49 protein-coding genes (2 of these 49 cut by a window edge) are annotated in these 57,671 nt (G+C 46.5%); 25 read left to right on the top strand and 24 right to left on the bottom strand.

Annotation, left to right across the window (positions count from 1 at the left end; all coding sequences use genetic code 11):
- From NLX78_RS24100 to NLX78_RS24090, 3 genes are all read right to left on the bottom strand, one after another.
- A protein-coding gene (locus NLX78_RS24100; RefSeq protein WP_250267193.1) for a response regulator transcription factor crosses the window boundary here: on the bottom strand, positions 1-1,261 show its 5' portion. The gene continues 299 nt to the left of window position 1, outside the view; only the first 1,261 of its 1,560 coding nucleotides appear in the window; it begins with the start codon at positions 1,259-1,261; its stop codon lies beyond the left edge, outside the window.
- 260 nt (positions 1,262-1,521) lie between these two features.
- Positions 1,522-2,157, bottom strand: coding sequence for a uridine kinase (gene udk, locus NLX78_RS24095; RefSeq protein ID WP_254327286.1), 636 nt, complete (start codon positions 2,155-2,157; stop codon positions 1,522-1,524).
- 75 nt (positions 2,158-2,232) lie between these two features.
- Positions 2,233-2,754: a ClbS/DfsB family four-helix bundle protein gene (locus NLX78_RS24090; RefSeq protein WP_250267194.1), complete on the bottom strand. Its 522-nt coding sequence runs from the start codon at positions 2,752-2,754 to the stop codon at positions 2,233-2,235.
- A gap of 372 nt (positions 2,755-3,126) precedes the next feature.
- Between NLX78_RS24090 and NLX78_RS24085 the strand changes: the two genes are divergently transcribed.
- Positions 3,127-5,220, top strand: coding sequence for a pectate lyase family protein (locus NLX78_RS24085; protein ID WP_367988697.1), 2,094 nt, complete (start codon positions 3,127-3,129; stop codon positions 5,218-5,220).
- Positions 5,221-5,311: 91 nt separating this feature from the next.
- Here NLX78_RS24085 and NLX78_RS24080 read toward each other — a convergent pair whose 3' ends face one another.
- The 9 genes from NLX78_RS24080 to NLX78_RS24040 form a co-directional block, all read right to left on the bottom strand.
- Entirely contained in the window at positions 5,312-5,656 is a 345-nt protein-coding gene (locus tag NLX78_RS24080) for a hypothetical protein (RefSeq protein ID WP_061830247.1), read from the bottom strand.
- Between the two features lie 147 nt (positions 5,657-5,803).
- On the bottom strand, positions 5,804-8,764 hold the full coding sequence (locus tag NLX78_RS24075; protein ID WP_254351742.1) for a DEAD/DEAH box helicase: 2,961 nt from the start codon (positions 8,762-8,764) through the stop codon (positions 5,804-5,806).
- Positions 8,761-10,416, bottom strand: a complete 1,656-nt coding sequence (locus tag NLX78_RS24070) for an SWIM zinc finger family protein (protein ID WP_254351741.1) — start codon at positions 10,414-10,416, stop codon at positions 8,761-8,763. Before NLX78_RS24070 ends, NLX78_RS24075 begins: the two co-directional genes overlap by 4 nt.
- 192 nt (positions 10,417-10,608) lie before the next feature.
- On the bottom strand, positions 10,609-11,727 hold the full coding sequence (locus NLX78_RS24065) for a GerAB/ArcD/ProY family transporter (protein ID WP_069290839.1): 1,119 nt from the start codon (positions 11,725-11,727) through the stop codon (positions 10,609-10,611).
- Complete coding sequence (locus NLX78_RS24060; protein ID WP_254351740.1) at positions 11,727-12,878, bottom strand: Ger(x)C family spore germination protein; 1,152 nt, start codon at positions 12,876-12,878, stop codon at positions 11,727-11,729. Before NLX78_RS24060 ends, NLX78_RS24065 begins: the two co-directional genes overlap by 1 nt.
- Positions 12,879-12,882: 4 nt before the next feature.
- Positions 12,883-14,361, bottom strand: a complete 1,479-nt coding sequence (locus NLX78_RS24055; protein ID WP_254351739.1) for a spore germination protein — start codon at positions 14,359-14,361, stop codon at positions 12,883-12,885.
- Between the two features lie 255 nt (positions 14,362-14,616).
- Positions 14,617-15,282, bottom strand: coding sequence for a beta-phosphoglucomutase (pgmB, locus tag NLX78_RS24050; RefSeq protein WP_025722091.1), 666 nt, complete (start codon positions 15,280-15,282; stop codon positions 14,617-14,619).
- Positions 15,283-15,307: 25 nt separating this feature from the next.
- A complete protein-coding gene (locus NLX78_RS24045; RefSeq protein ID WP_254351738.1) occupies positions 15,308-17,590 on the bottom strand; it encodes a glycoside hydrolase family 65 protein in 2,283 nt (760 codons plus the stop codon).
- A gap of 155 nt (positions 17,591-17,745) precedes the next feature.
- Positions 17,746-18,753, bottom strand: a complete 1,008-nt coding sequence (locus NLX78_RS24040; RefSeq protein ID WP_103048414.1) for a LacI family DNA-binding transcriptional regulator — start codon at positions 18,751-18,753, stop codon at positions 17,746-17,748.
- Positions 18,754-18,995: 242 nt separating this feature from the next.
- On the opposite strand from NLX78_RS24040, the gene NLX78_RS24035 reads away from it, so the two are divergent.
- The gene (locus NLX78_RS24035) at positions 18,996-20,660 is read left to right on the top strand and encodes a PTS transporter subunit IIBC (RefSeq protein WP_250259879.1); all 1,665 of its coding nucleotides are present in this window, start codon (positions 18,996-18,998) and stop codon (positions 20,658-20,660) included.
- A 5-nt stretch (positions 20,661-20,665) separates the two neighbouring features.
- Positions 20,666-21,487, top strand: a complete 822-nt coding sequence (locus NLX78_RS24030) for an endonuclease/exonuclease/phosphatase family protein (protein WP_254351737.1) — start codon at positions 20,666-20,668, stop codon at positions 21,485-21,487.
- 21 nt (positions 21,488-21,508) lie between these two features.
- On the opposite strand, the gene NLX78_RS24025 is transcribed toward NLX78_RS24030, so the two are convergent.
- Together NLX78_RS24025 and NLX78_RS24020 are read right to left on the bottom strand one after the other, a co-directional pair.
- The gene (locus NLX78_RS24025) at positions 21,509-22,708 is read right to left on the bottom strand and encodes an MFS transporter (RefSeq protein ID WP_254351736.1); all 1,200 of its coding nucleotides are present in this window, start codon (positions 22,706-22,708) and stop codon (positions 21,509-21,511) included.
- A gap of 203 nt (positions 22,709-22,911) precedes the next feature.
- Positions 22,912-23,409 (bottom strand): DinB family protein, encoded by a 498-nt coding sequence (locus tag NLX78_RS24020; RefSeq protein ID WP_250259875.1) that lies wholly within the window; start codon positions 23,407-23,409, stop codon positions 22,912-22,914.
- A gap of 317 nt (positions 23,410-23,726) precedes the next feature.
- On the opposite strand from NLX78_RS24020, the gene NLX78_RS24015 reads away from it, so the two are divergent.
- Positions 23,727-24,230, top strand: a complete 504-nt coding sequence (locus NLX78_RS24015) for a MarR family transcriptional regulator (protein WP_250267206.1) — start codon at positions 23,727-23,729, stop codon at positions 24,228-24,230.
- A gap of 202 nt (positions 24,231-24,432) precedes the next feature.
- Here NLX78_RS24015 and NLX78_RS24010 read toward each other — a convergent pair whose 3' ends face one another.
- Both NLX78_RS24010 and NLX78_RS24005 read right to left on the bottom strand, forming a co-directional pair.
- Positions 24,433-25,362 (bottom strand): response regulator, encoded by a 930-nt coding sequence (locus NLX78_RS24010; RefSeq protein ID WP_061831911.1) that lies wholly within the window; start codon positions 25,360-25,362, stop codon positions 24,433-24,435.
- Between the two features lie 5 nt (positions 25,363-25,367).
- Positions 25,368-26,672: a sensor histidine kinase gene (locus NLX78_RS24005; protein ID WP_254351735.1), complete on the bottom strand. Its 1,305-nt coding sequence runs from the start codon at positions 26,670-26,672 to the stop codon at positions 25,368-25,370.
- 211 nt (positions 26,673-26,883) lie between these two features.
- On the opposite strand from NLX78_RS24005, the gene NLX78_RS24000 reads away from it, so the two are divergent.
- The 9 genes from NLX78_RS24000 (at position 26,884) to NLX78_RS23955 (ending at position 36,801) form a co-directional block, all read left to right on the top strand.
- A complete protein-coding gene (locus NLX78_RS24000; protein WP_061831913.1) occupies positions 26,884-28,137 on the top strand; it encodes a cation:dicarboxylate symporter family transporter in 1,254 nt (417 codons plus the stop codon).
- A gap of 257 nt (positions 28,138-28,394) precedes the next feature.
- A complete protein-coding gene (locus tag NLX78_RS26630) occupies positions 28,395-29,906 on the top strand; it encodes a methyl-accepting chemotaxis protein (protein ID WP_302057494.1) in 1,512 nt (503 codons plus the stop codon).
- Between the two features lie 130 nt (positions 29,907-30,036).
- Complete coding sequence (locus tag NLX78_RS23985) at positions 30,037-30,399, top strand: DUF1304 domain-containing protein (protein ID WP_254351734.1); 363 nt, start codon at positions 30,037-30,039, stop codon at positions 30,397-30,399.
- 349 nt (positions 30,400-30,748) lie between these two features.
- On the top strand, positions 30,749-32,368 hold the full coding sequence (locus tag NLX78_RS23980) for an ABC transporter substrate-binding protein (protein WP_254351733.1): 1,620 nt from the start codon (positions 30,749-30,751) through the stop codon (positions 32,366-32,368).
- A gap of 72 nt (positions 32,369-32,440) precedes the next feature.
- A complete protein-coding gene (locus tag NLX78_RS23975; RefSeq protein ID WP_023986565.1) occupies positions 32,441-33,391 on the top strand; it encodes an ABC transporter permease in 951 nt (316 codons plus the stop codon).
- Positions 33,392-33,395: 4 nt separating this feature from the next.
- Positions 33,396-34,241: an ABC transporter permease gene (locus tag NLX78_RS23970; RefSeq protein WP_235306957.1), complete on the top strand. Its 846-nt coding sequence runs from the start codon at positions 33,396-33,398 to the stop codon at positions 34,239-34,241.
- Between the two features lie 59 nt (positions 34,242-34,300).
- On the top strand, positions 34,301-35,338 hold the full coding sequence (locus tag NLX78_RS23965) for an ABC transporter ATP-binding protein (RefSeq protein WP_254351732.1): 1,038 nt from the start codon (positions 34,301-34,303) through the stop codon (positions 35,336-35,338).
- Positions 35,331-36,293: an ABC transporter ATP-binding protein gene (locus tag NLX78_RS23960; protein WP_367988689.1), complete on the top strand. Its 963-nt coding sequence runs from the start codon at positions 35,331-35,333 to the stop codon at positions 36,291-36,293. The genes NLX78_RS23965 and NLX78_RS23960 overlap by 8 nt, the downstream gene beginning before the upstream one ends.
- A gap of 49 nt (positions 36,294-36,342) precedes the next feature.
- Positions 36,343-36,801 carry a hypothetical protein gene (locus NLX78_RS23955; protein WP_254351749.1) on the top strand — a complete coding sequence of 153 codons (459 nt, stop codon included), beginning with the start codon at positions 36,343-36,345 and terminating at the stop codon, positions 36,799-36,801.
- 70 nt (positions 36,802-36,871) lie between these two features.
- Here the strand turns inward: NLX78_RS23955 and NLX78_RS23950 are convergent, their stop codons facing one another.
- Both NLX78_RS23950 and NLX78_RS23945 read right to left on the bottom strand, forming a co-directional pair.
- Positions 36,872-37,486 carry a hypothetical protein gene (locus NLX78_RS23950; RefSeq protein ID WP_254351731.1) on the bottom strand — a complete coding sequence of 205 codons (615 nt, stop codon included), beginning with the start codon at positions 37,484-37,486 and terminating at the stop codon, positions 36,872-36,874.
- Positions 37,479-38,402 (bottom strand): hypothetical protein, encoded by a 924-nt coding sequence (locus tag NLX78_RS23945; RefSeq protein WP_250267212.1) that lies wholly within the window; start codon positions 38,400-38,402, stop codon positions 37,479-37,481. The genes NLX78_RS23950 and NLX78_RS23945 overlap by 8 nt, the downstream gene beginning before the upstream one ends.
- Positions 38,403-38,519: 117 nt before the next feature.
- Here NLX78_RS23945 and NLX78_RS23940 point away from each other — a divergent pair, with 117 nt between their 5' ends.
- The 4 genes from NLX78_RS23940 to NLX78_RS23925 all read left to right on the top strand — a co-directional run bounded on the left by NLX78_RS23940 (position 38,520) and on the right by NLX78_RS23925 (position 42,357).
- A complete protein-coding gene (locus tag NLX78_RS23940) occupies positions 38,520-39,077 on the top strand; it encodes a GNAT family N-acetyltransferase (protein ID WP_250267213.1) in 558 nt (185 codons plus the stop codon).
- 250 nt (positions 39,078-39,327) lie between these two features.
- Entirely contained in the window at positions 39,328-40,626 is a 1,299-nt protein-coding gene (locus NLX78_RS23935; RefSeq protein ID WP_322174116.1) for an ABC transporter substrate-binding protein, read from the top strand.
- 38 nt (positions 40,627-40,664) lie between these two features.
- Entirely contained in the window at positions 40,665-41,537 is an 873-nt protein-coding gene (locus NLX78_RS23930; RefSeq protein WP_061830759.1) for a carbohydrate ABC transporter permease, read from the top strand.
- Positions 41,527-42,357, top strand: a complete 831-nt coding sequence (locus tag NLX78_RS23925) for a carbohydrate ABC transporter permease (RefSeq protein WP_013308340.1) — start codon at positions 41,527-41,529, stop codon at positions 42,355-42,357. The genes NLX78_RS23930 and NLX78_RS23925 overlap by 11 nt, the downstream gene beginning before the upstream one ends.
- Before the next feature lie 10 nt (positions 42,358-42,367).
- On the opposite strand, the gene NLX78_RS23920 is transcribed toward NLX78_RS23925, so the two are convergent.
- A complete protein-coding gene (locus NLX78_RS23920) occupies positions 42,368-43,204 on the bottom strand; it encodes an AraC family transcriptional regulator (protein WP_254351729.1) in 837 nt (278 codons plus the stop codon).
- A 138-nt stretch (positions 43,205-43,342) separates the two neighbouring features.
- Between NLX78_RS23920 and NLX78_RS23915 the strand changes: the two genes are divergently transcribed.
- A complete protein-coding gene (locus NLX78_RS23915; protein WP_254330092.1) occupies positions 43,343-44,629 on the top strand; it encodes a Gfo/Idh/MocA family protein in 1,287 nt (428 codons plus the stop codon).
- 111 nt (positions 44,630-44,740) lie between these two features.
- Here NLX78_RS23915 and NLX78_RS23910 read toward each other — a convergent pair whose 3' ends face one another.
- A complete protein-coding gene (locus NLX78_RS23910; RefSeq protein ID WP_254351728.1) occupies positions 44,741-45,580 on the bottom strand; it encodes a carbonic anhydrase in 840 nt (279 codons plus the stop codon).
- A gap of 224 nt (positions 45,581-45,804) precedes the next feature.
- Here NLX78_RS23910 and adhP point away from each other — a divergent pair, with 224 nt between their 5' ends.
- Positions 45,805-46,821, top strand: coding sequence for an alcohol dehydrogenase AdhP (adhP, locus tag NLX78_RS23905; protein WP_061830749.1), 1,017 nt, complete (start codon positions 45,805-45,807; stop codon positions 46,819-46,821).
- 80 nt (positions 46,822-46,901) lie between these two features.
- On the opposite strand, the gene NLX78_RS23900 is transcribed toward adhP, so the two are convergent.
- A complete protein-coding gene (locus tag NLX78_RS23900; protein WP_069292048.1) occupies positions 46,902-47,267 on the bottom strand; it encodes a winged helix-turn-helix transcriptional regulator in 366 nt (121 codons plus the stop codon).
- A gap of 187 nt (positions 47,268-47,454) precedes the next feature.
- Between NLX78_RS23900 and NLX78_RS23895 the strand changes: the two genes are divergently transcribed.
- The 5 genes from NLX78_RS23895 (at position 47,455) to NLX78_RS23875 (ending at position 53,863) form a co-directional block, all read left to right on the top strand.
- Positions 47,455-48,651 carry an MFS transporter gene (locus tag NLX78_RS23895; RefSeq protein WP_254351727.1) on the top strand — a complete coding sequence of 399 codons (1,197 nt, stop codon included), beginning with the start codon at positions 47,455-47,457 and terminating at the stop codon, positions 48,649-48,651.
- A gap of 31 nt (positions 48,652-48,682) precedes the next feature.
- Entirely contained in the window at positions 48,683-49,525 is an 843-nt protein-coding gene (locus NLX78_RS23890) for an aldo/keto reductase (RefSeq protein ID WP_254351726.1), read from the top strand.
- 172 nt (positions 49,526-49,697) lie between these two features.
- A complete protein-coding gene (locus NLX78_RS23885; protein ID WP_069292049.1) occupies positions 49,698-50,720 on the top strand; it encodes a LacI family DNA-binding transcriptional regulator in 1,023 nt (340 codons plus the stop codon).
- A gap of 181 nt (positions 50,721-50,901) precedes the next feature.
- Positions 50,902-52,377, top strand: coding sequence for a glycoside hydrolase family 32 protein (locus tag NLX78_RS23880; protein ID WP_254351725.1), 1,476 nt, complete (start codon positions 50,902-50,904; stop codon positions 52,375-52,377).
- Positions 52,378-52,444: 67 nt separating this feature from the next.
- Positions 52,445-53,863 (top strand): sucrose-specific PTS transporter subunit IIBC, encoded by a 1,419-nt coding sequence (locus NLX78_RS23875; RefSeq protein WP_013308350.1) that lies wholly within the window; start codon positions 52,445-52,447, stop codon positions 53,861-53,863.
- 195 nt (positions 53,864-54,058) lie between these two features.
- Here the strand turns inward: NLX78_RS23875 and NLX78_RS23870 are convergent, their stop codons facing one another.
- Positions 54,059-54,847, bottom strand: a complete 789-nt coding sequence (locus NLX78_RS23870; protein ID WP_061830739.1) for a helix-turn-helix domain-containing protein — start codon at positions 54,845-54,847, stop codon at positions 54,059-54,061.
- Positions 54,848-55,026: 179 nt separating this feature from the next.
- Between NLX78_RS23870 and pyk the strand changes: the two genes are divergently transcribed.
- Positions 55,027-56,442, top strand: a complete 1,416-nt coding sequence (gene pyk, locus NLX78_RS23865; protein ID WP_023986598.1) for a pyruvate kinase — start codon at positions 55,027-55,029, stop codon at positions 56,440-56,442.
- Between the two features lie 82 nt (positions 56,443-56,524).
- Here pyk and NLX78_RS23860 read toward each other — a convergent pair whose 3' ends face one another.
- Positions 56,525-56,923, bottom strand: coding sequence for a hypothetical protein (locus tag NLX78_RS23860; RefSeq protein WP_254351724.1), 399 nt, complete (start codon positions 56,921-56,923; stop codon positions 56,525-56,527).
- A 422-nt stretch (positions 56,924-57,345) separates the two neighbouring features.
- On the bottom strand, positions 57,346-57,671 hold the 3' portion of the coding sequence (locus NLX78_RS23855; RefSeq protein WP_254351723.1) for a DUF805 domain-containing protein. It continues 19 nt past the right edge of the window; 326 of the gene's 345 nt are visible here — the last part of the coding sequence; its start codon lies off the right edge, out of view; it ends in the stop codon at positions 57,346-57,348.

Here is a 57,671-nt window from a genome sequence, read left to right as displayed (position 1 = left end):
GCAGTTTTTTCATGCTTGCACTACTTCCTTGCTGTGTTTTAGCCATGATCTGTCTGTTCGCTTCCTCCAAAAAAGTCTCCAGAAGGCGCACGGCTTCATGTACATGAGGGGCATCATTAATTGTTTTGAAATAGGAATATTTCGCCGCATCCAGCTCCTTCATATCATACCCCTGATTCCCGAGCAAAATCGTAATGTTGAACACGATATTTCCGAGAAGCGATTTGAATTCAAAAGCGGTAGAGGTATAGTTACCGGACATGGCAGCTACATAGGATCTCAAATCCTGAAAAGCTGTATCAAAATGCTCACGCTTCATCTCTTCTGTAAACTGTTTTAAGTTGAACGAGCTGTTCACCTGTACAGGCGGAGGGAGTTCATCTTCTATTAGCAGCGCTGTTCCTGGAAAATAAAAGCGGTAACTCAGCAGTTTTGGCAGTTCATTCTGATAGACGTCACTAATCTGATTGAAGTCATCAAATAAATGGCTAACTGACCAGCCTGTCTGTGGATCGACCCGCTTTGTCTCCTGAGCAACTTCCCTAACCGCAGCCATCCAGGCGTCTACTTCCCGTGGATCAAGATTGGCTAAAAACATAGCCGCATAGACATCAGATGGCAGTTGTCGCAGTACGATGTACTCACAGGCAGAGGATACTCGATCCGTAAGCTTGGAAAATAGGTCCGAGGCAGAGATGGAGCGCCCTTTATCCTGCTGTGCCAGCTGTTCTATACCTATGAGCGCAAAACGGGCATAAGGAAATGCTTGCTTGAGCAGCTCGGCGTCATAGTCCATGCTATAACCGGAGATCAGCTTTTCGATCACATGATCTATCGTAATTTGACTATTCCCGGCATCTGCTTGATATTGAATGGATGGAATTTTGCGAGCGGTTCTCTGGAGCACCTGGAGCAGCTCATCCGTGTCTAGCTTGGGCTTTAAAATATAGTCAGCAACCCCTTGCTGAAAGGTGGATCGCACGTAATTAAACTCGCCGTAACTGCTAAGCACAATGACTTCGATATCTGGATAGTTCTGTCTGACTATGCGCGTCAGCTCCTCGCCATCCATGATCGGCATTACGATATCTGTAATGACTATATGAGGGCGCAAGGTTTCAATTAGCTCCAATGCTTCTTTACCGTTAGAAGCTTCACCTACAATTCGAAATCCATACTGTTCCCACGACAAGTGGTGTTTAATCCCTTGCCGTACCAATATCTCATCATCCACAATCAAAATGTTGCATAGCTCATTCATGGCAGCACTCTCCGTAATTATACCTATTCGAGGATTTTGCAAAAATCCTGATTCAAAAAAGACCTCCATCACGTGGACGTCATATCATCTGAGGCACATATTTGACAACGCTTCCAACTTAACTTAAATCTAAAGCATTTAATCTTTACATGCTAACATAAACCACACGGGGATTCCAAAAAAATTTAGTCCAAATGGCATATAAAACAACAAAAAAGGCAGCCGAGAAAATCTCGACAGCCTAAACAACCGGGATTACCTTATACAGTGCCCCATGTTCGATCTCCCGCCAAATATTTTTCAGTCAAAATAGACAGCAGTTGAATACCAACCTCATTGTGTCCTCCCTCAGGAAGGATCAGGTCAGCGTATTTCTTGGAAGGCTCAATAAATGCCTCATGCATCGGCTTAACGGTAGTCAAATAGTGATCGTGGATCGAATGGATGGTGCGGCCGCGTTCCTCAATATCGCGAAGAACCCGACGAAGAATGCGCACATCAGGGTCAGTATCCACAAATACTTTGATGTCAAGCAGGCTGCGGAGTTTTTCGTCTGACAGTACGTGCAGACCTTCCAACATAACGATGTGATTTGGCAGAAGCTCTACCGTCTCGTCCGTGGAGCGTGCATGAACCGTAAAGTCATACACTGGCGCTTGTGTCGCTTGTCCTTTTTTCAGACAGTGGAGATGCTCAATAAGCAATTCGTTGTCAAAGGCAAACGGATGATCATAATTGACCAAAGCACGTTCATCATAGCTCAGATGTGAATGGTCTTTATAATAGTTATCCTGAGATATGAAAGTCACTTTATTAGATCCCAGACGCTCAACGACGGCGCGTGCTACCGTCGATTTACCGGAACCTGTACCGCCGGCAATACCAATAATAAGCATGGCGTTTCACTTACCCTTCCCTAAATGTATCCCGATACAACTCAAGTATTGTAGCACAATGCACACTTTTTTTCATCACTGTTGAACTTTGTATTTCTTCCATTTCCGTATCTTGGCTCTGAATGTTTTAAACGGTGCCACCGAGTTGATGTGAATCCATCTTGCCATGGGCCATTTCGGATTAGTCCCTGTCCAGTCGTGAACGCCCTGAGTGAAGAGCTCTTCATGACTAAGTGTGTCGATCCAATCCAGCCACTTTTGCTCAGCCAACTTGAACATATCGCGTAATTCACGTAAAGATTGGTGGGAGTAGGTCTTGTAAAATGATTGATATAGTTCACCTAGTCTATTCCACTTATAATTGGGGGCGGGCATGATCACGGTTTTTCCTTCCCGTTCGTCCCTGTCCCATGTCATGACAAGATGAAGCCATCCGAGCTGGTAGGCGATCATTTCTGCGGGTGTTTTATCTACTTCAGGGATACGAATATCCTTTTGGCTCTCGTCGATCTCCTGGAACTCACCGTCAAATCGTAAGTAGGAGGCATGAATGGCTTCCTTTAACTCTGATTTGGAGGCGTATTCGTAACTGGACATCTCATCGCTCCTTTAAATGATATGGATGATACTCACCTTTTATATGTACCATTCCCAATATGACAACTGTATGTCTTATTCAAAAATAAAAAAATATCGTTTTTTGTGATTTTATGAAACAGCATTTGGTGTGTTCACGAAACAGGATGCAAAATTAATAGAGAAATTAAGACAAAAGATAAGTAATTAGACATATTTTAATATTTATTTAAGTGTCTATAATTATTGGAGTATAGCGCTTAGGGCCCTCATTGGTGTTGGAATATTATTCCCTTCATCAGTACGTTATATACCGTTGGGCATGTCATGTCCGATAAACGGTGCAACCTTTGCTTTAGTATTCATGAATCTAATCGAGAAGGAGACTGTTATATGAAGTCGAGTTTGTTAAAAAAATGTGCAAGTGTAATGTTAAGCAGTACGTTGGTACTGTCTTTATCATTACCGTTGCTGGGTCATGCACATGCGGATGGGAATTTACAGATAAGTGATGATTTTGAACAAGGGGAAGCTCAAGGCTGGACCGCAGGATCGGGGAACTGGTCTGTGGTCAAGGATGGGAATGGATCTACATACCAACAATCTACTCGAAGCGAAAGCCATTCCGTCAAAGGTAACGCCTCATGGACGAACTATAGCGTGCAAGCAGATGTATATGTAAATGACTTTAATGGCTCCAATCGAGTCTACGTTGCAGGTAGATACACAGATTCCAACAACTTCTATGCAGCTTCGTTGTACAACAAAAAAGACGGAGCTCTTGAGATTCGAAAAAAAGTCAAAGGTTCTATGAAGACATTGGCTACCCATAAAAAATACAAACTGGACACGAATACATGGTACAGAGTCAAGCTGGAACTATCCGGTTCGGAAATCAAAATGTATGTCAATGATCAACTGGAGCTGTCCGCAACAGACACCAGCCTCACTGCTGGAGCCATTGGCTTGGTAACCTCCAAAGCAGCTGCCCAATTCGATAATGTGATGGTATCCGGTGCTTCTTCTGAGGTAGATTCAGGAACACCGCCTGTGAATCCGACACCAGGTACAGAACAACCGACTCCTGGGGTGGACCCTGATGTAACCTCCAAAAATAACTATAATTTGACTGGCTTTTCGTATGGTAATACAGGTGGTGGCAACATTGCGGATACAGATGCCAACTACAAAAAGGTATACAATGCTGTAGATCTCAACGAAGCACTGAAGAAAGGCAGCAAAGTCAAAGTGATTGAGATTATGAACGATCTTGATCTCGGTTGGAATGAAATTCCTAGTGCTGCCAAAGTAATGCCTTTTAGTGCCAACAATCCTGTACAGACGCATCCTGTTCTGAAAAAGACAGGTGTGAGCAAAGTCTATATCGAAAATATGAATGGGGTTACGATTTTCTCTGCCAATGGTGCGAAAATCAAACATGCTGGCTTTGTCATCAAAAGAAGCTCTAATTTGATTTTCCGTAACCTCGAATTTGATGAGCTTTGGGAGTGGGATGAAGCAACCAAAGGGAACTATGATAAGAATGACTGGGATTATGTTACCATCGAAGGTACAAGTTCCAAGGTATGGATCGACCACTGTACATTTAACAAAGCCTATGATGGTTTGGTAGATGTGAAAAAAGGTAGTAACGGAGTTACGATTTCCTGGTCTTTGTTCAAAGGAGATGACCGCAGCTCCAACAGCTGGGTAACCCAACAAGTCAACGCGATGGAAGCAGACAAGTCTTCCTATCCTATGTACGCGTATCTGAGAAGCAGTGCAGTAGGCATGAGTAAAGAAGATATCATTGATATTGCAGCAGGACAAAAGAAGGCTCATCTAATCGGTGCTACGGAAATGGCTTCCGACAATGCAGACCTGGAGGTGACGCTGCATCATAATTACTATTTGGATATTCAGGATCGCATGCCTCGTCTGCGTGGTGGTAATGCTCATGCATATAACATCGTTATGGACGATGCCGGATTGGCCAGAGCCAAAAAAAGAATTACTTCTGATATGGCTAAAGCAATTGCTGCAAAAGGATACCATTTTGATGTCGTGGGTAATGGTGCAATTTCAACAGAAAACGGCGCGGTGTTGCTAGAAAAATCGTATTTAATTGATGTATTTTCTCCAGTGCGTAATAATCAAAAAGATCCTAACAAAGCGGATTACACAGGTAAAATCAAAGCCGAGGACGTTATCTTTTCGAACAACGGTACCGTGTTCAGAGGAGGCAGTGACGATGCGAATAGCCCGTTAGCCCCTTATCCTGCCAAGACCAAGGACTTCTCTTGGAATGGGTTCACAACGTTGCCATACAGCTATACAGCCGAAGATCCTGCCAATCTGGTTGCTCAATTGCAGGCCAAGGATGGAGCAGGTGCAGGTAAGCTGAACTGGTCGAGTGAAAACTGGCTCAAAACGGTGTACAATACGGCCGTTACGAAAAATGCAATAGTGGAAGAAGATTCCGAATAGGTAGGCCATATAAAAAAGCAGCCAGTACAGATAAGCTCTGTTGCTGGCTGCTTTTTTTGTTAACTACGTCTAGAATGCGTTCGGTACGAACTTAACCAATAACGACAAACGAGGATACGCCAGCAGGTACGGATCTAACGCGGAATAATACTCCATCATCTCTAAAAGTACGCAGAATATAAGGCTGGTTCGTAGGTGTGCGAACATTGTTAAATCGCGCAGTACCAAAACCATCGAAGCCTGCAGCTTGGACAAAGCTTCCATCTAGACGCCGGAGTATAGCAAAGAATCCGGTTGTGTTAAAAGGAACACCGTTTGTGTTAGCCCAGATAACTGTAAATCGGCGTAGAGTTTGTGTAGGGCTCACATTGCGATATCTCGTAACAGGAACCTTTCTGCCCGTAGATTTCAATGTTTGTGGAGGACGAATGGCCACTAAAAATCAACTCCTTTGTTGTGATGAGATAGTAAATGCACACAAAGGAGTTTTGGACTGTGTTATTAACTACGACTTCTTATAAATAGGTATATATCGAACTCAAAATGACACTCCATGTACATTATCGTTCGATTCGGGACCTCATCATGCCCAATCGCGTCGTAGTGTAAAGAGGTCTTTTAACGCGTCTGTAGACAGCTCAGTAATCCAGCCCTCGGTACTGGTTATGATTTGGTCGCTAAGCTGCTGCTTGCTTTCCAGCATTTCATCAATGCGTTCCTCCAGCGTGCCCAATGAGATAAATTTGTGCACCTGTACATCCTTCGTTTGTCCCATCCGGTAGGCTCGGTCTGTGGCCTGATTTTCAACGGCTGGATTCCACCAGCGATCAAAGTGAAAGACATGGTTGGCAGCCGTTAGATTCAGGCCTACCCCCCCGGCTTTGAGAGACAAAATAAACACGGACGGCTGCTCGGCAGGGGGGAGCGTGTGAGATTGGAATTGATCAATCATTCGGTCACGGGCCGTTTTGGATGTGCTGCCGTTCAGATAGAGCACTGGCTCTTGCAGCTCCTGAGCGAGTACCCGCTGGAGCATCTGCCCCATACCAATATACTGTGTAAAAATAAGGCAGCGCTCGCCCTCTTCCCGCAGTTCCTTGACCATAGCCAGAATGCGCTCCAGCTTGGATGAACGGCTAATGACCGCTTCAAGATCGGACTGACTATAACCGGAATCCGCAGCATTCGGGAGTGCCTCCTTGGTTAAGAGGGCAGGATGGTCACAAAGCTGCTTCAACTGGGTAAGGGCGGATAAAATGGCTCCTTTCCGTTCAATCCCTTCCAGCTTCTGCATCCGTTCCATCAACTCTTTGACAATCTGGTCATAGAGCGCGCCCTGCTCAGAGGTCAGATGAATGTACGTTTTCATCTCATTCTTGTCAGGCAAATCAAGCTGTATAGCTGGGTCCTTCTTCTTGCGTCGCAGCATGAAGGGCTGAACCAGCTTTTGCAAATCTAACGTGCGCTGCTCGTTATGTTCCTTCTCAATAGCATTAATGAAGCGATTGCTAAAGGCGCGTAAGCTGCCCAGATAACCTGGGTTGATAAAATCATAAATGGACCATAGCTCGGACAACCGATTTTCAATAGGTGTCCCGGTCAACGCGATCCGATGACGTGCAGGAAAGCTGCGCACGGCTGTGGATTGCTTGGTTTGCGCATTTTTAATGTTTTGCGCTTCATCCAGACAGACCGAATCCCAAGTCATGCTTTGTAGCAGCTCTTGATCCAGGGTTGCCGTAGCGAAGGAGGTCAGGATGACATCGGCCTGCTCGACTTCTTCGCGGAACAAGTCTCCCTGCTCCCGCTTGCTTCCATAGTGCAGCATCACCTTCAGCGAAGGGGCGAAGCGGCTGAGTTCCTTCTGCCAGTTGCCCAGCACCGAAGTCGGGCAAATCAGCAGTGAGCTGGAACGGACGCCCGTCTCGGCGGCAATATTCTGTAGGTGCAGTAAATAAGTAATAAACTGCACCGTTTTACCGAGTCCCATGTCATCGGCCAGACAGGCACCCAGTCCAAAACGCCGTAAAAAGGCAAGCCATGCATACCCGTCCCGCTGATACGTCCGTAGCTCGGCTTGCAGCCCGTCCGGCACGTCCAATGCAGGCCATTCCGACTGCCGTCCGAGCTGGCTGATCAGCTTCAGCAGATGGGCATTCAGCTCGACTTCCAGTCGGAAGCGTGCCGCATCTTCCGGCTGCTCGCCCGAGGCGTCGCCTTCAGGCTCGTCGGCGTTGCCGAGCAGGTGTAGCTGTAGGATGTCCTGAAAGGACAATCCCTGAGCACTGTCGATCCCGGCCATGGCCCGGCGGATCTGCGCCAGCAACGCGGGGTCGAGCGCGATCCATTGCCCGCGGAAGCGCACCAAGCGCTCGTTGCGAGCGACGAGCTCGGCGAATTCCGACTCGCTCAGATCGGCGTCGCCAATGGCAACACGCCAATCGAACTGGACAATCGAGTCTAGTCCGAACAGCGAGCTGCCCTTCGTGCGCTCTCCCGCCCCTTCGCCCGGGCGTACCTTGGCCCGCAGCTTCGGCTTCTTGCGGGTAGCTGCCTCCCACCAAGCCGGGAGCAGCACCTGCCAACCGCTTTCCAGCAGACGCTGGCTGTCGGTCGTCAGAAATTGCCACGCTGCTTCGTCGGAGAGCGGGTGATTCAGCACGTCATCGCGGCTTCCGGCACGCTGCCCGGCAGGCAAAATCGAGATCAAGCGTTCTAGCCACCCGGCTGAGCGCTCACGGACATGTGCTGTCCAGGCATCGGGCCATGAGCCGGATGCGTACCCATCATCGGCGAGCTGTACAGACACCAGCAACGCCGGGTCCTGCTTGTCCTGCAACACAAGCTTGAGCTGCCAGGACGGCTCGTCGTCCTCCAGCTCTGGCTCCAGCAGTTGCAGAAGCGGCCGAAATGGCGCGGTATCGGCTTTCCAGCCGATGGCGATGAGCCAGGCCCGCGCGTCTAGACCCGCCGCCGGGCGATTGGGGGCGAAGAGAATCGGATATTCTCTTCGCAAATCGGCGGCTTCCGCTTCGGTGCCGTACCAGCGCTGAAATACGGCAGCCGAGAACGCCGCTATCAGCCCATCCTGCTCGTCCTTCTCCAAGCTGCCTAGCAAAGCAAGCTCTGCCGGTTGGATGTTTTCCAGTGCTTCCGCATCCCACATCCATTGCAGCTTCCCTGCCTGGAATGCCGTGAAGCTGGGCACATATGCTTTCGCTTCAATACAGTGAGCAAGTAAAGGGATCAGCCGAAGCCACGGGGCATGGGCCTCGTCCCAGATCCATTCGATATGCTTTAGAAGCTCGCGCTCTGCCAGAAAAGGAATCACCTGCTCCGAAGGCAGCAGGATAATATCCGTATCTTGAACATGTTGAATCTCCAGCTCGGTGCCATAAAACGAAGCCTCATGCCAAGCAAACAAACGCTGCTTCAGAATTTGGCCGGAAATGCTATAGTTCATGGAGGAATCGCCATAGATCAGCGCGTCTCCATAGGTAGTTAATTGGATATGCACGGTAATCGTTTCGGTATATTGACTCATGATAACAATTTCCCTTTCCGCAATTCCTCCTGTAGCGCCCGCAGGCGGCTATGACGGCTGGTGAAGGTCGTGAAGAACAGCTCCCAGCGTGATTCTTGCTTCATTTTCTTGTACAGCTTGAACAGTCGCTTTAACAGCTTGACTGCTGCTTTATAGCTGGCCCTGTTTTTTTCTAGCACATAACGTTCTACCGCCTGATGGTAAAAGGGGAGTAGTAACTCAGGCGCGTTCTTTTCAATGGGCTGTAACACGCTCACTCGAAAACTCAATGGTTCACTGCGTATGCTTAGCTGATAGTCGATCCATGACCGCCATTTTTCGTGGGCAAGCAGCGCCTCTTCATACATTCCTCCGGCAAATGGAAGCATACCCACTAGCGTGTCCCACATGTCCTGCTCCGCTTCTGGAAGGTGCTGCAAAACCACATCCCAATCATGCATATAATCCTGTAAATGGTCATCCCGATGACTGTGAAGCAGGGGACCGATATGCTGCAGTCCGTCCTTGAGACGTGCCCAATCCTCGGCTTTGCGCAACGCCTGTAAGAACAAAAGCAATTGGTTGGAAGAGATTTTTAGTGGAAAAGCTCGTTCCGCTTCCTGAAGAAGTACCCAGGCTTCATTATCCTGCGATTGGTAAATATGCATCCAGCTACGAGCCAACATCCATGGAAGTCGTGCTAAAGTTGTACCGAGATCCTCCTCAGCCGCCTGTAAATGCTGTAATTCCTCCGTATATATGCTGGAGTCCTGTCTTTCGGGATGCACCCAGTTCAGCCAAAACTGATAATACGTGTCTGAAAAATAAGTACCGTTACGCGATTCTGTCAGCATTTTTCGGCGCAAATAGGCTAAGGTTTCTGCGATACGGGCTTCTTGCATCGGTTCATCGGTCAGCTCCAGCGGGCTTTCAAAATCACGCTCGATAGCTTCTTTAAGCTCATCGGCGGCGATTTGCGTGTAATACCCCATATAGGTATGAGAGGGATAGCCCGGCATGGGAGACTGAGGCACCAGCTTTTCCAGCACACGCAGATGAGCATGCAGTCCGTATAGCTGTTGCATGCCGGGTGAAAGCGGTGGCTTCACAGCATAGATCGAGGCTAAAGCGCTTTGGACATATTGGGAATTTTGTGTATTCACACGGTTAAGGGCGATACACTGATCGAACAGATCATGCCACTCTGAAATGGGCATATCTGGTATCTTGCTTGCTGTTTTACTGAGAGCGTTTTTTGTTGCTTCCTTGTGATCCGGTGAAAGATTCGACCGGGAAGGAGGTGTGGCACGCGTGTCAGCTTTTGCCGCCAATCGGGTGAATCCGGCTGAATGAGCGTTCACTAAAGCATGTACAGAACGTTCCTGTTCATTCGCGTAATTCAGTAGTACGGCGATCATATGCTTGCAGTTGGTGTGGACAGGGCATGTACACCTGCTGGCAGCAAAAGCACTCAAGTGAAGATCCACCTCGTATAGCTCGCTTCCATCCACGACAGCTGCGATATGGTCGGCATCAGGCATTGCGAATTCTTTTACCTTTCCTTGCTTAAAATACTGGAAACCTCGTTTGATCGTCACGTCATTAAAATGGTCAGCCACGTTTTGAATAAGCTGTTGCCACTGTATATCATCCATAAGATAGGTTGGTTTCATATGATTAGTCTCCTAAGAGAGAATAGTTGATCAGGTAGTAGCTTAACTCTTCCATTATATCAGTTCACGAATATAAATTGAGTGGAGGGAGAGTTGGAAAATTTCGAAGATATCCGCTGGATAAAGCAAAAAGCCCCCTTACTCTATAACGTAAGGGGACTTGAGTCATCGGGCAAGAATGGGGGCTATCCTCTACTGTTTCCCATCCAAATTCTCCACTCGGCGGAAGACCATGGAGATGACAAGAAGTACCAAGGGGACTGCCGCGCATATAATAATGCCAAAGTAACCTGTTATTTTATCGAAATTGCCTATTTCAATAAAACTTTGGGGATACATGCTCAGGGAAAATAATAAAATTAACGGGAGATAACAGATGTACCTGTTCCACTTTTGGGTGAGCTGGCTGATCCCGGCAACAATATAGAAATAATAGTTTGAGGCGGTCATGAAGATTTTGATCGTCCACAAAATGATAAATAATATTTCAAATCGTTCCAGGAATGCACCGGGGAATTCAATTTGCTGTGCAAAAGAAACGACCGGCCATTGCAATCGGGAAACTTCTTCAACTGACATACAGCCAACGACCATCGTTACCATCAAGAGATACAAACCCATTGCAATCGAGTAGCCGATCCAGCCTGCCTTCCACGCCTTTTGTGGATTGGCCATAACATTTGTTAATATGAGCACCGATTCAAAACCCATTGCCGAAAAAGGTACAACTTTAAGAGATTGGAAGATCGGGCCCCATCCTTTATGAAAAACAGGACGCAAATTATCGATGTCAAAATGATTGATATTGAAAACGATCAACAATAAAAAAACAATAAGGGTTAAAGGAAAAAAAAGCTCGACCAATCGAACCATCGCATGGAGACCGCCCCAGGTCAAATACCCTATAAGCAGAAGAAACGGAAAAATAATCATGCCTATTGGCGTTCTCTCCAATGCAAGGCCTTTGAGGAATTCCGCCATCATTCTGCATACAAGCGAGCAGATCATCGTGCAATATACAATAAATGCGATATTGATGAGTTGACCGATGAATTTACCTGCGATCACAGGATTGAACTCATAGAACGTCTTCCCTGGAAATCGTTGACACAATTTAACATGGATAAAAATCACGCCTATCCCAAGCAGACTTGCCAGCAAAAGTCCCTGCCACACGTCGGGCGTTTTTGTCTGCTCCGCAATGGTTCTTGGTAAACTGACAATACCCACAGCATACACGGTCGAAGTGACGGTAAATAAGGCTTGCAGAGTAGATATTTTTTCCTGTTTCATGGAAGGTATGTTGGACATTACGCTCCCTCTCCTTTTGTATAAGCACCTGTTCGTTCGATCTGTACTTTAGCTTGAACATCGATCGGTATTTGACTGAATGTATCTTGCCAATTTTCCTTTACCCGATCCCAGTAAGCGGGATAGTTCACTTTTACTTTTGTGCCAAAACCGACTACATCTGCTCTCATTTCTTTCTGGAGCGTGTTTAACGATAGGGATACTGTTTGTTTGATTTCATCTTGCGCCGCTTCTTTAGCGGTTTGGATGAATGATTCCTTCAGGAAGTCTACAGAATTATCCGAGCTTTCGTTTAGTTTGATATCTGCTTTAATACGAACTGTGAATGAGAGATCCTGCCCGTTGAGGTGGGGGATAAGTTTTGTATGGACATCCTCAACTTCAAACACCATGGATTGTTCCGATTTTGGGCCTTCAGTTCTAATAATTGAACCCTTCGTTTTTCCCAGCATCCAGTTGATCCCGGTGACTTCCTTTTCATCTATCCAATTAGCAAATTTCTTCGTTTTACCGCGGACCAAAGCTGCGCCTGAGAAGTGGTTGCCTCCATTGGTTTCTATGCATTGAATGATGAAGTCAGCGTCTTGTGAAGTGTGTGTAGAGATTTCTCCTAATGTTATTTCTTGGGGAATCTCGGAGTTGAGATCGCTATTTTTGGCCAAAGCCTCAAGGTCAATGGTAGGTATATCTTGATGTTTGCCCATCTTATTAAACGCTTCTTTCGCGCTGCCTTTTGTGATCATGACAAGTGATTTTCGACTCGGTTTATAGGAGCGAGTAAACGTATCTAACAATTGGTCGATTCTTGTTTTTTGTATAGCTTGGTCACTAATTAAAATCAAGCGAATAAAACTATATAAAGGAGCATGGGATACCTGCTTGGCCTGTTCCCTGGAGGCAGACTGAATGGAATCCTTGTTAAAGGTGGTTACGTTGCTGTACATACTTTTTTTGGATTTCTGAGCTATTAAGTGCTGGTAGGTTAGTTCCAACATATCCTGATCCATATCAATTGCGACGCCCTGAATGATACTCAATTTATCGATCTCCTTGCTATCCCAACAACCGATGAGGAGGGCACATGCGATCCATACGGTGATGCATTTTTGCACCCAGAGGGTTCGACGAAACAGAAAGATATAGGAGCGCATAGGCTTACTTCCTTTTCCATTTAGAATGTGTCTCATCCTTTGTCTTTAGCATCAAAGGACGCTTTTTGAGATATTTAAAAGGAACCCGAACGAAAGTATCCTGTTGATCTCTTAGCCGAATTGGGGCTAGAGGTGACATATAAGGAACTCCAAAGCTTTTGATCTGGACCATGTGTACGCCTAAGCAAATAAAGGCTAAAATCACGCCATACAGCCCATAAATCCCTGCAATCATCATAATGGGGAAACGAAGAAGCCGTATTCCAATACTCCCGCTGTACTGCGGGCTTGCAAAGGACGCAATGGCCGTAAGACCAACGACAATAATCAGAAAAGCACTTACGACCGCCGCCTCGACCGCTGCTTGTCCAATCACAAGACCGCCTACAATACCGATGACTTGTCCTATGCCTTTAGGTAGTCGCAGACTTGCCTCGCGTAATATTTCCAATGATAACTCCATGATTAGAGCTTCCACAAAAACGGGAAAAGGAATTCCCTCCCTTGAGGCAACGATAGAGATCACCAGCTCAGGCGGGATTAATCCAGGATGAAAAGAAATAAGTGCAACGTATAGCGAAGGCAGGAATGTTGCAATGAACAGAGCCATTAAACGAAGCATACGAAAAAATGTTCCTAAAGGAAAACGCTCGTAATAATCCTCTGGGGATTGAGCCAGCATCCAGAAGGTCATGGGAGCAATCAGGACAAAAGGAGTGCCATCAAGCATAATGACAACTCTTCCGGACATTAAAGCATTTATAGCTTTATCCGAGCGTTCAGAGGCTTGAATCTGTGGGAACGGAGACCATGAATGTTCCTCAATCCATTGCTCAATAATCCCGGTATCGGAAGCATCGTCCACATCAATCGTTTCGACTCTTTGTTTAACTTCCTGAACTAGCTCTGGATTTGCGATATCTGATATGTACAAGATCGCTAATTTCCGTGAAGATCTCCTTCCTATGGTCATTTTATCTATTTTGAAACTTAGATCTTTGATATGCCGCCTTACCATTGCCAAGTTGCTTTCCAAATCTTCAATAAAACCTTCTCTCGGCCCTCTCACCAAAGTTTCGGTGCTCGGTTCATCGACACTTCGCGAAGGAAACTGGCCCGTAGAAGCAAAAAAAACTTCATCGGTTCCTTCGATCAGCAGACAAGTATTTCCCGATAACACTTCAATTACACATGTCTCAAGGTCTGCCCCTTCTTTCGTACCGATCGTAAATGCCGTCTGCTGTATCAGTTCCTCCTTTATTTTCTCCAGATTAACTTGGGAGTGGTTTTCACGGATTCCAGTCAAAATGAGTGGCTTAACGATTTGTTCATTAATTATGCCCGTATTCGCAATACCGGAGAGATAAACCATCACTACATGAATTCCCGTTTGTCCCACGTTCATTTTTTTGAAGACGACATCGGGAAGATGGCCCAGGGTCTTTTTTAGATGGTCCAATTTCGCCTCGAGTGATCTTGCCATGACTCGTCCTCCTTCAAAAGCTTAAATCAACGATATACATGTAATATGTGTAAAATGGTGATAGATATTCATGGAATGGTAATCTAATGTGTTCGACGATGGAGGAGCTGAAGACGCGAGAGAGACAGAGAGAGTTTTTTTGAGTATATGTAAACAAAAACGAACACCAGTGGTGTCCGTCGTTGGTCATACATATGAGGCGAGGGTGCTCTATGCCTAAGATAACGCCATATAATAAACTACTCCAAGTGGAGGTCACTTTTTGAACTCGTAGAAATGTGCCTCCAACATGCTCAGAGAAAGCTCGGCAGTAGTGGCTACTACGATATCCGCACCTTGCATTTGCGAAGGTGTTCCTACACCGACCGCGAACATCCCGGCGCCCTTGATCGCCTGTATGCCAGCCTGTGCGTCCTCTATACCGATACAGTCGGCAGGCTGAACGCCCAGATTTGCGGCTCCGGTGAGGAAAATTTCCGGGTCAGGTTTGCCATGCCGAATGGCGGTAACATCCACCACACTGTCAAAATAGTACGCTAGCTCCAGTCGCTCCAGGATAAATGCTGCATTTTTGCTTGCAGAGGCCAGCGCGATGCCGATTCGGGCTTCACGAAGCTCTGTCAGAAGCGCTTTAATGCCTGGAAGAATGTCCGAGGGAGTTACAGCTGAGATGAGCCGCTGATACTCCGTATTTTTCCGTGTGGCCAGTTCTTGCTTGCCTTCTTCTGAAAACGTATCGGACAGGTTACCGCGCGCCAGTATTTTGTCGAGCGATTCCGTACGGCTGATTCCTTTTAACTGTTCATTAAATTCCCGATCAAAAGGGATGCTAAGCGCTGCCGCCAAGCTGCCCCATGCCTGAAAATGATATTCGGCGGTATCTGTAATGACTCCGTCCAGATCAAAAATGACTGCTTTCATTTGGTTTCCCCCCTGTCTGCCCGATTTATGAAACGCTGTTCGTCATTAACGACTGTCCACTGGTAATGTGCGTTGGCTCTCCATACAGCTCCAGCGTCAGCGGTTCTCCGTCCAACAGGGTAATGATCACTTCATTTTCCTGTACGAGAATACTTAACAAGCGACCGCGATAGTTGATTTTAAACGTATATTTGTTCCAGCCTTGAGGCAGGAAGGGGGAGAAGCTTAAGGTTTCACGATACGTTCTCATCCCGGCAAATCCCTGTACAATCGCCAGCCAGCTTCCTGTCATGGAAGTGATATGAAGTCCGTCTTCGGTATCGTTATTGTAGTTATCCAGATCCAGACGGGCCGTCCGCTTATACATCTCGACTGCCTTTTCCTCCATTTTGAGTTCGGCAGCCAGCACGGCATGAATGGACGGGGACAGACTGGATTCATGAACAGTCATTGGCTCGTAAAATGCAAAATTGCGCGCTTTTTCCTCCAGCGTGAACTGGTCTCCAAAGAAATACAGCCCTTGCAGCACATCTGCCTGCTTAATGAAGCAGGAACGAAGGATTTTATCCCATGACCATTTCTGATTTAATGGAAGGTTGCTGGGATCAAGGGAGGATACAGGCTGCAAATCCTTATCCATAAAGGTATCGTGCTGTACGAAGACTTCCCGCTCCTCATCATAGGGATAATACATGTGAGTGATGATATCCTGCCAATGTGCAAGCTCATCAGCCGTAACCGCTAGATGCATTGATTTTTCTGCTGAAATTTGAGGTAAGACCGATAAGGTATATTTCAAAACCCATGCAGCCAGCGTGTTGGTATACCAGTTGTTATTGACGTTATTTTCGTATTCGTTCGGCCCGGTAACCCCGTGGATCATATACTGCTGCTGGCTTTTGGAAAAGTGAACCCGGTCGGCCCAGAAGCGACTAATTTCGACCAGTACATCTATGCCGTATTGATGAAGGTAGGAGGAGTCCCCCGTATAGTTGGTGTAATTGTAAATGGCATACGCAATGGCCCCGTTACGGTGGATTTCCTCAAAGGTAATCTCCCATTCGTTATGGCACTCCACACCTGTAAAAGTGACCATAGGGTATAGTGCACCCCGTAGCCCTTGCTGGGCTGCGTTATGCTTGGCACCCTCTAGTTGTTGGTGACGGTACAGCAGCAGATTTCGGGTTACATCCGGGTCTGCAAGCGCCAGGTACATAGGCACGGCATATGCTTCTGTGTCCCAATAGGTGGCACCGCCATATTTTTCACCTGTAAAGCCCTTGGGACCAATGTTCAGACGGGCATCTTCGCCGTAGTACGTAGAGAACAGCTGAAAAATGTTAAAGCGTATTCCCTGCTGGGCCTCTGTATCTCCCTCGATTTCTACATCTGCTTTGTCCCAACGTCGAGCCCAAGCTGCGACATGCTCCTGTTTGAGGGAGGTGTAGCCTTTGTTCACAGCCTCCACAGCGATGCGTTCAGCTTGTGGAATCAGTGCATCCTTTTCCATATCCCGTGAGGTGGTAACCGCCACAATTTTTTGCAGCTGGATACTGTCGCCCGGAGCGACGCTGTATTGATAGTGGCGTGCAGCATACAAAAAGCTCTCTTCCGTCGTCTGCAGATCCTGTCCCTCGGTCACAATACCCATGGTAGCGTTTACGGTAAAGCGCGGAATACCGAAGGGATTATCTATAGTTGTTGTGGACAGGCTGATGAATTGTTCTTGAACCTCTCGGGCCTCCTCCAACCAAAAAACCTCATCATAGTTCGTGTCTTCATTCTTCGTATTGCCGTCCAAATAAGGGACAAGCTCTATAGTTAGAGGCTGCTCGCTTATATTCGTTGCTTGGTAATCAATCAGGCATAGCTCACGAGTGGTGATGCTCAGAAAACGCTCCGTAGTGATACGAACCTGATCGTTCACGGTGCAGGTGCGTCGCAGGATACCCTGTTTCATGTCCAACTCCTGCACAAAATCGCTGATGTGTGCCGTAAATAAGTCTACTTCCTCTTGGTTTACGATCAGACGGATGCCAATGAAGTTCATGGCATTGATGACCTTACCAAAATATTCAGGATAGCCGTTTTTCCACCAGCCGACCTTTGTTTTGTCGGGGAACCATACACCGGAGATATACGTTCCCTGATGATGATCACCTGAATAAGCTTCTTCAAAATTGCCGCGCATGCCCATATAACCGTTGCCTATGGACGTTATGCTTTCCTGTAATCGCATGTGTGTGCTATGTAGAGTGTGTGTTGTCAGCTTCCAGCTATCTACGTCAAATAATCGGTTGTAAACCATGATTGCGTACCCCTCTCGGAAAATGAGATCGTTGTTTTAACGAAACCAGTATATGAGCGAGTTCAGTATATAGTGCAACCGTTTGCCCTGTCAACGCAAAAAAACTGATTTTATGGGTTTCCACAAAATCAGTTCTTGTTCATTTCCGCTAAGAATCATAGTAATTGGCTGGATTTGCGCTCCACGATTCGGTGGGGAACAATGATGTGCTTGGTCAATTCCTTGGGGTCCTCGATTTTTTCAATCAGGCTTTTGGCTGCCTGATAACCTAGAGTGAAGATATCAATATCCACGGAAGTCAGAGGGGGATTCATCAGCTCAGCTAGCATTAGATTATTGAAGCTCACCATGGATAACTGCTCTGGCATGGACACGCCTAGCTGAGAAAGCATTTTCTGTACTGCCATGGCTACAAGGTCGTCGCTAACGATCATCGCGGTAGGCGGCGGGGTGGCCTGCAATAATGTCCGCATGTCCTCCAGATTAAATGGCTCTCTGACCACGTATTCCTTGGGTAAAGGCAAGCCTGCCTCTCGCAACGCATCCTGGTAGCCTCGGAGTCTTTCAATATTCACGATGTGTTCATGATCACCGCCAACATAAGCAATGTGCTGATGATTCAGCCCAGTCAAATAAGTGACCACATCCTTGGCAGCCTGGTAGTTATCGTTATCTACATGGGTAGTTTCACTGACAAATTGCTGAGGCTTACCGATTACGGTGTAAGGTATTTTTTCTTTATGAAGGTACTCCACAATGCTATCTTTTTGCTTGGAGTACAGAACAATATAGCCGTCAACACGCCCGGTCCGGGTCATCAGCTTCACGCGGGATAGCAATTCATCGCTCGTTTTTCCTGTGACAATGGACAGTGTATAGTTGTGCTCATTTACCCATTCGCTGATCCCACGAAGGCTTTCCGGAAAGAACGGATTTTGAAAGATTGCCACATCCGATTCAGGCATAATGATGCCAATTGACTGTGTGACACGGTTAGCTAGACTCTGAGCTGAATAGTTGGGTTCATAGCCAAGCGCCTTCATTTCTTTACGGACACGTGCCTTGGTGGCTTCGCTGATTTTGGGGCTGTCTTGAATGACACGGGATACGGTGGAAGTAGCAACATTAGCACGTTTTGCGACATCTTTGATGGTTACTGCCATCGTCTTCGTCTCCTTTTGCTATCTCAAGCAGGAAATATTATGTTCTATCATACGATATTGCTCGAAAATCAACAAATTCGCGGCTTTTTCGAGTTTTTACATCATCATTAACCAAGATATTTACAATTAGGGTATTGCCAATAGAAAGCGATATCATTATAATAATTGTGCAACCGATTGCATAATGTTTATAGGGTACGAACAACGCTGTACATACTATAAGGGATGGAGATTGAAGGAGCATGAAAAAACTTCTATCATTTGATTTTTGGCAAAAGCTCGGGAAAGCACTGCTAGTGGTTGTTGCTGTCATGCCGGCAGCAGGGATTATGATTTCGCTCGGTAAAGTAGTGGCGATGTTGGCTGGTGATATCCATTTCTGGTTGACCGTCGGCGGGGTTATGGAGAATTTGGGTTGGGGTATTATCAATAATTTACACATACTGTTTGCCGTGGCGATTGGTGGTTCCTGGGCTAAGGAACGGGCGGGCGGAGCTTTTGCGGCCTTAATTGCCTTTATTCTCATTAATATTTCAACAGGAACGATTTTGGGTGTGTCCTCGAAAATGCTAACCCAGGAGGGTGCCACCACCCACACTCTTTTTGGTGCATCCATTCCGGTTAGTGGCTATTTTACCTCTGTCTTAGGGGCACCTGCACTTAATATGGGTGTGTTTGTCGGTATCATCTCCGGCTTTGTCGGAGCCGTGGTATTTAACAAGTACTACAATTACCGCAAGCTGCCAGACGCTTTAGCTTTTTTTAACGGCAAACGTTTTGTTCCTTTTGTCGTGATTTTATGGTCTGTCATCGTAAGTTTGATCATGTCTGCCATCTGGCCATTTGTTCAGGGGGGGATTAATCAGTTCGGTATTTGGTTAGCGACCTCAGGGGAGTCGGCTCCTTTTGTAGCGCCATTTGTCTATGGTACACTGGAAAGACTACTAATTCCTTTTGGACTTCACCATATGCTGACCGTTCCTATTAACTATACTCAACTTGGTGGCGTTTACACGACACTTACGGGTTCCGGGGCAGGAAGCGTCGTTGCCGGGCAAGACCCGCTGTGGCTGGCTTGGGCAAGTGACCTAAGTGCGCTTCGTGGTACTGATCCGACAGCCTACAATAGCTTGTTGGAGGGCGTAACGCCTGCCCGCTTCAAGGTAGGACAAATGATCGGTGGAGCAGGAATCCTTATGGGACTAGCGGTGGCTATGTATCGCCGTGTAGACAAAGATAAACGCAGCAAGTACAAGTCGATGATCTTTTCGGCAGCCGCAGCTGTCTTTTTAACAGGGGTAACGGAGCCACTGGAATTCATGTTTATGTTCGTGGCGCCTGTGCTGTATGTGGTTTATGCTATTCTTACCGGTATTGCATTCGGAATGGCCGACATCATACATTTGCGTTTACATTCGTTTGGTATGATTGAACTGCTGACCCGAATGCCGTTGTCTATAAATGCGGGTTTGGTGCAGGATATTATTAACTTCGTGCTGACTTGTGTGGTGTTTGCGGTAGCAACCTACTTTATCGCGTATTTTATGATCGGTAAATTCAAAATGGCTACGCCGGGAAGACTGGGGAACTATACGGATGAGGAGCCTCAAGGGACTTCCGTGGCTGGGAGTACAAAGACAGAGGGTGTGGCAGCTGTTTCCACTCAAAATCAACTGGCTACGGATATCATCAAGACGCTTGGGGGTGAGCAGAACATTGTCGAGGTGGACGCTTGCATGACCCGTCTGCGTGTGACGGTGAAGGATACGGATGCCGTTGGGGACGAAAAGACGTGGAAAGCGCTGGGTGCCTTGGGCTTGATAAAAGTAGACAATGGGGTGCAGGCAGTTTACGGACCGAAGGCAGATGTGCTTAAATCAGATATACAAGACATACTCAACAGGTGATTACTTTGAAGTTGTTAACCTTAAATGCACATGCTTGGATGGAAGAAAACCAGCATGATAAGCTAAAGCAGCTGGCTGCTTTTATTGATGAACAGCAGTTTGATGTCATTGCTTTGCAGGAAGTGAACCAGTCCATGGAAGAGGCTCCTTTGTCGCCGGACGATTTGGGCGCTTATTATAGCGCAGATCCTGAAGTTGTCATTAAGCGTGATAACTATGCTTATGTGCTGAACGGGCTATTGTCCGATGCTTATCAGTGGACGTGGGCTCCCGCACATGTTGGTTTTGCCAAATACGACGAGGGTTTGGCGATTCTGTCCAAAACACCGATTACAGCTACGGTGAACGAATATGTTTCCTCGCTAAAGGATTATGACAACTACCGCTCACGTAAAATTGTCGGCGTTCAAACTGTGGTGGACGGAGTGCAGGCCTGGTTTGTAAGTGGACATTATAACTGGTGGAATGATGAAGAATCCTTCCGTGGACTATGGGATCGTACAACAAAAGTGCTAAATTCTTTTGCTCCGACTCCTGTGTTTATGATGGGTGATTTCAACAACGCGGCTGAAGTGCGTGGAGAAGGATATGACTATGTACTGCAATCCGGCTGGTCGGACACCTATCCGAATGCAGCAGTACGTGATGAAGGCCACACAGTGATTAAAGCTATTGCTGGTTGGGAAAGTAATGCGGAGCCGCTCCGTATTGACTTTATCTTCTCCAATAAGGCTGCACAGGTTCAATCCTCAACCGTTGTGCTGAACGGGAAAACTGGACCAGTTGTATCGGATCATTTTGGGGTTGCAGTTGAGTTGGAGCTGTGAGAAAGAAAGGAGGCCAGTTGCTTATGCAATTGGCCTTTTTCTTATAGATTTCGACTTGAAACGAATAACATATTGGATAACTATAGCGATCAACACCAAAATCAAATTGTAGTAAAAGGGAGTGTTGATGCTAAACCGTTCCATGAGTGCACCTGCGATGATCGGAGACACAATGGCCCCCAATTCGGACAAAGATACGACGTTGCCGATAAATGAGCTTCTATTCTCCTCAGGAATAACATCCCCTAGTTGCGAGTAAAAGGAATCCAGATAGCTGGCTCCTCCTATACCTCCGATGAACATCCCTAAGTATACGATCCACGGTTCTGTGAACCAAAGAAATAAGATGATTTCCACCATGATCAACAATAGACCGATGATACAAAGCATCAAGCGATCCTTAAGTAGATCAGATAGTTTGCCAATAAAGGGGGCTGATATGAAGGTCGATATGCCGATAATGGTAAAAGCTAAGCTGATTTCTGCGGGGCTCCAATGGAGTTTGTAGGTTGCATATACAGAGAAGTACGTTAAAAATATAGCGAATGCACTCATTTCAAGGAAATGAACGGTGGAATAGAGCAGTAGCTGTTTCGTTAGCATGGTTTTTCTTTTCGACTCATGAAGGGGTGCGTGCTGTTGCTGAGGTTTGGAAGAGAGACTGGGGAAGGTCATTCTGGAGACGGCAACGAAGGATATACATGAGAACATAGCAACGAAATAAAACGGAATGGATAAAGAAAAATAAGAAACAATAGCTCCACTCATAAGAGGCCCTAAAATCATACCGGCACCTTCACTGCTGCTGATATATCCATTGAGCATGCCTCGATTATCTGCGGTGCTCATATGGTTGATCGTGACTCTTACAAAGACGGTTAGCCCTATGGCTACCAAGCCTTGGAGGAGTCTCAGTAGGGATAGAATGATGAAGCTTGTTGCAATCGGAAACAGGAGCATACAAGCGATTTCGGCAATGAGTAAGCTCAACCCCAAGCGTTTTGCGCCAATCTTTTCATAAATTCGTCCTGCCAAGCCTCCACCAAGAAATCTACCTACATAAAATAGAGAAAATAAAATGCTCATGCCGAGTACGGATATCCCGAATTGCTCTACATAAATAGCAAAGAGTGGAAGGATCATACTTCCACTCATGTTAGCAATAAGGCTGATCACAATCATACAGGCAATATTACGATTTAAATATAAGTGTCTCACCATAACCTCGAAACCTCTCTTTGGTCTTGCATCATGGGAACCGTTATTCGGATTGCACCTGATTACGGGTAAACGGCTTCAGGTCGAGTTAGCGGGTTCCCATATAGGGTACGCAAGCGAGTTCCTCGCGGTGCCTAAATCCCATTGCAATGATGGAGGTATGAAGCAGCGGATGGGGGAATCTGGATTAGAGCGTGGTGTTGCCTTTAGGCTGGAAAGCCGCCTCCTGGTGGTGGCCAAGCTCCATAAATCCGGCGTAGTAGCACGATTTCACCCAAATGATATGAATTGTGGGAAGCGATATTCCGCAGTAGTCCTGCTTTCGTTTCACCTGGAAAATGAGCTAGTGAATCATCCAGTTGCGCGGTTTCGGCAATCTGCACAGCCTGATCTACGCCCTGTAAAAATTCGTTAATGACAGCCTGCCATGCCTCTTCGCTTTGCGGTCCAGTCTCTTTGGGCCAGCTTTCCATGACATTGCCCGGAAGCTGGGGCTTCCGTCCTTCCAAATGCTCCAGCATGAACTGCTGCCAGTAAATCATATGCTTCAGCAGTTGATAAATGCTGTAAGGCATTTCTGCATTTTTCTTCCCTGCCAGCTCGACGTCGATGTCTGGTAAAGCCCGAGCTACTCGAATATGTCCACGTTCCCCGACCAGTGATTTAACCAGTGCTTGACCGAATAATTGGTTTGCATCCGACATGTATCATCATCCCTTCTATGGAGAACTTGTTTCTAACTTATTCTCATTTTACGATTATACAATTATATTTTTCGAAATGAAAATACCCGCGTAGTATGAAGAGAAAGAAAAATAATTTTTAAAAACAGTTGATAATCATTCTCATTTGTACTAAAATAAAATTGTTTCAAAAGAAACAAAGTATCAACAATAGATATATTTTGTATATATACGGAAATGTTAAAGGGGAGCTTTCCGTATGCATATATTGTTTTCTATGAAACAAAAATGGGCTATAATGAAGGAGGAGTATGCCAAAGGAGTGACTACTTGTTCGTATGGAAAAGGCGACATCGGTTCAGCATGTCTATGATTTGCTTATTAAGATGAATCATCAGTGGGAGCAGCATCAGCAAAGAGAGAGCATGACCTTTCTCGAAGAAATCCGCGAGCACTTTGATGGAATGACTTCGCTCAATATGACGGATGTGCACGTTATGGATTGTATCGGGCGGCATGAGCCGATTAATGTTACGACATTAGCGGATCGAATTGAGCTGAGCAAGGGTACAGTTTCGAAAGTCAGCACCAAGCTGCTCAAGGAAGGCTGGATTCGCAGAACCCAGCTTAACGACAACAAGAAAGAAATTTATTTTCGGTTAACCCCGTTGGGGAAAAGACTCTTTCTTGTGCATGAACGACTGCATGTTAAGGTACAGCAGCAGTTATTTCAATTTTTAAATCGTTATAGCTCGGAAGATCTGAATGTCTTGAAACGTCTGCTGTCCGATGGTGTAGATCTCTTGGAAGCTATGGAGTGGCAGGGCAAGAGTCTGGACTAAAGGGATATCGAATCATCAACGATGGGCACCTGTTAATCTCCAAGTAATAGATACATGGGGAGATGCAGGTGCTTTTCTTTTAATGTCAGCATTTTGCATAATTCGATTCCCAACGCTCGAGGGTACAATATATAGACGGGCTAACCCGTTCCGATCTATATATTGCTGATTTGTGAATACTCTTGGGATTTATGCAAAATGCTTAGTGTAATAGCCGTTTTGCTTCCATATAGAGCACTTGTACGAATTTTTTCGTATTAATGCGGGCTTGGGACAGTGAAGGCTCCACATTGTTTTGCAGTTCCAGCATTTTTTTGCGGATTTCTGTAAAATCAAAAAATTTGGATGCATAATTTTCAAATTTAGGATGGGTATAGTCAGTCAATCCGAGCGATACTATATGGCTTAGCGTCTGGAAAATAGCACGGCGGACACGTTGCTCCGATGCCTTGATTTCCTTACTCAGCTCTACTGCTGAGGCTGAAGCCCCTAATCGTTTGGACGCTACATTAGCAAATATATCCTTCAACGGCGGGAACAGATAGGGAGATAGATTTCCTGTTTCCTCCTCATACTGGTCCAGAAATTCCAGCATGTCCAGTAAATCCATACTCCCGGCTTCGCCGATCATCCCCATTTCGGAGAGCAGAAACTGCCCGGAAGTTACGATGTTTCGGGTCGGTTCAATTGTTGCCGTTGGGTTATTCGTTGTGAACATCGACAACCCTTGAAGCGTGCGCTGAATATCCGTAATCGACTGCTGCATGCGCAGACGCTCAGCCACCTTATGAATAACTGCAATAATCTCCAGTCGATTCAAAGGCTTGGCCACATAATATTCAATACCGAGCGAGTATGCCTCGCCGATCATGTTTTTGGATTCGATGCGAGAAATCATAATGATTTTGCCGCTGAATTGATCGCCGAGTGCACGCACGGTCTGAATGCCATCACGAAGCGGCATCAGCAAGTCAATCAGCAATACATCAATCCGGTTCAGCTCCAGGAGGCCGCTATTCACGTAGGTACCATCCTCTGCTTCCCCGATGACTTCTCCTAAACCTTCGTCTTCAATAATGTCTGCCAGCATAGAACGAATTCCCTGATCGTCATCCACAATATAAAAACGCATCCGGGCTATCTTCCTTTCTCCGTCAGTTTCCGTAAAGGCAATGTAATTCTAAAAGTGGTCTGTAATCTATCTGTATTCTCTTCTTCATCCTGTTGCAGTTCAATCGTTCCTCCAAGGCTCTCCGCGACCTCACGTACATAAAACAATCCCATACCGGTCGACGGCTGTCCTTCCTCATCATACTTGGTCGTATACCCTGGTGTGAAGACCATTTCCCGTTTTCGTTGAGGAATCCCCGGACCGTTGTCGGTAACAATAAAGGAAGCTATATCCTCTTTTCCCGGTAGACAGCGAATGGAAACGTCAATCCTTCCGTTGTTCTTCATTGCTTCAACCGCATTGGCTGTCAGGTTATTAATAAGTGTCAAAACGGTATAAACATGCAGCTTGGGTAACAATGGATCGACATCTAGGGTAAAACGGATGGACTTGTCCAGCGATTGGGCGTATTTGCTGTTCGTTCGGATAATTAGCTCCCCAAGCTCTTGAGAAGCCATGTAATGCACTCCGCTTTCGGCATCAATCAGCTTGGACAAACCAGCAAAAATCCGCTGGCTGTCTTTTTTGATCTCGTGAACCTGTCCGGAAATACGAAGTGCCTGTCTGGCGTAATGTTCTCTATCCTTCAGAGATTCATCCTGCTGCAACTCACGGTACAGCTCGTAGCTTTCACGAGTGATTTGTTCTGCATGTGACAGCGTTTTGCCTAACTGGACCGACTCCTCATACAAGTCCGATACAAGGAGTAAAATTCGCTCCGTCTGCTGCCTTTGTGCCTCTTCATGCTGGACCGATTGATTTAACCGAATCATATTATAAAACCCAAGCACGAAGAAGCTGCGGATCATAGCCATGAAAGCTACTTTGCTGATCTTAATGATGTCCCAGAAATCGCCGTCCATGCTCCACCGGATGCTAAGTTCCGATACACTTGCGGCAACCTCAATCCCTACAGAGAGGATGCCCACGCGGAGTGCGCGGTAAGGCTCAGCATTAATGTTAAGGACCTGGAAGAGCAGACCGTAGATCATGTAATAAAAAAAGGTAGGGCCGTGCAGTGTCAGCAACTCTTCAAAGGGAAGGCCGGGCTGAGTGTAATGATTGAGTAAGATGCGAAAGGCGACTACCGCTATCCCTGCAAGCACTCCCGATAATGCAGGCGGAATATGACGAATAGATAACAGAAAGAAAAAAAATACAGGCGTACCAAAGCTGAGACGGAATGTATTAGCGAACGGGTGAATATTCAGCTCACCTGCGAGCGGTACAAATACAAGCATGAGCAGGAAAAGGAGCGTATTCAACTTCATCTATATTCACCTCCTGGGTATTCAGTCAGAAAGGCAATGTGAGCTAAATTCACAGGCTCGCCGTTAAAGTTTGTGAATTTATAGAAAAAAATAAATGCAGCTGTAGATAATTGTCGTTTTTTATAGATCAGATTGTAGTATAAATAACATCATTTGAATATTAAGAACAGCATACTGCAAAAATATACAAATCAGCCAGGGGGGACACGAAGTGAAAAAGATTAATTTGACGATGCAAATCTTTATCGGTCTGGCTTTAGGTATTATTATTGGTGCCTTATTTTACGGCAATTCAGGGGTGGAAGTCTACTTAAAGCCAATCGGCGATATTTTCATCCGCTTGATCAAGATGATTGTCGTGCCTATTGTGATCTCAACACTCATTATCGGCGTTGCCGGCGTGGGCGACATGAAAAAATTGGGTAAACTCGGCGGAAAGTCTATTCTGTACTTTGAGATTGTAACGACAATCGCCATCCTTTTCGGACTGCTTGTTGCCAACTTGGTTCGACCTGGTGACGGCGTAGACATGTCCCACCTGGCCAAGAGTGATATCCATTCCTATGTGGAGACTGCAGAGAAGTCAGGCCATAGTTTTATAGATACGATTGTGCATATTGTTCCTACCAATGTTATTCACGCCCTGGGCGAGGGGGATATGCTGGCTATTATATTCTTCTCCGTACTGTTTGGATTAGGGGTAGCGGCGATTGGTGACAAAGGCAAGCCTGTGCTGAATTTCTTTGAAGGCGTAGCCGACGCCATGTTCTGGGTAACCAATCAGGTCATGCGCCTGGCTCCGTTCGGTGTATTTGCCCTGATTGGAACGACAGTGGCCAAGTTTGGATTGGCCTCGTTATGGCCTTTATTGAAGCTTGTTTTGTCGGTGTACGGCTCCATGATACTGTTCATTGTGATTGTTTTTGGAATAATCGCCAAGCTTTGCGGTACCCGACTCTGGACTATGGTTAAAATTTTGAAAAGTGAGCTGTTGCTTGCATATTCGACGGCCAGTTCGGAAAGTGTTTTGCCTAAGATCATGGAGAAGATGGAGAAGTTCGGATGTCCTAAAGGAATTACGTCCTTTGTCATTCCGATTGGGTATTCTTTTAATCTGGACGGTTCCACCCTGTATCAGGCACTGGCTGCGATTTTCATTGCCCAAATGTACGGAATTGACCTGCCAATCACGACACAGATCACGCTGGTGCTAGTTTTGATTATTTCCTCCAAAGGTATTGCAGGGGTGCCAGGTGCTTCCTTTGTCGTTTTGCTCGCTACACTTGGAGCAGTGAACCTCCCGCTGGAGGGGTTGGCTTTTATCGCTGGTATTGATCGCATTCTGGATATGGCGCGTACGGTAGTCAATGTATTAGGTAACTCGCTTGCCGCTGTGGTCATGTCCAAATGGGAAGGCCAATATGATAAAGAAAAGGGCGAGGAATACGTTGCTTCAATTAAATAAGATGCAACGAACTGAATAGTTGCCAGAAAGAGCACTTTTGCGAAGTAATGCGAAGGTGTTCTTTTCATTTCCAGACTTATTAAGACCTTTCCTTTTTCGACATTTTTCGATGTTTTCTGTATGAATATATAGGTATATGGACATGAAAATGATTCTTATTACCTATGCTATTTTAGATTTATTTATAATGATTCTTAATAAAATTCCGATATTAAACTATATCGTTTTATATATTGGCTTAGAAGGGAAGAACATATATGTTTCTTAAAAAAAATGAGACCCACTCACTTGCTCCTTTAGTAGAAGAAAGCCGCAAACTTTCACAAAGAATACAGCAGAAGGATTATTCTGCCGCAATACAAGTTTCATCCCAATCTTCCGAGGTTCAAGAAATCGCAAACAATGTCAACCGAGCGCTTGAGTCCATGAAAAATGATGCTCAACATGTTGACATCCGTCTGAAGCTTGTTACCAAGGCTATAGAGATTGGCTTATGGGACATGGAGGTGGTTGCGGGTGATCCCGTCAATCCAAGTAATACATTCACATGGTCAGAAGAATTTCGTGCTATGCTGGGGTATCAGAGCGAAAAGGACTTCCCCAATGTATTAAACAGCTGGGCATCCCGGCTGCACCCCGAAGATCATGACAGAGCATTGACCGAATTGTCGGATCATTTGCTGGATTTTACGGGCAAGACGCCTTATGACGTACAGTATCGTTTGAAGCTGAAGCATGGAGAATACCGCTGGTTCCGGGCTACCGGAACGACGATCCGCGATCAGCAGGGAGTGCCGCTTCGGATTGCGGGCGCTCTGTTGGATGTGCACGACCAGAAGATTAAGTCCGAGGAGCTTCAGGCTCTAGTTACAAGATATGATCTCATCAATCGTGTTTTGGTGGAGGCTCCATATGATGTCATTCTGGCTGATGGAGACATTGAGAACCCGGATAATATATTTTGGTGGTCCCAGCAATTCCGCCACACCTTGGGCTTTAAGGATGAGCAGGACTTCCCAAGTGTACTAAGCAGTTGGAGCTCGCGTATACATCCTGACGATGCCGAGCATGCGTTTAAGGCTGTAGTTGACCATTTAAATGACTATTCAGATCGTACGCCATATGACATGGTGTGTCGCTTGCAAAGTAAAAATGGCGAATATCGCTGGTATCAAAACAGTGGAAGAAGCATACGCGATAGCAAGGGAGTACCTATTCGTATTGCGGGTACCATTCGTGATATTACTGTCGAAAAGGAAAAGCAGGCTGTTGCGGATGAGCTGACGCTCAAGATCCAGCATCTCTCCGATTCCATTACGGAAATGGTGAACGGCGTTAACTCGGTTAGTAACCAGGCGCAGGAGCTGGCAACGGCTCAGGAGCAATCGACAGAGGCAGCGAATCAAGCCAAAGTCAGTGCAGAAGAGACCCAAAACATTTCCAACTTCATTAAAGAGATTGCGAATCAAACGAATCTGCTGGGTCTGAATGCTGCCATTGAGGCATCGCGTGCGGGCGAGCAGGGGCGGGGGTTTGCGGTAGTTGCAGATGAAGTGAGAAAACTCGCCATACACAGTGCTGATGCGACCGGAAATATCGAGACTAGTCTGGACGAAATGAAGACACTCATCGAGCGGATTTTGCACAATATTGGTAATATGTCTACGCTGACACAAACACAAGCCGCGCTAACGCAACAAGTGAATGCATCTACAGACGAGATCAACAGCATGTCCAAAGCTTTGTTGGATTTTGCAAGAACGATGTAAGGCTTCATGTAGAAATGAGGCCGGGCCTTAGGCTCGGTCTCTTTACTGTTTTTGGAAGATGAACTATACTTTTCGAGGATAGATTTAAAACTCACCTCATAGTAACTTTATGTGGAAAAGAGGAATATACTTGAGCTTACTTAGTTCAATATTGGTCGGAATTGTAGCTCTGGAGCATGTGTACATTCTAATATTGGAAATGTTTCTGTGGACGACTCCGCGGGCGATGCGTACGTTCGGCACCTCGAAGGAGCTGGCGGAAGCAAGCAAATCCTTGGCTGCAAATCAGGGGCTGTACAACGGCTTTTTGGCAGCCGGATTGGTGTGGGGCTTGTTCTATCCGGATACTGTATTCGGGCGGCAAATCCAATTATTCTTTGTCATTTGTGTGGTAGTGGCTGCGTTGTATGGTGCATTAACTGCCAATAAGTCTATTTTATTAAAGCAAGGCCTGCCTGCCATCCTGGCACTAATCAGTTTGTGGATACCCTGAAGACACCCTTAACGGGTGTCTTCAGAGTGTCGAGAAAGTCTAGAGGACTTTTCGACACTTCTATTTTTATATGGGGAGACGCATCTTTTAAAATAAAAATCGATTTAAAACGATCTGAGGACCCTAGTTTTTAGACCACTAAGACAGTTTTAAACCCCCTGCAAAAAAACAGGGGGTTTCTCGACAGCCTGAAGACACCCTTAACGGGTGTCTTTTTCCTAGATTCGATCACATAATGTCTGGAATGCTAATGACAAGGGGAATAAACAGTTTTTGACCGATTGTAAATCCGACTATTCCGATTTATAATAAATTTATTACATACTAAGTGGACACGGGGGCTAGAGCGATGCGTCGTAATTTGACTGGTGTATTGGTATTTATTGTATTGATGTTGGTTGTAAGTGCATGCTCCGGCGGGAATTCTGGATCTACGTCTGAGACGAATGGGAATACACCCGGTACAGCTACCACAACAGCTGATAACGGACAGCCTAAAGATGGCGGCAGCCTGATCATTGGCGTACAAGCTGATCCGGTGGTGCTGAATCCGAACTATGCGGGTGATCGGGTAAGTCTGACGATAGATCAGGCGATATTCGCACCCTTATTTCAAGTGAACAATGGCAAAAAGACATTTTATTTGGCAGACAGTCTGACTCCTTCAGCAGACAAGCTGACTTATACACTAAAACTGAAAAAAAATCTGACTTGGCATGATGGCGAGAAGCTGACAGCTGACGATGTTGTTTTCACCATTAACAAAATTTTGGATGAGAAGCAGCACAGCTTTTTGAGAAGTAATTTTATGGTTAATGGCAAACCGGTTCAGGCGAGCAAGGTTGATGATACAACGGTGGATTTCAAGCTGCCTCAGCCAGCTCCTGCTTTTGAGGCAGCACTGGTACAGGTATCCCCGATTCCGAAGCACATTTTCGAGAATGAAGCGGATATTGAGAAAAGCACAAAAAACAACTCTCCGATTGGATCTGGTCCTTTCAAATTTAAAGAGTACAAAACCGGTGAGTACGTTACACTCGAACGGTTCGATAACTATGTTGGCGGAAAGCCGCATCTGGATTCAGTAACATACCGGATTGTTAAAGATTCAAATGCTGCGAATTTGGCCCTTCAAAATGGTGAGATCAATGTAAACTATCTCGATCCGCAAAATGTGGAGACCATTAAAGCAACAGATAAGTTTGACATTTTCCCTTACAGCGAAGGTCGCTTGGCTTATCTGATGTTTAATGAAAACAGTGATACGAAGCAGTTGAACAAAAAAGAAGTGCGGCAGGCGCTTTCTTATGCACTGAATCAGGATGAGTTGATTCAAGTCTCCTATGGCTCCAAAGATTATGCAGATACTGCGAAATCTGCTCTGACACAGGATGTACTGTATCACACGAATGACGTTGCATTTTTCAATAATGATGTGAACAAGGCAAAAGAGCTGCTGAAATCGGCTGGCGCTGAAGGACTGAAGCTGCGCATTATCATTCCGGGCGGCAACAAGGTACAGGAAGCACAAGCGCTCTATATCCAGCAGAAGTTCAAAGATATTGGCGTTCAGCTGGACGTGAACAGCATGGATTCCTCGGCATGGTCGCAAAAATTCGTCGATACGAATGCCAAGGACTTCGATCTGGCGATCAGCGGCTATATCATGGGGTATGATCCTGACGCGTATCGTATTTTGTATAGCACCGGATCATCCTCCAACTATTCGCATTATTCGAATAAGGAAGTAGATAAGCTGCTGGAAGAGGGCGCGGGTGAGTCGGATACGACTAAACGTGGAGCAATTTATAAAAAGGTACAAGAGCTGCTGGCTGAGGATGCTGTCATCTACCCGATTGCTTACACCAAGACTATTGTAGCCTTCGACAAGCAGTATGGCGGTATTGATCAGGCTGTGTTAAAGCCGGTCGTGATTTTCGAGGATTTGTCCAAAATTTATCACAAATAAGACAGGGTTTTCAAAAATAAGCTGGGCTAACCAGCTTATTTTTTTCGAAAACAGCAAGGGGAAGGGAAACGTATGAGACAACTCATCGCCAGAAGGTTGCTGCAAGTTATACCGATGCTATTTTTTGTGTCCATCGTCTGCTTCGGCTTGATCAAGCTGGCCCCAGGTGATCCGGTTCTCTCTTTTGTTACACCGAATATGCATCTGGAAGACATTGAACGAATGAGGCATAGCTTGGGGCTGGACCAGCCTGCTTATGTGCAGTACATATTATGGCTTAAAAAAAGCCTAACGGGTGATCTCGGCTACTCGCTAATTAATCACCAGCCTGTGCTGGATCAGATTCTCGATCGTCTGCCGGCTACAGCCGGGTTGATGGGGGCCTCCATCATACTGGCTGTGCTGATTGCAATTCCACTCGGTTTGACGGCTGCGGCTAATCGGAATCGCTGGATCGACAAGCTCATTAATCTGATGTCGTACATCGGAATTTCTGTTCCGCTATTTTGGCTCGGTATTTTACTTATTTATTTGTTTGCGATTTATCTGCATTGGCTTCCGAGTACAGGAATGCGTACCATCGGTACGGACTCGGTGCTAGATGTAATCAAGCATGGGATTTTACCATGTTTTGTACTGGCCTTCGGCTTTCTGTCTGTGTATGTGAGGTACATCCGTTCCAGCACGATTACGCAGCTCAAGGAAGAGTATGTGCAGATTCAATACGCGTTCGGATCTGGAAAAAGACTGGTTTTGTTTCGACATGTGCTTAAGCATGTGCTGTTGCCCATCATTACGCTGCTCGGAATGTCGGTTGCGGACCTGGTGGCTGGAGCCATTGTGACGGAGACGGTATTTTCCTGGCCGGGCATTGGCTCGCTGGGCATGACGGCGGTAAAAGGGATGGATTATCCCGTCATCATGGGGATTACTTTATTTTCCGCTCTGCTGCTGATCCTGGGTAATCTGCTTGCAGATATCTTGTATAGCATCGCGGACCCGAGAATTAAATCAACGAGGTGAATTCATGAATCGGAGCAAATGGCGCAACATGGGGATCGAGCTGATGACGAGCAAAATGGGCGCCGTCGCCCTCATACTATTGATCGTATTCTCGCTGGGGGCGATTTTCGCATTTTTATCGCCACAGGACCCGAATAAGTTGAACGTGCTGGAGCGTCTCCAACCACCGGGAGCGGCACACTGGTTTGGGACGGATGATTATGGGCGGGACTATTTTACAAGAGCACTGTACGGCGGACGTGTATCATTGCTGGTAGGCTTCGCGTCCATGATTATTGCGACCAGTATCGGTGCAGTGGTAGGGATTGTGAGCGGGTATTTTGGAGGATGGATCGACAATCTGCTTATGCGGGTTTTGGAGCTGATCATGTCAATTCCGTCTTTCTTGGTTATTTTGCTGCTGAGTGTGTTTTTGAAGCCGGGCGTCGGCAATATCATTGTCATTATCGCACTGCTCATGTGGATGAACATTGCCCGTGTGGTTCGTGCAGAGACAATGACGTTGCGCGAACGGGAGTATGTACTATACGCCAAAGCTTCGGGACAAAGCACGTTGGGTATTATTATGAAGCATATCGTACCGAATCTGATTCCGGTAATTATTGTAGGGGCGACGAACAATATCGCTTCAGCGATTATGATGGAATCGTCACTGAGCTTCCTCGGCTTTGGTGTTCAGCTGCCGAACGCTACGTGGGGCAGTATGCTGAATAATGCCCAAGGATATATTGCACAGGCCCCATATATGGCATTATTCCCGGGTCTACTTATTTTACTGACTGTGTTGAGCTTTAATGTTTTGGGGGATGTGCTGCGTGTAGGCTTTGAACCCAAATTAGTAAAACGATGATTCATAGTACAGGTCCATTACAAATGGCTCCAGGAGCGACAGGAAGGAGCGAAAACACAATGACAGAATATCTACTGTCCGTCGAACAGCTGGAGGTCTCCTTTTTCACTCGTGAAGGGGAAAATCAGGCAGTTCGAGGGGTTAGTTTTCATATTGATGCTGGAGAAACGGTAGGAATCGTAGGAGAATCCGGGAGCGGCAAAAGTGTTACAGCGAAAGCGATCATGTCGATGATTGCCCCGCCGGGCAAGCGGCTGAACGGCGATATTCGTTACCGGGGACAAAGCCTGACCGCTCTGACGGAAAAGCAATGGCGCAAAATACGCGGAAACCAGATTGCAATGGTTTTTCAGGACCCGATGACCTCGCTGAATCCGGTCAAAAAGGTTGGCTATCACCTGGTTGAGGTGATTCGCAGACATCAAGGACTGAGCAAGGAAGCGGCTACGCAAGCAGCTGTAGAACTGCTGCGACAAGTAGGCATTACCGAGCCGGAGCGCCGAATGAACCAATACCCGCATCAATTCAGCGGCGGGATGCGCCAGCGGGTGATGATTGCCATGGCGCTCTCGTGCAGCCCGGAGCTGCTGATTGCAGATGAGCCGACTACAGCGCTGGACGTAACGATTCAGGCACAAATCTTGGAGTTGCTCAAGACGCTAAAGCAGCAATCCGACATGTCCATTGCTCTGATCACCCATGATCTGGGCGTCGTCGCCCAGGTGTGTAGCCGTGTCATCGTCATGTACGGCGGCATGGTGATGGAGGAGGGACGCGTGGACGATATCTTTTATCGTCCGGGCCATCCGTATACGCAGGGCCTGCTGCGTTCTGTGCCCCAGCGCACGAACGGCTTCCGCAAGCGGCTGGTGCCGATTGAGGGCACGCCGCCGGACCTGCTGAACCCGCCATCAGGCTGTCCGTTCATGGAACGGTGCCCACACGCGTTTGCCCGCTGTGTGGAGCGGCCGCCGATGGTGGAGCTACGCCCGGATCAGCGAGCAGCCTGCTGGTTGAACGAGCCGGACGCAGTGCCTGCTGGAGTCTACGAGACGCCCGAAGCGGGCCAAGCGGAAGGGGGGAATAACGGTGAGTGAAGCAAATGATGTATTGGGTGAGCATCAGCCCTTGGTGGAGGTACACCAGCTTAAGAAGCATTTTGTGACCGCAAAGGATTTGTTAGGGCGTAGCTCTGAGGTGCTCAAGGCGGTGGATGGCGTGAGCTTTCAAATCAAGCGTGGCGAGACGTTCGGACTGGTCGGTGAGTCAGGTAGTGGGAAATCAACGGTTGGACGCTGTCTGACGCGATTATACGATTATACAGAAGGTACGGTACGTTTTGACGGTCAGGATATTTCCAAGCTGAACGATAAACAGCTCAAGCCGCTGCGTCGGCGCATTCAGAGCATTTTTCAGGACCCATATTCCTCTCTTAATCCGGGTATGAACGTGCTTGACCTGATCGGTGAGCCGATGGATATTCACAGATTGCATCAGGGTAGTGAGCGTAAAGATGCTGTAGTAGCTTTGCTTGAAAAGGTAGGGCTGAAGCGGGAGCATCTGTATCGCTACTCGCACGAGTTCAGCGGCGGGCAGCGCCAGCGGATTTCCATCGCTCGTGCTCTGTCCGTGAACCCCGAGTTCATCGTCTGTGACGAGCCGATTTCGGCACTGGATGTGTCCATTCAGGCGCAGGTCATTAACACGCTGGAGGATCTCCAGCAGGAGTTCGGGCTGACGTATCTGTTCATCGCCCATGACTTGTCGATGGTGCGACATATTTCAGACCGAATCGGTGTGATGTACCATGGGCGACTGGTAGAAGTAGCCGATGCAGATGAACTGTATGAGCAGCCCGCTCACCCTTATACGCAGGCGCTACTGTCCTCCATCCCTGTGCCTGATCCCAGAGCAGTCGGAGAGCGGGAGAGACTGGGGGGAGGCTTGGCCCAACCAGACGGTTCATTAGTATGGGACAAGGATAACAACAGTACAACCGAGCTGAGAGAAATCAGTCCCGGCCATTATGTAGCATACCCGGTTAACCTTTAGGGTTAAGAGCGGTTGTACGATGTGCATGACCCAAAGGAGGTAAAAAATGATGACTGAATCGACGACGAAAAGAGTACGTATTTCCCAATGGGACGCACTCTTGCTGGAATCATTACGCTCTTTAGGCTGGTCCCAAGAGGAATTAATCCGTTGGGTGCAGCAAAATGAGCTGCCAACGGACGGACCATCCGATTTTGATTATACAGAGCTTGTCACCGGGCTGGCGTCCCAAGAGCCGGAGGTGTTTGTCAGCGCGGTAACGGACGGATATCAGATCAAGTACAATACGATCCGGGGCATTCGTTCGTGGATTGCCGTTGCGTTCGGGCGGGAGCCTGAGCTGTCACTAGAGGAAGGAAGCGAAGCCGTTACATCCGAACTGACGAAGGCTGAGTATGATCGGCTGGAGAGAGTGCTGTCGTTAGGATGGTTCATCCAGGAAGTACATCCCGCGGCGGGCGAGACTTCAGGATTATACCGAATCGTGCCTGCTGCACAGACGAATTAAATCATGGGGATGGAGTAACACCATTCACCAGAAATGGAAACGAGCTGACCGTGAAGGCCAGCTCGTTTTTTTAATGCAATCCTTCTTCATCTTTTTTATTCAGCATAACCAGACTATTGTGAATGATCCGTGTCATGCAGTAAAAGCAGGCCATTCTGGTGGTTTGCATAATGTCTCCCAACAACATGGACATCGATTCCATATCGGAAAAGTGTCGGATAAGAATCCGATTAATAATTCCTTCACCAAACCAGACAAAATATAGCGGAACAATCATCTTTTGAATATAACGGGCTTTGCGCTCCAATTCGGGGTGGAGCGCAAAGTACCTATAAATATGGGTGAATGTATTAGAGAATCCCCACAAGTTAATAAAAGGAATCATGCGAGCAATGGCTCCCACGGTACGAATCGGATAATCGGAATGCTTTTGCCGGATGGCTTTATGTACTTGAACTAGCCAGATCAGATAGGTTACAAAACACAAGTAGTACAGCACAAAGCTAAAAACTGTAAATTTTTGCTCCAGCTCGTATAGATGATCATAATAAAAATCATTTGCGTAGATATACACTAATGTAAAAATAAGGATGATAAATTCGCCTATAGTGCCCACTGCTAGTAAGGCTTGATGTACGCTGCCAACTGTCTTGGATGGGAATGCTTTGGAATCTGGATCATTCAAGATGTACTTCCTCCCAATCTAGTTGCTTCAAATACACGATAGCATCCTCCAGTGTTTCTACGGGGATAATGCGTAACTTGAGTCCATGCTCCTTTTGAACTCGGGCAGCCTCTGCTTCGTTGCCTTCCTCACCGTACCATTCATAATCTGCCGGTACGAAAAATAGATCAACCTTTGCCGCCTCGGCTCCCAGCAGCTTTTGCTCCAGTCCACCGACTGATCCGACATCTCCGTATTCTTCCATTGTGCCAGAGCCTGCGATTTTGTGACGTCCGCCATCTGAAAAGTCGATATTATTGGCTTCCTCATACAGTCCGATACCTGTCATCAGACCCAAGGAATTTCCCGAAAGATCCTGCAAATGAGTCAATAGCTCCGCATAGCGAGCATCCTCCAATTTGTTAAGATTCGAGAAAGTCGCCGTAGCCCCAGCTGTGTCGCTGTCTACGCTTAATTCCGTCGCTGCATGTACGGCTTGCATGGCAGAATATTTTAGCGTGTCCGTCTCTGTAAGGTCCTTCAAATAAGAGTCCACTTCATCAGGGGCAAGAGGTTCAAATTTAATCGCTCCCCCAGATACATTTTCACTGGAATATACATTCCAACGCTCCAGGAGATTGTTAGCAATACCCGTTTGCACAGACGCGAAAAACACGCTTCCCTGAACGCCAAGATCTTTGACCGGATGCATTTCTCCCTGCAAAATATACTGCGCAGGCATAGGCCTTGTTCCAATAAAGGCAGCGATAGCGGGGATCAGCAGCAGCGCGAAGATGAGTATACGTTCTCTGTTTATGCCAAATATCTTTTTGAGGAGATATGGATTACGGCTTGGCACCTCATTCACAACCTTTCCAACTGTTCTCATACGGATATCATCGGTTGAAATGATTAGAAAGGTTACATTTTTCACCATAAATGACCGATAAGAGTATAGTAGTATTCATATTTTTTACGCTCTGCCAGATCATCAGACGCTCATTTTTTATGCTATATTTTATACATAAGGAAAATTTGAGAGTTGAGGTGCAGCATGACATCAATGACTATTGTCGAATCATCCGTCAAACCAGGATTAATGGCTTTTCAGGCAAGCACTGAAGATCAGGAGCAGGTTCAGGAGTTAATTTTAAAGACGGCCAGATGGCTGCACAGCAAAGGCTCTACGCAATGGGGACGCTTACTAAAAGGAAAAGATGATCATAACCTAGGCGGTGCTATTGCACGCGGAGAAGTGGTTATTTTCCGAGCATCAGAGGATCATGGCTTGGCAGGCGCAGTGATCTTGCAGCAGCAACCCAGTGCATGGGACCGTAAGTTGTGGGGACTAGACGAAACGGATTCTGAAGGAGGAACCTCAGTATATCTGCATCGTTTGGTTGTGGATCGCGATAGCACCGGGAAGGGGCTAGGCCGTGAGCTGATGCAATGGATTGAACGAGGCATCCACTTCACAGGCAAGGATCGAATCCGTTTAGACTGTATTGCGGGCAATGACAAGCTTAGCGAGTTTTACAGACAATGCGGTTATACGTATATAGGCGAAACGAACGGCTATAATATTTTTGAAAAGATGCTTATAAAGTCATAGAAAACGGAATCATACTGAAGGAATACGAAAGAAGGAAGCAGGTGATCTGCATTCTTCTTTTTTTGTTGTATAGCCCTTTACTTTCCCTTGGTCGCTGTCATATCAGAGCCCCAAAAGAAAAAAATTTATATAAAAATGAAAATGGGGATATCGCGCCTCCCCCTCCTACATATGATGATAGGGAAAGTTTTGTAAGCGCTTCAAAATAAGGATGACATACAACCATGCGAAGCTACAGGAGGCGGTTAAGGTGGACAATTACATGAGCTGGATAAAGATTGGATTTTTTCTCAGCGTTCTGTTTTTACTTGCAGCGGCATGCAGTACCTCTCCCAAAATAGAGGAGACAGAAGGGCAAAAAGTGCGACTTACGATGCAGGCTTGGGGTAATCCTGCGGAGGTGAAGGTGTATCAGCGGGCGCTGGATGCATTTGAAAAGGAAAACCCAAATATCGAGGTTAAGCTGGTGCCTGTACCGGGAGACCAATATGAGCAAAAGCTGTTGACACAGCTTCAGGGAAGTCGCGGACCGGATGTGTTTTATTCGTATGAATCGACGATTGCGCGTTTGATCGGGGCGAAGCAGGTACAGCCTTTGGGTGAGTTTTTAAAAAGTGATGCGAGTGATGTGAAGGCTGAGGATTTTCCGGAAGGATTGTGGGGACCGGCAAAGCGTGATGGGGAAATTTATGGGGTCACTCCCGACTCCAACCCAATGGTCATGTATTACAACAAAAAGGTATTTAAGGAAGCAGGCGTGAAGACGCCGCAAGAATACTATGACGAAGGCAAGTGGAATTGGGACGCCTTTGAAGAGGTTACATCCAAGCTGAAGGCAGCCGGAAAGCAGGGTTATATTGCGGAAAACTGGTGGGCTCACTGGTATTCATGGGTGTGGTCGAATGGCGGTCAGATCTTTGATGAACAAGGCAAATATGTGCTGGACCACAATGAAAAGGGCAAGGAAGCCTTCGGTTTTATGTACGATATGGTGAAAAAGGGAAATGCGGTATATCTCGGCTCGCTTCCCAAAGGGCAAGGGGCTGACGCGATGTTCATGTCCAATCAAGTCGGTATGCTGGCGGCGGGAAGATGGCTGGAACCCTTGTTTAGCCAAAATAAAAGCCTCGACTTCGATTATATCTACTGGCCATCCAATACCGGTAAGAATGAGCCCGTTGCCATTCCGGTTGCCTATGTAGCTGTAAACAAAAATAGTCCGCATGTGCAAGAGGCCATGAAGTTGGCAGCATTCTACGTCTCTGTGAAGGGGCAGGAGGCCCGGCTGGTTGAAGGTGGGAATGCCATGGGTACGCTTGCTGCCGCAGATGAGAGCATTATGAAAAAGGCGACAATTGAGCATTCAAGCTATTTGACCGAAGGACGTAACATAGGGCATGCTCATGGATCTGCACTGGCCTATGATGCTCAGGTGCCAGGGCTGAACTCGGATATCACGGAAACCATCGATCTGATGTTCCTGGGCAAGCAGGATGCTGCGGCAACTATTGAAAAGTTGAATCAGATCATATCCAAGGCGGTCAAGTAGGCACGGGGTGGGTCGTGACCGGGGAGGAAGGTGACAAGATGCAGAAAAAGCATCAAGCGCTGTGGGGCTATCTATTTATTGGCCCCCAGTTTTTGGGTCTGTTATGTTTTTCGCTGTTGCCGTTGCTATATGCACTTTACTTAAGCTTTGTAAACTGGGATGGATTTGGCGTACCCTTGTTTGTCGGCTTGGACAATTTCAAGGGCCAATTATCTGATCCTGATTTTTGGAAGGCACTCATCAATACGATGTACTATATGGTGCTGGTCATTCCGGCGGGGATTATATTGGCTCTGCTCGTAGCCATCGTGCTCAACAAAGTGAAGGGCAAGGAAATTTATCGCTTGTTCTTTTTCATGCCTGTCGTAACCAGTTCGGTATCGGTTGGTGTCATCTGGATGTGGATACTGAACGGCGAATTTGGCATTTTAAATCATCTGCTGCGAGCGATTGGGATTACAGGCCCGATGTGGCTTACCGATACGCAGTGGGTGATTCCGTCGATTGCGCTTTTGAGCATATGGTTGGGACTGGGATATAATATGGTCATTTTTCTGGCAGGACTCCAGGGTATCTCCAAAAGCTATTACGAGGCAGCCGAAATTGACGGGGCCAGCAAGTTCCAGCAGCTAAGGTATATTACATTGCCGCTGTTGTCACCGACGACCTTTTTTGTGACCATCATGATGGTCATCAGTTCTTTTCAGGTGTTCGATCAGGCGTTTGTCATGACGAATGGAGGGCCAGCCAAAGCAAGCTATACGCTGGTGTACCACATTTATGATCAGGCGTTCATTGACTTCACGATGGGAGAAAGTGCTGCGGCAGCAATGATTTTGTTCGTGATCATTCTCGTATTTACACTGCTGCAATTTAAAATGCAAAAGAGGTGGGTGCACTATGGAGATTAGTTCCAGAGGTAGGGTATTCCTGCGCCATGTGCTGCTCGCTGTCGGCTCTTTAGTCATGTTTTTTCCATTCCTGTGGACTGTTCTCAGTTCCCTGAAGGATATTTCTCAAATTTTCGTCGTCCCACCTCAATGGATTCCTGATCCGTTCGTATGGAGCAACTATCCGGCATCGCTGGAGGCAATGCCCTTCGTGCAGGCGTATATGAATAGCTTTTACATTACGGTGATCATCGTGACAGCGACACTGATTAGCGCGTCTATGGCGGCGTATGCTTTTGCTAAAATCCGATTTCCGGGCTCGAACATACTGTTTATCTTGTTCCTCGCTACGATGATGGTGCCCAAGCAGGTGACGATGATTCCGTTATATTTGGTGATGGATCGCATCGGTTGGCTGGATACACATTGGTCGCTGATCGTACCTGGAGCCTTGTTTAATGCATTCGCAGTGTTTCTGCTCCGCCAGTTCGTCATGGGTATCCCACGCGATCTAGAGGAAGCGGCGGTAATGGATGGGGCGGGCTACATTCGTATTTACTGGAGCGTCATTTTGCCACTCATTCGTCCGGCATTGGCGGCGATAGGGATTTTCACCTTTTTGGGTGCCTGGAACAGCTTTCTTGATCCGCTTATCTATCTCAATACACCGGAGAAATTCACGGTTCCGCTTTTACTTAACAATTTCAAAGGGTTATATACCGCCGATTGGTCACTGATGATGGCGGGTACCACCATTTCTGTTGTCCCGGTGCTAATCGTCTACATCATTGCCCAAAAGCAAATTATTGAAGGCATCACCTTGACGGGAATTAAGGGGTAGGGGCATCTCTCTACTCCTTTTTGTATTTTTTTCGGTACTGTAGTGGGGTGTGCCCGGTAAGGTGCTTGAATACACGACCAAAGTGAGCGATGCTGTCAAAACCCGTTTTTTCAGCAATGGAAGTCACTTTCCAGCTTGTTTCTCTTAAATACGCCCGAGCCTGCTGGACCCGCACATCCTGAAGATATTCTACTAAGGTAAAACCTGTTGTCTGCTTGAAAATACGGCATAAATACGTGCTGCTAATATAAAAATGCTCAGCCAGCCGATCTAGCGACAGGCTCTCGTCATAATGAGCATGCAGGTATGCGATGACCGAGTACACGCGCTGCTGCTTTTCGCTACGTTCCGGTGCAATGGTATCGGCAGTGGCCGATTGTATGCGCCGGATACGGATAAGGAGCTGGAGTAGCAAGCTCTGGAGATATAGCTGGCGGTAGGCATGTTCTTGGTGGTATTCATCTAGCATTTGCCGGAATAGGTGTTCCAGCTCGCATTGTTCTTCCGCGGAGGGGCGAAGCAGAAAGCTTTTCTCTGGCAGAAGAAGCTGGTTCTGATCGCTGGAGGGAGAGACGGTCATTGACGAGGCTGCAAATTCTTCATCAAAGTTAATCAAAATCCGTTCATGGCTACCGCTACCCTTGTTACTCGTACGGTGAAAATCATGTTTGCTGATCCAAATCAGATCGCCCTTCTGGAGGGCGTATACCCGTTGATTAATGTAGTAGTAGCGCTCTCCTGCCAGCAAATAATAGATTTCGTGCGCTTGGTGGACATGGTCGGCGGACATGCTGAATGGCACCTTCCGAAACGCTTGCTCGATGGCAAAACGGGGTGTAGCGATCATATCGATAGTCTCCTTTAGTGAAAGAATACATAAGGATAATATATGTATATTTTACGGGAAAAATCATAATAAAAGCGAAGATTTTGCTCTTTCTTATACTATAAAATAAAAGCAATTCATGTAAAGGGTGTGAACCAATTGGCTAAAATCAAATATGCACTTGTGGGTACCGGAGGAAGAGCCGAATTTTTTTACGGTGAAGTTGTTACCGTTTTCAAAGATACCTCGGAGCTGATCGCGTTCTGTGACGTCAATCAGACGAGAATGGATTATGCCAATCGTCTGCTGCAGGAGAAATACGAGCATGAGCCGATTCCGACCTATAAAGCTCACGAGTTTGATCGGATGATCGCGGAGACGCAGCCGGATATCGTCATTGTCACGACCATTGACCGGGTGCATCATCGGTATATTATCCGGGCGATGGAGCTGGGCTGTGATGTCATTTCCGAGAAGCCGATGACGGTGGATGAAGATAAATGCCAAGACATTTTGGATGCCATAGACCGCACGGGACGGAAGCTGCGCGTCACCTTTAATTACCGCTATGCGCCGCATAATACGAAAATCCGTGAGCTGATCATGGACGGAACGCTCGGAGAGGTGCTGTCAGTCAATTTTGAATGGCTGCTGAATACACAGCATGGCGCGGATTATTTCCGTCGGTGGCACCGGGACAAGCGCAATAGCGGCGGTCTGCTGGTGCATAAATCGACGCATCATTTTGATCTGATGAACTTCTGGCTTGGCTCGAAACCGGAGACGGTGTATGCGATGGGGGATCTGAAATTTTATGGCCGGGAAAATGCGGAGCAGCGTGGCGTGACGGAGTTTTATCAACGGGCTTACGGCAGCAAGGCAGCGGAAAATGACCCCTTTGCGCTACACCTGGACCGTAACGAGCATCTAAAAAGCATGTATCTGGATGCTGAGCATGAGGATGGCTATGTGCGGGATCAAAGCGTATTTGGCGACAATATCAGCATTGAAGATACGCTGAGTGTCATGGTGAAGTATCAGAACAAGACGGTAATGAACTATTCGCTGAATGCTTACATGCCTTGGGAGGGCTTTATCATCGTATTTAACGGCACGAAGGGACGGATGGAGGTTCGGGTATCCGAGCAATCCTATGTTAATTCCGGTGGCAGCAAGGCAGATGAGGGTGCGCTAAAAGAGAAGACCATCACCATCTATCCCCACTTTGCAGCACCTTATGAGGTCGAAGTAGAGGAAGGCCAGGGTGGTCATGGCGGAGGAGATCCAGTTATGCTGCGTGATATTTTCGATAAGCCGGCAGAGGATCGGTTCCATCGTGCGGCCTCACATATGGACGGTGCATGGTCCATTTTAACAGGCATTGCCGCCAACCGTTCTATGCGTACAGGTCAACCGGTGAAGGTGGAGGAACTGGTGCGCTTGTAATGAGCAGTAAATTTAATACCGAAAAGCCCCCTCTAACTAGATGAATAGAGGGGGCTTTTCGGTTGTATTTATATATAGAATGCACCTTACATCTTACGGCACTTTATTTTATTATTTATCGGCAGTCAGTTCCCGGGTTCCCAGTTGTTGTACAGGACGATGGTTATCGGGGAAAATGGCAGCAAACTGGTTGATTTGGTCTGCGGACATTTCAATAGGCTGCTCCAGCACTGTCCAATTTACATGTTCTGTGCATGGCGGGGTAGTCAGCGATCCATTGTAGCGAACGGAGTGCAGGTCTTTTGGCAGCAGCGCAGCGAGATCTATTTTTTCATCTAGAGCCGCCGCTTCTTGGGAATTATCTTTCGGTAGTTTGGACCAAATGCGGTTGAAAGCCTTGTTTTCTTTGCCACTTTGGATAAGGACTCCTAAGACAGCTGTGCTTCCGTTGTCGCTTTGATGGACAAAATGAAGCTCCATTTCAGCATTTTTACCATCTATTTGGTGTTCGCTCGGGTGATGAAAATGAAACTGCTTTAAAGTGAATTTAGTACCGTCCAGCATGATGCTATTGCTGGCATCGGCAACATTGATTTGCACAGTGTGCCCATTGTTCAAAATGGATGCTTTCGTATTAGTGTAATGAACTTGCAGCGGTTGCTGCGTTTGCGATGCTTCCAAATGGGTATGCTCTATATTGACAGGAGATTGTTCGTGGCCGTTACCACAAGCAACAAAATCTTTTTCCAGCTCTCCCCAATGCTCCGGTCCCTGATCTCCTTCATAAGACCAGTGCGGGCCTTTTTGAACAACCGCATGAGCGTTGGTAGCTGATAAGGATGAAGTGCTGGTGGTACTAGAAATGGCGGGCTGTGAATTGCATCCTGTTACTGATACAACCAAGATAATGGCAAATATGCTGAACAGGCAACCTTTCCAGTTTTTTTTCATGTTTCTTTATCCTTCTTCCAAATAGAGTATGTGAAACTTTTTACATTGTAAATTATTGTACAAAGTTCCTACAAGGGTCCAAGGACTTAGAAAGAAGCATTTTTCGATTAAATAGTTTTAAGTTAGTAAGTTAGATTTATGTTTGTCCTTTTTGGGCAAGAGTTACTATAATAATGGAGTGTGCATTACAAAATAATTCCATATTATTTAAAGGAGAGATCTACATGAAAGCAGCAATTGTTACAAAAGACAAGAAAGTCAGTGTAGAAGAGAAACCTTTACGCTCCCTGAAGCATGGGGAAGCGTTAGTCCAAGTCGAGTATTGCGGAGTTTGCCACACAGATTTACATGTGAAAAATGCGGATTTTGGTGATGTCACAGGCAGAGTTCTGGGGCATGAAGGTATTGGGAAAGTCATTGAATTAGGTGAAGGAGTAACCAGTCTTAAGATTGGTGATCGCGTAAGTATTGCCTGGATGTTCCAAAGCTGCGGTCACTGCGAATATTGCCTAACCGGGCGGGAAACGCTGTGTCGTGAAGTTAAAAATGCCGGATATACGGTAGACGGTGCAATGGCAGAGCAATGTATTGTCACAGCTGACTACGCGGTCAAAGTACCAGATAGTCTTGATCCTGCCGCTGCAAGTAGTGTAACTTGCGCAGGGGTTACCACATATAAAGCAGTTAAAGTAAGTGAAGTCAAACCAGGACAATGGATCGGTATCTTCGGCATTGGTGGCTTGGGTAACCTGGCTGTGCAATACGCCAAAAATGTATTCAATGCTAAAGTTGTAGCCTTTGACATCAGTGATGAAAAACTAGAACTGGCCAAACAAATTGGTGCTGACTATATCGTTAACAGCATGAAAGAAGATCCGGTCGCTCGAGCTAAGGAGTTAACAAACGGTGCTGGTCTGGATGCAACCGTGGTTACTGCTGTTGCCAAAACACCTTTCAACCAGGCCATCGACGTTGTGAAGGCTGGCGCGCGTGTCGTAGCTGTAGGTCTCCCAACCGATAAGATGGATCTGGACATTCCACGTCTGGTTCTGGACGGCATTCAAGTTATTGGCTCCTTGGTCGGCACTCGTGAAGACCTTAAAGAAGCGTTCCAGTTCGCTGCAGAAGGTAAAGTTGTCCCTCTTGTACAAAAACGTCCGCTCGAAGACATTAATGAGATCTTCGAGGAGATGGAGCAGGGCAAAATCCAAGGACGCATGGTCATTGATTTCACAAATTAAAATGATGTCCAATTCGTAACCCTTGGAATTCGGAGAGAGAGAAAGCGCCTGCTGATGTATTGCGGGCGCTCTTTTTGGCTTTACAAATTATTCAGAATGTTATCTTCCAAAACCGCAGATTTATCCCCGTATTCTTTAATAATATGTCTTTCTCCCCAAGCACAAAGAGAATCTAAAATGCCTTTCAGACTACATCCATATTCACTAAGCTCGTACTCCACCTTGGGTGGAACCTGATTATAGCTAATCCGATTGACAATGCCGTCTTCCTCTAATTCACGAAGCTGCTGAGTCAGCATTTTTTGTGTTATGGAAGGCATCATCCGTTTTAATTCGCTTGTCCGCATCTTTCCATGTGTCAAATGACACAGAATGACGCATTTCCATTTCCCCCCGATCACCTCTAACGTCGCCTCAACAGAGATATTGTATTTTTTCTTCCCCAATGCCGATCCCCCCATGTGTATCGCTTCTGTTATACATACCTTAACAGCCTGTTTTGATCAAAAAGAACTTTATTTAGGGTACTTTTTAGTACCTATATCACTAAAAAGTACGTACTGTTCATATTTGCTTGAATAACTCATAATAACATCTGCTGGTCGAAGATTTCTATAGATAGGAGTGAAAAACATGTCGCCAGAATCAAAACGAAGTATCTGGCCATTACTGGCTCTAGCCGTAAGCGCCTTTGCGATTGGGACAACTGAGTTCATCAGCGTGGGACTGCTTCCCCTGATTGCTGAAGACTTGCACATATCTGTAACGATGTCTGCACTAACTGTAACGCTGTATGCATTAGGGGTCACCATCGGGGCACCTGTCTTGACCTCATTAACATCAAGTGTTCCCCGTAAAACGTTGCTGCTGTGGATCATGATTATATTTATTGCAGGCAACAGCCTCGCTGCGGTCTCTAGCGGAATTGCCTTGCTGCTGATTGCACGTGTGATCTCGGCGTTCGCTCATGGGGTGTTCATGTCCATCGGTTCCACCATCGCGGCCGATCTTGTGCCGGATGATCGGCGAGCGAGTGCGATTTCCATTATGTTCTCCGGGTTGACCGTAGCCACGGTTACAGGCGTACCTTTGGGTACCTACATTGGGCAGCAATGGGGTTGGAGGGCAGCATTTATGGCGATTGTGGTCGTCGGTGTAGTGGCACTCATCGCCAATCTGATTCTGCTGCCATCTACGCTGCGCAAAGGGAACAAGACTCCTTTCCGCGAGCAGGTCAAACTGGTTACCAATGGTCGCTTGCTACTCGCATTTATCATTACAGCTTTGGGGTATGGAGGCACATTTGTGGTATTTACTTATTTATCTCCATTACTTCACGACATAACCGGATTTCAGCAAAGTACGGTAACGTTTATACTTTTGCTGTATGGAATTGCGATTGCCATCGGGAATGTTATTGGCGGAAAAGCAGCAAACCGCAAGCCGCTTTCAGCTTTGTTTTACATGTTTCTGATTCAAGCAGTGATCCTGTTTCTCCTGTTGTTCACGGCACCTTTTAAAACGGCAGGACTGATTACGATCTTCTTTATGGGATTGCTTGCGTTTATGAACGTGCCCGGGCTACAGGTATATGTCGTCATGTTAGCCGAACGGTTTGCACCCAAAGCTGTCGATGTTGCCTCTGCTGTTAATATTGCAGCTTTCAACGCAGGGATAGCCATCGGAGCTTATGTAGGCGGGATTGTAACGGATTCACTCGGTCTCATTCATACGGCCTGGATCGGGAGCATTATGGTTTTCGTTGCGGTTTTGCTCACAGGCTGGAGTCGTATGCTCGAAAAAAGGGATATAACCCCCATTACAGGTTAAAGCTTTTAAAAAATAGAGAGGAAGATTCAAAATGACACAAAACTTACAAAGCACAACATTGTTAAACAACGGAGTTCGCATGCCTTGGTTTGGCATCGGGGTATTTAAAGTGGAAGAAGGTTCGGAGCTGGTCGATGCTATAAAGGCTGCTGTAAAGCATGGCTACCGCAGTATAGATACAGCTGCAATCTATGCGAACGAAAGCAGTGTAGGGCAGGCTATTCAGGAAGCCCTTCAGGAAAATAATCTGTCCAGAGAAGAACTGTTCGTCACGTCCAAAGTGTGGAATGCAGATTTAGGCTATGAAGAGACACGAGCAGCTTATGAAGCCAGTCTGGACAAGCTGGGTCTGGAATATCTGGATCTATATCTGATTCATTGGCCAGTTCAAGGAAAGTATAAAGAAGCTTGGAGAGCGTTGGAATCCTTGTATAAAGAAGGACGGATTAAGGCAATTGGAGTCAGCAACTTCCAGATTCATCATTTGGAAGATCTCATGAAGGATGCTGAAATCAAGCCCATGATCAATCAGGTGGAATTCCATCCACAATTAACCCAAGCCGAGCTGTTGCAATTCTGTCAAAAGAACGACATTCAAATGGAAGCCTGGTCTCCGTTAATGCAAGGCCAATTGCTCGATCATCCGGTACTGCAAGACATAGCGACCAAGTATGGCAAATCGGTGGCGCAAGTGATTTTACGCTGGGATGTGCAGCAGGGAGTTGTCACCATTCCCAAGTCTACCAAGGCGCATCGGATCGTCGAAAATGCCGACATTTTTGACTTCGAACTGACGCGCGAGGATATGGATCGAATTCAGGCGTTAAATGCCGATCTTCGGGTAGGTCCAGACCCGGATAACTTTGATTTTTAAAATTACGTTCATCATGAGACGCCGTTTCCTTCTTCACTGAAGGGACGGCGTTTTGTTTGTGCATGATGGGTCTGGAGCTACAGCAATCCAATCCCGCCATATGGTATTATAGGGTTATGTGAAAAGAGACGTTTTGGAAGCTTGTGAATACGAAAAATCACCGGGGGACTTCATGAATAAGACGATTGCAGATATAGCCCAAATGGCTGGCGTATCCAAGAGCACGGTATCCCGTTTTTTGAACGGCGGGTCTGTCAGCGTGGATACGAAACGAAAAATTGAAAAAGTGGTTAAAGCCACGGGCTATGTGCCCAATGCCTTTGCCCAGAGTCTTAAGGCGAAGCGGACCAACATCATCGGCACCGTTGTGCCGCGTCTAGATTCTTTTGCGACATCTCATACGCTGATGGGGATTGATGAGGAACTGCGTTCTCAGCATTATCAGATGCTGATCTCTAATACGAGCCAGGATGTACAGCGTGAAATCGAAGCCATTTATGAGCTGGGAAGACAAAAGATTTCGGGCATCATTTTGCTGGCTGCTCAAATTACAGACGACCATCTGGCCGCGATTCGTGACATTGGTATTCCGGTGTTGCTGGTGGGCCAGCAGCACGAGCAGCTTCATAGTCTTATCCATGATGACTATCGTGCAGGATATGATATCGGCACGTACGTTTTGTCACAGGGACACCGCGAAATTGCCTACGTTGGTGTTACTGAAAAGGATGTTGCCGTCGGTGTGCAGCGCAAGGAGGGCTTTAGGCAGGCTGTTCGCGATGCAGTGCCTGCTGAGTCTCATACGGACGATGCGATGCGAGCAGCAGGGTATGATATCAGATACTATGAGACCGGATTTAAAATGTCCGATGCACGGATTGCTGCATCCGCCATTTTGGACCATTTCAAGCCGTCGTTAATGGTGTGTGCTACGGATAATATCGCGCTGGGCGTAATCAATGCGGCTTATTCCAGAGGGATTGTCATCCCGTTGGATTTGTCGGTAACTGGCTTTGGGGGATACGATATTACGGAGGTCATTCACCCTGCCCTGACAACCGTTCAATATCCGTATATGGAGGCTGGACGTGTAGCAGCGCAAAATATTATGCGGCTGGTAGAACATAAATCGGTAGAAAAAGTGACGGTCATGAATTATTCTCTTATCGAAAGAGAAAGCGTTGACAAACGCTGAACAAGTGGATTATAATTTCTACGAAACCGGTTCCATAGCATTCGAGCACAAATGGAATCGGTTGCAAATCCATGGATGAGCATTTTTTTTAATCGTATAGGAACCGGTTCCGATTAAATATTTTTTTCATTAATTTGGAACCGGTTCCTGAAGCGAAGTTTTAATAAAATGAGGTACAACTATGAAAATGACAAGAGAACAAAAGTATCGAATGATCGAGCAGGCAGAGCCCGGTGAAATAGCCGGCTTGGAGGAGAAAGTGGAGCAATGTCACTGGCGGCAGGCGTTTCATATCCAGCCACCGACCGGTTTGCTCAATGACCCCAATGGATTTTCTTATTACCAAGGTGAATACCACTTGTTTTATCAGTGGTTTCCGCTCGGAACGGATCATGGGATGAAATACTGGTATCATCTGAAATCCAGAGATTTGGTCACATGGAATAGTGCGGGCATTGGGATCGCACCGGGGGACTATTTTGATTCGCATGGGGCTTATTCCGGCAGCGCACTGGAGCATGAGGGTAAGTTACACATGATGTATACAGGGAATACACGAGACGAAAACTGGATTAGACATCCTTATCAATGCATGGCTGTTATGGATGAGAACGGTCACATTACTAAATGGGAGCATCCTGTTATTGCCAATGTGCCAGAAGGCTATACAGACCATTTTCGTGATCCCAAGCTATGGAAAGACGGCGATAGCTTTTACTGTGTGATTGGTGCCCAGAGAACGAATTTAACAGGCTGCGCGGTCCTCTACCGATCAACTGACCTTCGTACGTGGGAGTTTGAGGGAGAATTGTGCACAGGCCTGGAGTCGTTTGGCTACATGTGGGAATGTCCAGATTATTTTGAACTGAACGAAGCGGGAGTCTTGATCTTTTCTCCTCAGGGCTTGGAGCCTTCTGGGGATGAAAATCGCAATATTTATCAATCGGGCTACGTAATCGGCAAGCTGTTGGATACCGGAACAAGAACACTGGAGCACGGTGCATTCCACGAGCTCGATAGAGGCTTTGACTTCTATGCGCCACAGACGATGATTGACCCACAGGGGCGGCGTATTATGGTGGCATGGATGGGCCTGCCGGATATCGAATATCCCACAGATCCGAACGGATGGGCTCATTGTCTGACATTACCAAGGGAGCTTACGCTTCATGAGGGCAAACTCTTGCAGCGGCCGATCCCTGAGCTGACTACGCTGCGTAGAAATCGTGAGGATCGGGTAGCTGACACGTTATTCTCAGAGAGCAAAACCTATGAAGGATTTACAGGTACGGCCTATGAGCTGATTTGTGAGGTAGATCTTTTGAGCGCTAAGGTGTTTGGTATTGAATTCCGTGCGAGTGAGACTGAGAAGACGGTGATTAAATATAATGCCGTCAGTCGCAAACTTGTATTGGACCGTTCGCAATCAGGTGAGCCTGTAGCCACTTCGTATGGTGAGGTACGGCAGTGTTCATGGGATAAGGATCATATCAAACTACATTTGTTTGTAGATGCGTCTTCAGTTGAGATTTTCGTCAATGATGGGGAAGAGGTGTTCACCAGTCGTATTTTTCCGCATCCAGAGAGTGACGAAATACGCTTTTTTGCCGACAAGGGAGAGGCTCTCTTCCAGGCGGTAAAATGGGATTTTACATGAGTAGGCTAAAACATCAAGTGGTTCGTTAATCATCAAACATAACGGAATGAACGAGAGGATGAACATCATGGCGGAAAACAGAGAAATAGCTAAAGAAGTGATCCAGGCAATCGGTGGGCAAGAAAATATTGCATCTTTTGCTCATTGTGCGACGCGCTTGCGGATTATGGTGCATGACAAGGAGAAGATTGATCAGAAAAAAGTTGAGGAGATCGACAAGGTCAAGGGGGCTTTCTTCAATTCCGGGCAATATCAGATTATTTTTGGTACAGGTACGGTAAATCGAATTTTTGAAGAGGTCGAAAAGCTTGGCGTGACCGGTTCATCTAAAGAAGAGGTGAAGAGTCAGGCGAAAAAGGAAGGCAACGTCTTCCAACGCTCCATTCGTACCTTTGGCGATGTGTTTGTACCCATTATTCCTGTGCTGGTTGCTACGGGGCTGTTCATGGGGCTACGTGGCTTGCTCACTCAGCCGCAAATTCTCGCTCTACTCGGCATGACGCCACAGGACATTTCACCCAATTTTCTATTATACACACAAGTATTAACGGATACGGCCTTTGCTTTTCTTCCAGCGTTAGTCGCATGGTCAGCCTTTAGAGTATTCGGCGGTAGTCCAGTGCTGGGTATCGTTCTCGGTCTGATGCTGGTAAACCCGGCCTTGCCCAACGCTTATAGTGTTGCGGACGGCTCAGCCCATCCGTTGACGATGTTCGGGTTCATTCCTGTAGTGGGCTATCAAGGCTCGGTATTGCCAGCTTTCTTCGTGGGCTTGATCGGAGCCAAGCTGGAGCGAGCGCTGCGCAAACGGGTGCCTGAAGCGCTAGATCTGATTCTCACACCGTTTTTAACACTGTTGATCATGATCACTTTGGGATTGTTTGCCATCGGTCCGATTTTCCATTCACTCGAAGAATGGGTGCTGCACGGAACAACGTTTGTGCTGGATTTGCCTTTCGGTATTGCAGGGATTGTCATCGGTTTCTTGCATCAGATTATCGTCGTTACAGGTGTGCATCATATATTTAATTTCTTGGAAATTCAACTGCTTGAAAAGAACGGCGTAAATGCCTTTAACGCCATCATTACCTGCGCTATGGCTGCTCAAGGTGCTGCCTGTCTGGCGGTTGGGCTGAAAACGAAGAATAGCAAGCTGAAAGCGTTGGCACTTCCTTCCTCGTTGTCTGCTTTTCTGGGGATTACGGAGCCGGCTATTTTCGGGGTCAACCTGAGATACATGAAGCCTTTTGTTATGGGCCTTATCGGTGGGGCGGTTGGCGGTTTTATCGCTTCTGTCTTCCATTTGGCGGCTACAGGCATGGCAGTTACGGTCATTCCAGGCACGTTGCTCTACATGAATCATCAGCTTCCGCTTTACATTTTGGCGAACTTGGCTGCTATGGTTGTAGCCTTTGTCCTGACCTGGATGTTTGGCTATAACGATAAAATGTTGGAAGAGGTCAAAACAGCGGGTTCCTCCAATTAACACCACCCAAGTAATGCGAATACACGCAGATTTATACGCGTAATTATAAATATGATGGTCGTTCTACATGGAAACGCTCTTGGTCCCTAATGAAAAAGGACTACTAGAGCAGGGTTCCAGGTAGAACGACCATTTTTATTAACTGAGGATTTTGCAAAATCCTGTAACTATGAAATTCTGTTCTAGACCATCCAACTAAACAATCGAAGAACGTTCATCCAGAAATTCGGACGGCGAGCAGCCTGTCAACCGTTTGAAGATTCGATGAAAATAGGAAACATCACTATATCCCACATACTCCGAAATTTCACGAATCGTTAGCCGGGACTCGGTCAGCATGTAGATGGCGGTTTTAATACGTTGCGTATGTACATGCTCGCTGATCGTTTGGCGTGTTACTTCACGCAGCAGCGTCGCGGCATAATTGGGGGTTTTACGGATGGCGTCGCCAAGCTCCTCCTTGGTTACCTTTTCACGGTAGTGGTTCTGGATATACTGTTTCATATGTTCCACATGTCGCTCTCGATCGCAAGAAATGGCGCCTTTGTCCCATTCCTGATTCATATATATCATTGCCTCGGTCAGCAGACAGTCAGCCATCAGGGTGTAGTAGCTTGGGTGTTCAGTCCATTGATAGTACATCGATTTAATCCGTTCATGCAGCATATCGTAGCATCCAGGTTTGATCAACAACGGCTTGTCAGTATTCAGTATGGGAAGTGTGCTGTTCGTACATGTTTTGCGGCAATGTATCACATACTTGGTATGAAAAAGCGTAGGAATGCTCTTGCCATAGTAATCCAGATGACCGGGTAAAAGCAGTGTTTCACCCTTACCGAGAATGAATTTGCAATCGTTCACCCAATATACACATTTGCCAAAGGTGACCAAAATGAACAGTAAGTCATCGTTGTCGCTATTTGCACCAGCCTTTTCATACCAGTCCACACCGTTGTCCTGCCGAATATCTACCAATGTAATCACAAAACTCACTCCCCGATGTCTTCAACATTCATTATACTGTAGTACATTCATCATACTATAGTTCATAGTCTTGGTGCACGGGTACAGGTAGAATAGAGCTATATAAGTTTAATGTAGATAGAGAAGCAAAGTGGAATAGAAAACCATACAGTAAAGACATTCAGGAGGATGACATTACTATGCTTAAAACGAAAATTATTTGTACTATGGGACCTGCCTGTGACTCCATTCATTTGCTAAAAGAAATGATCCAGGCTGGTATGACTGTAGCCCGCTTGAATATGGCTCACGGGGAGCTGGAAGATCACGTTAAACGTATCGAAAATGTGCGTCAGGCTGCGAAGGAAATGAATACCTTTATACCTGTCATGATGGATATTAAAGGACCAGAAATACGGATTGGCAAGCTGAGAGAGGCATCTTGTCTGTTGAAACCAGGTAGCCAGCTCATTCTGACCACAGAAGAGATCCTAGGGGACGAGCATCGTATTTCAGTGAATTACCCGGATATGCCGAAGGACATCAAACCAGGCGACCGCATTCTCATTGACGACGGTTTGGTTGATCTGACTGTAACCTCCATCGAAGGTACGGAAATGATTTGTAATATTGTAAGCGGCGGTATTTTGAAACCGAGAAAAGGTGTAAACCTGCCAGGGATTCATACGACCCTTCCAGGCGTGACGGAGCGAGATGTGAGGCACATCCAATTTGGGGTGGAGCAGCGTGTTGAGCTTATTGCGGCTTCTTTTGTGCGTAAAGGCGACGATATCCGTGAAATCCGTGAGATTTTGAAGGGACATCATGCTGAGCATGTACAAATTTATTCCAAAATTGAAAATGCTGAAGGCATGGAAAACCTGGATGATATTATCGAAGCTTCCGATGGCATTATGGTAGCCCGTGGCGATCTGGGTGTCGAAGTGCCGATTCAAGATGTGCCTGTGATGCAAAAAGAAATGATCGACAAGTGTAATCTGGTCGGCAAACCCGTTATCGTAGCTACCCACATGCTGGAATCCATGCAGGTGAACCCGCGTCCGACGAGAGCCGAAGTTAGTGACGTGTTTAATGCCGTTATGCAAGGAGCCGATGTTGTTATGCTGTCGGGCGAATCAGCTGCGGGTAAATACCCTGTCGAGTCTGTACGGACCATGGCCGCTGTAGCTGCCAGAGCAGAATCGCAATTCGATTATCAGGAGCAGTTCGATAAGCGCAGAGCACGTCAAAGCACCAACATCACCGAAGTGATTAGTCAGGGTGCGGTGAGTTCGTCCCTGGAGCTGGATGCGAAAGCGATTATTACATCGACTGCCAGCGGATTCACGGCACGTATGGTATCCAAATATCGTCCGAAGGCACCTATTATTGCGGTTACTCCGAATAATACGGTATTCGCTAAAATCTGCCTGTTATCCGGCGTATTCCCGATCAAGGGGGATAAAGTAGCAACAACGGATGAAATGTTCGAATCCTCCATCCGTAACGCGCTGAATGCAGGATATATCCATAAAGGCGATACTGTAGTCCTGTCAGCAGGTGTTCCTGTCGCTGAGGCGGGCACCACTAACTTGATCCGAGTATACCAAGTGTAATTTACAACCAAATATAGACAAGCCAAAAGGCGCTGGTCCCCATGGGTTCAGCGCCTTTTTCACATTCTGTCATGTCACTAACTTACAGCCCGAACACACTTTTAGCAACGACCTGTGTCAATTCTGCCTTATGGGCTTGGTATTGCTCAGGTGTAATGCTCTTATTGGCCAGTCGCTGATCCAACTGCTCCGTTAACTGAGCCACCTGTAAATCAACTACAGCCTGTGCGTCCTTTTTATTGGTTTGTGCAATATCTGCCAAGGTTTGACCGTTATATAACGCATCATACAATTGCTCATCCGAGGATGCGCCCAGTGTTTTCAAAAGTTCATCATCCTTGGAAGCTTCATTATCCTGTACCTGAGGGGCTCTCTCTGGAGCCAGTGTAGCAGCATTAGCCCGACTTCCCCAAGTAGAAGACTGCCCAATAGATAACGCCAGCAACAGTGTACAGATGATCATAATTCGTTTTCGATTCATGAGTGTAAATCTCCTTTGTGTTCATTCAATTTCTGACAAGGTGGAGCCTTATATGGATATCCAACGGGAGTAATGTTTATGCCTTTAGCCGATCCGGCTTATGTAGTTACCAGATTCTAATATACATCATACACACCCAATCTTAGCGCCAGCTTAATACTCGTTTAAAATAAACTAAAAGAGGAGGCTATAAACAGGTAAAACCAAAAAAAATTCACGGATGCGAATAATGGATGTGATTTACCCTTTGGATTCTGCCCTTTTCTTTGACCACATTGTTCGTATCCCATGAATACAGAGCATCTGCTCAGACTTACTTTCGCTGTGCTGGATTGGCGGCTTTTTAACTTTGTTAGGGGAGAGGCGGATATGAAAAAAACCTCCTTCACAAAAGTGAAAGAGGTTTTAGACATCTACAACTATTACAATTTAGGGTTTTTTCCATACTTATTGTCGTTAGGCTGACTGTCTTGGCAGAAGAATACAATCAAAATAATTGACCCTACGAGAGGAATCAGACTGATTAGAATCCACCATCCGCTTCTACCTGTGTCATGCAGTCTACGGGCCATAACGGCCAAGGATGGCAACAGGACAGCAAGAGAATAAATCAAAGTCAATACCGGTGATAAGCCTACAAGACTATCGATCAGGCTGACTACAAAGCTAGCGATTGCACTAAATAGTACAAACATCCAATACTCTGTACGTCTTGCTCTACCTTGAAATCCTACATAGTTTTTTAATG

It is taken from the genome of Paenibacillus sp. Lou8.1 (assembly GCF_024213565.1).
GTDB classification, from domain to species: domain Bacteria; phylum Bacillota; class Bacilli; order Paenibacillales; family Paenibacillaceae; genus Paenibacillus; species Paenibacillus polymyxa_B.
This window is presented reverse-complemented; position numbering and strand designations above follow the sequence as displayed.

Coding starts and splice junctions, on each gene's coding strand:
- NLX78_RS23930 (WP_061830759.1), top strand. CDS start 40,665: ATGCAGAAAAAGCATCAAGCGCTGTGGGGCTATCTATTTATTGGCCCC.
- NLX78_RS24010 (WP_061831911.1), bottom strand. CDS start 25,362: ATGCGTTTTTATATTGTGGATGACGATCAGGGAATTCGTTCTATGCTG.
- pyk (WP_023986598.1), top strand. CDS start 55,027: ATGCTTAAAACGAAAATTATTTGTACTATGGGACCTGCCTGTGACTCC.
- NLX78_RS24045 (WP_254351738.1), bottom strand. CDS start 17,590: ATGGTTTACAACCGATTATTTGACGTAGATAGCTGGAAGCTGACAACA.
- NLX78_RS24055 (WP_254351739.1), bottom strand. CDS start 14,361: ATGGCAAGATCACTCGAGGCGAAATTGGACCATCTAAAAAAGACCCTG.
- udk (WP_254327286.1), bottom strand. CDS start 2,157: ATGCTTATTATTGGTATTGCCGGCGGTACAGGTTCCGGTAAATCGACG.
- NLX78_RS24035 (WP_250259879.1), top strand. CDS start 18,996: ATGAAAAAACTTCTATCATTTGATTTTTGGCAAAAGCTCGGGAAAGCA.
- NLX78_RS23875 (WP_013308350.1), top strand. CDS start 52,445: ATGGCGGAAAACAGAGAAATAGCTAAAGAAGTGATCCAGGCAATCGGT.
- adhP (WP_061830749.1), top strand. CDS start 45,805: ATGAAAGCAGCAATTGTTACAAAAGACAAGAAAGTCAGTGTAGAAGAG.
- NLX78_RS23945 (WP_250267212.1), bottom strand. CDS start 38,402: ATGGTGAAAAATGTAACCTTTCTAATCATTTCAACCGATGATATCCGT.
- NLX78_RS23880 (WP_254351725.1), top strand. CDS start 50,902: ATGAAAATGACAAGAGAACAAAAGTATCGAATGATCGAGCAGGCAGAG.
- NLX78_RS24015 (WP_250267206.1), top strand. CDS start 23,727: ATGGAAAAGGCGACATCGGTTCAGCATGTCTATGATTTGCTTATTAAG.
- NLX78_RS23910 (WP_254351728.1), bottom strand. CDS start 45,580: ATGAAAAAAAACTGGAAAGGTTGCCTGTTCAGCATATTTGCCATTATC.
- NLX78_RS24020 (WP_250259875.1), bottom strand. CDS start 23,409: ATGTCGGATGCAAACCAATTATTCGGTCAAGCACTGGTTAAATCACTG.
- NLX78_RS24090 (WP_250267194.1), bottom strand. CDS start 2,754: ATGTCCAGTTACGAATACGCCTCCAAATCAGAGTTAAAGGAAGCCATT.
- NLX78_RS23920 (WP_254351729.1), bottom strand. CDS start 43,204: ATGATCGCTACACCCCGTTTTGCCATCGAGCAAGCGTTTCGGAAGGTG.
- NLX78_RS24085 (WP_367988697.1), top strand. CDS start 3,127: ATGAAGTCGAGTTTGTTAAAAAAATGTGCAAGTGTAATGTTAAGCAGT.
- NLX78_RS23975 (WP_023986565.1), top strand. CDS start 32,441: ATGAGACAACTCATCGCCAGAAGGTTGCTGCAAGTTATACCGATGCTA.
- NLX78_RS23955 (WP_254351749.1), top strand. CDS start 36,343: ATGACTGAATCGACGACGAAAAGAGTACGTATTTCCCAATGGGACGCA.
- NLX78_RS23970 (WP_235306957.1), top strand. CDS start 33,396: ATGAATCGGAGCAAATGGCGCAACATGGGGATCGAGCTGATGACGAGC.
- NLX78_RS23925 (WP_013308340.1), top strand. CDS start 41,527: ATGGAGATTAGTTCCAGAGGTAGGGTATTCCTGCGCCATGTGCTGCTC.
- NLX78_RS23895 (WP_254351727.1), top strand. CDS start 47,455: ATGTCGCCAGAATCAAAACGAAGTATCTGGCCATTACTGGCTCTAGCC.
- pgmB (WP_025722091.1), bottom strand. CDS start 15,282: ATGAAAGCAGTCATTTTTGATCTGGACGGAGTCATTACAGATACCGCC.
- NLX78_RS23965 (WP_254351732.1), top strand. CDS start 34,301: ATGACAGAATATCTACTGTCCGTCGAACAGCTGGAGGTCTCCTTTTTC.
- NLX78_RS24065 (WP_069290839.1), bottom strand. CDS start 11,727: ATGTCCAACATACCTTCCATGAAACAGGAAAAAATATCTACTCTGCAA.
- NLX78_RS23980 (WP_254351733.1), top strand. CDS start 30,749: ATGCGTCGTAATTTGACTGGTGTATTGGTATTTATTGTATTGATGTTG.
- NLX78_RS23940 (WP_250267213.1), top strand. CDS start 38,520: ATGACATCAATGACTATTGTCGAATCATCCGTCAAACCAGGATTAATG.
- NLX78_RS24040 (WP_103048414.1), bottom strand. CDS start 18,753: ATGGCAGTAACCATCAAAGATGTCGCAAAACGTGCTAATGTTGCTACT.
- NLX78_RS24060 (WP_254351740.1), bottom strand. CDS start 12,878: ATGCGCTCCTATATCTTTCTGTTTCGTCGAACCCTCTGGGTGCAAAAA.
- NLX78_RS24025 (WP_254351736.1), bottom strand. CDS start 22,708: ATGGTGAGACACTTATATTTAAATCGTAATATTGCCTGTATGATTGTG.
- NLX78_RS24075 (WP_254351742.1), bottom strand. CDS start 8,764: ATGAGTCAATATACCGAAACGATTACCGTGCATATCCAATTAACTACC.
- NLX78_RS24070 (WP_254351741.1), bottom strand. CDS start 10,416: ATGAAACCAACCTATCTTATGGATGATATACAGTGGCAACAGCTTATT.
- NLX78_RS23860 (WP_254351724.1), bottom strand. CDS start 56,923: ATGAATCGAAAACGAATTATGATCATCTGTACACTGTTGCTGGCGTTA.
- NLX78_RS23890 (WP_254351726.1), top strand. CDS start 48,683: ATGACACAAAACTTACAAAGCACAACATTGTTAAACAACGGAGTTCGC.
- NLX78_RS26630 (WP_302057494.1), top strand. CDS start 28,395: ATGTTTCTTAAAAAAAATGAGACCCACTCACTTGCTCCTTTAGTAGAA.
- NLX78_RS23885 (WP_069292049.1), top strand. CDS start 49,698: ATGAATAAGACGATTGCAGATATAGCCCAAATGGCTGGCGTATCCAAG.
- NLX78_RS24005 (WP_254351735.1), bottom strand. CDS start 26,672: ATGAAGTTGAATACGCTCCTTTTCCTGCTCATGCTTGTATTTGTACCG.